Source organism: Limimaricola sp. G21655-S1, from assembly GCF_027213785.1.
Lineage (GTDB): Bacteria > Pseudomonadota > Alphaproteobacteria > Rhodobacterales > Rhodobacteraceae > Limimaricola.
The window spans coordinates 252,007-309,677 of record NZ_JAPWGO010000001.1 but is presented as its reverse complement, the minus strand read 5'-3'; the positions used below and the strand labels follow the sequence as shown (position 1 = coordinate 309,677).

General features: G+C 68.0%; 47 protein-coding genes, 1 tRNA gene and 2 rRNA genes (1 of these 50 running past the window's edge). 17 read left to right on the top strand and 33 right to left on the bottom strand.

Annotated elements, in window-relative coordinates:
* A protein-coding gene (locus tag O4G76_RS01585) for a pyridoxamine 5'-phosphate oxidase family protein (protein ID WP_269395668.1) crosses the window boundary here: on the top strand, positions 1-339 show its 3' portion. The gene continues 267 nt to the left of window position 1, outside the view; the window shows 339 of its 606 coding nt (coding positions 268-606); its start codon lies beyond the left edge, outside the window; it ends in the stop codon at positions 337-339.
* Between the two features lie 61 nt (positions 340-400).
* Here the strand turns inward: O4G76_RS01585 and O4G76_RS01580 are convergent, their stop codons facing one another.
* Complete coding sequence (locus O4G76_RS01580) at positions 401-1,363, bottom strand: acetyl-CoA carboxylase carboxyltransferase subunit alpha (RefSeq protein WP_269395667.1); 963 nt, start codon at positions 1,361-1,363, stop codon at positions 401-403.
* Between the two features lie 127 nt (positions 1,364-1,490).
* Between O4G76_RS01580 and O4G76_RS01575 the strand changes: the two genes are divergently transcribed.
* The 5 genes from O4G76_RS01575 (at position 1,491) to O4G76_RS01555 (ending at position 4,118) form a co-directional block, all read left to right on the top strand.
* A complete protein-coding gene (locus tag O4G76_RS01575; RefSeq protein ID WP_269395666.1) occupies positions 1,491-2,021 on the top strand; it encodes a hypothetical protein in 531 nt (176 codons plus the stop codon).
* Positions 2,022-2,079: 58 nt separating this feature from the next.
* Complete coding sequence (locus tag O4G76_RS01570; RefSeq protein WP_085896222.1) at positions 2,080-2,229, top strand: aa3-type cytochrome c oxidase subunit IV; 150 nt, start codon at positions 2,080-2,082, stop codon at positions 2,227-2,229.
* Between the two features lie 3 nt (positions 2,230-2,232).
* Positions 2,233-2,844, top strand: a complete 612-nt coding sequence (locus tag O4G76_RS01565) for a hypothetical protein (protein ID WP_269395665.1) — start codon at positions 2,233-2,235, stop codon at positions 2,842-2,844.
* Positions 2,845-2,925: 81 nt separating this feature from the next.
* Complete coding sequence (gene mobA / locus O4G76_RS01560) at positions 2,926-3,540, top strand: molybdenum cofactor guanylyltransferase MobA (protein ID WP_269395664.1); 615 nt, start codon at positions 2,926-2,928, stop codon at positions 3,538-3,540.
* A complete protein-coding gene (locus O4G76_RS01555) occupies positions 3,537-4,118 on the top strand; it encodes a GNAT family N-acetyltransferase (RefSeq protein WP_269395663.1) in 582 nt (193 codons plus the stop codon). Before mobA ends, O4G76_RS01555 begins: the two co-directional genes overlap by 4 nt.
* A 3-nt stretch (positions 4,119-4,121) precedes the next feature.
* Here the strand turns inward: O4G76_RS01555 and O4G76_RS01550 are convergent, their stop codons facing one another.
* Both O4G76_RS01550 and greA read right to left on the bottom strand, forming a co-directional pair.
* Entirely contained in the window at positions 4,122-5,096 is a 975-nt protein-coding gene (locus O4G76_RS01550) for a hypothetical protein (RefSeq protein WP_269395662.1), read from the bottom strand.
* Between the two features lie 28 nt (positions 5,097-5,124).
* The gene (greA, locus tag O4G76_RS01545) at positions 5,125-5,595 is read right to left on the bottom strand and encodes a transcription elongation factor GreA (protein ID WP_085896227.1); all 471 of its coding nucleotides are present in this window, start codon (positions 5,593-5,595) and stop codon (positions 5,125-5,127) included.
* 246 nt (positions 5,596-5,841) lie between these two features.
* On the opposite strand from greA, the gene O4G76_RS01540 reads away from it, so the two are divergent.
* From O4G76_RS01540 to O4G76_RS01530, 3 genes are all read left to right on the top strand, one after another.
* Complete coding sequence (locus tag O4G76_RS01540) at positions 5,842-7,512, top strand: electron transfer flavoprotein-ubiquinone oxidoreductase (RefSeq protein WP_269395661.1); 1,671 nt, start codon at positions 5,842-5,844, stop codon at positions 7,510-7,512.
* Positions 7,513-7,614: 102 nt separating this feature from the next.
* Positions 7,615-9,309 carry a tetratricopeptide repeat protein gene (locus O4G76_RS01535; RefSeq protein WP_269395660.1) on the top strand — a complete coding sequence of 565 codons (1,695 nt, stop codon included), beginning with the start codon at positions 7,615-7,617 and terminating at the stop codon, positions 9,307-9,309.
* Positions 9,309-10,169, top strand: a complete 861-nt coding sequence (locus O4G76_RS01530) for a 4-(cytidine 5'-diphospho)-2-C-methyl-D-erythritol kinase (protein WP_269395659.1) — start codon at positions 9,309-9,311, stop codon at positions 10,167-10,169. The genes O4G76_RS01535 and O4G76_RS01530 overlap by 1 nt, the downstream gene beginning before the upstream one ends.
* Here O4G76_RS01530 and O4G76_RS01525 read toward each other — a convergent pair.
* Positions 10,162-11,160, bottom strand: coding sequence for a polyprenyl synthetase family protein (locus O4G76_RS01525; protein ID WP_269395658.1), 999 nt, complete (start codon positions 11,158-11,160; stop codon positions 10,162-10,164). The genes O4G76_RS01530 and O4G76_RS01525 overlap by 8 nt on opposite strands.
* A 50-nt stretch (positions 11,161-11,210) precedes the next feature.
* Between O4G76_RS01525 and O4G76_RS01520 the strand changes: the two genes are divergently transcribed.
* The 3 genes from O4G76_RS01520 to O4G76_RS01510 all read left to right on the top strand — a co-directional run bounded on the left by O4G76_RS01520 (position 11,211) and on the right by O4G76_RS01510 (position 12,463).
* Positions 11,211-11,423 carry a DUF2007 domain-containing protein gene (locus O4G76_RS01520; RefSeq protein WP_269395657.1) on the top strand — a complete coding sequence of 71 codons (213 nt, stop codon included), beginning with the start codon at positions 11,211-11,213 and terminating at the stop codon, positions 11,421-11,423.
* Positions 11,404-12,168 carry a tRNA1(Val) (adenine(37)-N6)-methyltransferase gene (locus O4G76_RS01515; RefSeq protein ID WP_269395656.1) on the top strand — a complete coding sequence of 255 codons (765 nt, stop codon included), beginning with the start codon at positions 11,404-11,406 and terminating at the stop codon, positions 12,166-12,168. The genes O4G76_RS01520 and O4G76_RS01515 overlap by 20 nt, the downstream gene beginning before the upstream one ends.
* Positions 12,169-12,295: 127 nt before the next feature.
* On the top strand, positions 12,296-12,463 hold the full coding sequence (locus tag O4G76_RS01510) for a YdcH family protein (RefSeq protein ID WP_085896234.1): 168 nt from the start codon (positions 12,296-12,298) through the stop codon (positions 12,461-12,463).
* A 278-nt stretch (positions 12,464-12,741) separates the two neighbouring features.
* Here the strand turns inward: O4G76_RS01510 and phbB are convergent, their stop codons facing one another.
* The 15 genes from phbB to O4G76_RS01435 all read right to left on the bottom strand — a co-directional run bounded on the left by phbB (position 12,742) and on the right by O4G76_RS01435 (position 25,519).
* Positions 12,742-13,467 (bottom strand): acetoacetyl-CoA reductase, encoded by a 726-nt coding sequence (gene phbB / locus O4G76_RS01505; RefSeq protein ID WP_269395655.1) that lies wholly within the window; start codon positions 13,465-13,467, stop codon positions 12,742-12,744.
* A 58-nt stretch (positions 13,468-13,525) separates the two neighbouring features.
* Positions 13,526-14,353, bottom strand: a complete 828-nt coding sequence (locus O4G76_RS01500; protein ID WP_269395654.1) for a patatin-like phospholipase family protein — start codon at positions 14,351-14,353, stop codon at positions 13,526-13,528.
* Positions 14,353-15,528, bottom strand: coding sequence for an acetyl-CoA C-acetyltransferase (locus tag O4G76_RS01495; protein ID WP_269395653.1), 1,176 nt, complete (start codon positions 15,526-15,528; stop codon positions 14,353-14,355). Before O4G76_RS01495 ends, O4G76_RS01500 begins: the two co-directional genes overlap by 1 nt.
* Before the next feature lie 75 nt (positions 15,529-15,603).
* Positions 15,604-16,410, bottom strand: coding sequence for an EAL domain-containing protein (locus tag O4G76_RS01490; RefSeq protein WP_269395652.1), 807 nt, complete (start codon positions 16,408-16,410; stop codon positions 15,604-15,606).
* Between the two features lie 67 nt (positions 16,411-16,477).
* A complete protein-coding gene (locus O4G76_RS01485; protein ID WP_269395651.1) occupies positions 16,478-16,918 on the bottom strand; it encodes a molybdenum cofactor biosynthesis protein MoaE in 441 nt (146 codons plus the stop codon).
* 1 nt (position 16,919) lies between these two features.
* Entirely contained in the window at positions 16,920-17,168 is a 249-nt protein-coding gene (moaD, locus tag O4G76_RS01480; protein WP_269395650.1) for a molybdopterin converting factor subunit 1, read from the bottom strand.
* A complete protein-coding gene (gene pgsA, locus O4G76_RS01475; protein ID WP_269395649.1) occupies positions 17,165-17,860 on the bottom strand; it encodes a CDP-diacylglycerol--glycerol-3-phosphate 3-phosphatidyltransferase in 696 nt (231 codons plus the stop codon). The genes moaD and pgsA overlap by 4 nt, the downstream gene beginning before the upstream one ends.
* A 186-nt stretch (positions 17,861-18,046) precedes the next feature.
* Positions 18,047-19,930: an excinuclease ABC subunit UvrC gene (gene uvrC, locus O4G76_RS01470; protein ID WP_269395648.1), complete on the bottom strand. Its 1,884-nt coding sequence runs from the start codon at positions 19,928-19,930 to the stop codon at positions 18,047-18,049.
* Positions 19,931-20,210: 280 nt separating this feature from the next.
* Positions 20,211-20,993, bottom strand: coding sequence for an SDR family oxidoreductase (locus tag O4G76_RS01465; protein WP_269395647.1), 783 nt, complete (start codon positions 20,991-20,993; stop codon positions 20,211-20,213).
* Positions 20,990-21,940 carry a calcium/sodium antiporter gene (locus O4G76_RS01460; RefSeq protein WP_269395646.1) on the bottom strand — a complete coding sequence of 317 codons (951 nt, stop codon included), beginning with the start codon at positions 21,938-21,940 and terminating at the stop codon, positions 20,990-20,992. The genes O4G76_RS01465 and O4G76_RS01460 overlap by 4 nt, the downstream gene beginning before the upstream one ends.
* Positions 21,940-22,119 carry a hypothetical protein gene (locus O4G76_RS01455; protein ID WP_085896244.1) on the bottom strand — a complete coding sequence of 60 codons (180 nt, stop codon included), beginning with the start codon at positions 22,117-22,119 and terminating at the stop codon, positions 21,940-21,942. Before O4G76_RS01455 ends, O4G76_RS01460 begins: the two co-directional genes overlap by 1 nt.
* Positions 22,119-22,913 carry a S49 family peptidase gene (locus O4G76_RS01450; protein ID WP_269395645.1) on the bottom strand — a complete coding sequence of 265 codons (795 nt, stop codon included), beginning with the start codon at positions 22,911-22,913 and terminating at the stop codon, positions 22,119-22,121. The genes O4G76_RS01455 and O4G76_RS01450 overlap by 1 nt, the downstream gene beginning before the upstream one ends.
* Positions 22,914-22,951: 38 nt before the next feature.
* Positions 22,952-23,713 (bottom strand): ABC transporter permease, encoded by a 762-nt coding sequence (locus O4G76_RS01445; RefSeq protein WP_269395644.1) that lies wholly within the window; start codon positions 23,711-23,713, stop codon positions 22,952-22,954.
* Positions 23,710-24,639: an ABC transporter ATP-binding protein gene (locus O4G76_RS01440; RefSeq protein WP_269395643.1), complete on the bottom strand. Its 930-nt coding sequence runs from the start codon at positions 24,637-24,639 to the stop codon at positions 23,710-23,712. The genes O4G76_RS01445 and O4G76_RS01440 overlap by 4 nt, the downstream gene beginning before the upstream one ends.
* Before the next feature lie 127 nt (positions 24,640-24,766).
* On the bottom strand, positions 24,767-25,519 hold the full coding sequence (locus O4G76_RS01435; RefSeq protein ID WP_269395642.1) for a WecB/TagA/CpsF family glycosyltransferase: 753 nt from the start codon (positions 25,517-25,519) through the stop codon (positions 24,767-24,769).
* A 181-nt stretch (positions 25,520-25,700) separates the two neighbouring features.
* Here O4G76_RS01435 and O4G76_RS01430 point away from each other — a divergent pair, with 181 nt between their 5' ends.
* The 5 genes from O4G76_RS01430 (at position 25,701) to O4G76_RS01410 (ending at position 30,966) form a co-directional block, all read left to right on the top strand.
* Entirely contained in the window at positions 25,701-26,813 is a 1,113-nt protein-coding gene (locus O4G76_RS01430; protein WP_269395641.1) for a Gfo/Idh/MocA family protein, read from the top strand.
* A complete protein-coding gene (locus O4G76_RS01425) occupies positions 26,801-27,742 on the top strand; it encodes an NAD(P)-dependent oxidoreductase (protein ID WP_269395640.1) in 942 nt (313 codons plus the stop codon). Before O4G76_RS01430 ends, O4G76_RS01425 begins: the two co-directional genes overlap by 13 nt.
* A complete protein-coding gene (locus O4G76_RS01420; RefSeq protein WP_269395639.1) occupies positions 27,739-28,980 on the top strand; it encodes a glycosyltransferase in 1,242 nt (413 codons plus the stop codon). The genes O4G76_RS01425 and O4G76_RS01420 overlap by 4 nt, the downstream gene beginning before the upstream one ends.
* Positions 28,977-29,951 carry a glycosyltransferase family 2 protein gene (locus O4G76_RS01415; protein ID WP_269395638.1) on the top strand — a complete coding sequence of 325 codons (975 nt, stop codon included), beginning with the start codon at positions 28,977-28,979 and terminating at the stop codon, positions 29,949-29,951. Before O4G76_RS01420 ends, O4G76_RS01415 begins: the two co-directional genes overlap by 4 nt.
* Before the next feature lie 94 nt (positions 29,952-30,045).
* Positions 30,046-30,966 (top strand): CpsD/CapB family tyrosine-protein kinase, encoded by a 921-nt coding sequence (locus tag O4G76_RS01410; protein WP_269395637.1) that lies wholly within the window; start codon positions 30,046-30,048, stop codon positions 30,964-30,966.
* Between the two features lie 4 nt (positions 30,967-30,970).
* Here O4G76_RS01410 and O4G76_RS01405 read toward each other — a convergent pair whose 3' ends face one another.
* From O4G76_RS01405 to O4G76_RS01340, 14 genes are all read right to left on the bottom strand, one after another.
* On the bottom strand, positions 30,971-32,239 hold the full coding sequence (locus O4G76_RS01405; RefSeq protein WP_269395636.1) for a Wzz/FepE/Etk N-terminal domain-containing protein: 1,269 nt from the start codon (positions 32,237-32,239) through the stop codon (positions 30,971-30,973).
* 120 nt (positions 32,240-32,359) lie between these two features.
* Positions 32,360-33,016 carry a 4'-phosphopantetheinyl transferase gene (locus tag O4G76_RS01400; protein WP_269395635.1) on the bottom strand — a complete coding sequence of 219 codons (657 nt, stop codon included), beginning with the start codon at positions 33,014-33,016 and terminating at the stop codon, positions 32,360-32,362.
* Positions 33,009-37,580, bottom strand: a complete 4,572-nt coding sequence (locus O4G76_RS01395) for a MupA/Atu3671 family FMN-dependent luciferase-like monooxygenase (protein ID WP_269395634.1) — start codon at positions 37,578-37,580, stop codon at positions 33,009-33,011. Before O4G76_RS01395 ends, O4G76_RS01400 begins: the two co-directional genes overlap by 8 nt.
* The gene (locus tag O4G76_RS01390; RefSeq protein ID WP_269395633.1) at positions 37,577-38,545 is read right to left on the bottom strand and encodes a glycosyltransferase; all 969 of its coding nucleotides are present in this window, start codon (positions 38,543-38,545) and stop codon (positions 37,577-37,579) included. Before O4G76_RS01390 ends, O4G76_RS01395 begins: the two co-directional genes overlap by 4 nt.
* A 6-nt stretch (positions 38,546-38,551) precedes the next feature.
* Complete coding sequence (locus tag O4G76_RS01385; RefSeq protein ID WP_269395632.1) at positions 38,552-44,848, bottom strand: type I polyketide synthase; 6,297 nt, start codon at positions 44,846-44,848, stop codon at positions 38,552-38,554.
* Positions 44,849-44,940: 92 nt separating this feature from the next.
* A complete protein-coding gene (locus O4G76_RS01380; RefSeq protein WP_269395631.1) occupies positions 44,941-46,311 on the bottom strand; it encodes an oligosaccharide flippase family protein in 1,371 nt (456 codons plus the stop codon).
* Positions 46,308-47,147, bottom strand: a complete 840-nt coding sequence (locus O4G76_RS01375) for a glycosyltransferase (protein WP_269395630.1) — start codon at positions 47,145-47,147, stop codon at positions 46,308-46,310. The genes O4G76_RS01380 and O4G76_RS01375 overlap by 4 nt, the downstream gene beginning before the upstream one ends.
* Entirely contained in the window at positions 47,144-49,051 is a 1,908-nt protein-coding gene (locus O4G76_RS01370) for a hypothetical protein (RefSeq protein WP_269395629.1), read from the bottom strand. The genes O4G76_RS01375 and O4G76_RS01370 overlap by 4 nt, the downstream gene beginning before the upstream one ends.
* On the bottom strand, positions 49,048-50,442 hold the full coding sequence (locus tag O4G76_RS01365) for a hypothetical protein (RefSeq protein ID WP_269395628.1): 1,395 nt from the start codon (positions 50,440-50,442) through the stop codon (positions 49,048-49,050). The genes O4G76_RS01370 and O4G76_RS01365 overlap by 4 nt, the downstream gene beginning before the upstream one ends.
* Positions 50,443-50,573: 131 nt before the next feature.
* Positions 50,574-51,302, bottom strand: a complete 729-nt coding sequence (locus tag O4G76_RS01360) for a sugar transferase (protein ID WP_269395627.1) — start codon at positions 51,300-51,302, stop codon at positions 50,574-50,576.
* Between the two features lie 477 nt (positions 51,303-51,779).
* A complete protein-coding gene (locus O4G76_RS01355) occupies positions 51,780-53,561 on the bottom strand; it encodes an SLC13 family permease (protein ID WP_269395626.1) in 1,782 nt (593 codons plus the stop codon).
* 520 nt (positions 53,562-54,081) lie between these two features.
* A tRNA-Met gene (locus tag O4G76_RS01350) sits at positions 54,082-54,158 on the bottom strand.
* 92 nt (positions 54,159-54,250) lie between these two features.
* Positions 54,251-54,365, bottom strand: a 5S ribosomal RNA gene (rrf, locus tag O4G76_RS01345).
* Positions 54,366-54,524: 159 nt separating this feature from the next.
* A 23S ribosomal RNA gene (locus O4G76_RS01340) occupies positions 54,525-57,356 on the bottom strand.
* Positions 57,357-57,671: the final 315 nt, after the last annotated feature.

Sequence of the window (57,671 nt, the reverse complement as noted above, 5' to 3'; positions counted from 1 at the left end):
AACATCGTCCACGACGGGCGGGTGAGCCTGATGTTCCTCGTCCCCGGCGCCACCGGCGTGATGCGCGTCAACGGCCGCGCCGTGGTCAGCGACGACCCCGATATGACCGGGCGCTTCGCCCATGAGGGCAAGCATCCGCGCTCGGTGATCGTGGTGACGGTGGCCGAGATCTATCCGCAATGCGCCCGCGCGGTGATGCGCTCGGGGCTGTGGACACCCGGCGACGAGAGCACGGAGCTGCCCAGCGTCGGCGAGATGGTGGCCGAGGCCATGGCGGGCTTCGACGGCGACGCCTATGACCGGGAATGGCCGGAGCGGGCGAAGACCAGCATGTGGTGACGCCCGGCGATCTCGCCGGGCCTCCCCTATATTCAGGTAAGTTTGGCCGGGGGCGGCGCGCTCAGGCGGCCAGCCCCTTGGAGCCGAGGTCGAGATATTTCTTGCGGCGGTCGGCGCGGATCGCCTTGCCGTCCATGCCCTTGAGTTCGTCGAGCATCTTGCCGATCTCGCGGCCCACCGCGTCGATCGCCGCGCTCGCGTCACGATGCGCGCCGCCCAGCGGCTCGGCGACGATGCGGTCGCAGACGCCCAGCTCCTTGAGCTCCTGCGCGGTGAGGCGCAGCGCCTCGGCGGCCTCGCGCATCTTCTCGGCATCTTTCCACAGGATCGAGGCACAGCCTTCGGGAGAGATCACCGAGTAGATCGAATGCTCCAGCATCGCCACGCGGTTCGCCGTGGCGAACGCCACCGCGCCGCCCGAGCCACCCTCGCCGATGATGACGGAAACCAGCGGCACCTCGATCTGCAGGCATTTCTCGGTCGAGCGCGCGATCGCCTCGGACTGGCCGCGCTCCTCCGCGCCCTTGCCGGGATAGGCGCCGGGCGTGTCGACCAGCGTCACCACCGGCAGGCCGAAGCGATGCGCGAGATCCATCAGCCGGATCGCCTTGCGATAGCCCTCGGGCCGGGCCATGCCGAAATTGCGCTCGATGCGCGACTTGGTATCGTTGCCCTTCTCGTGGCCGATCACCACCACGGCACGGCCGTTGAGCCGCGCCAGCCCGCCCATCACCGAATGGTCGTCGGCGAAGTTGCGGTCGCCGGCGAGCGGCGTGTACTCGGTGAAGAGCCGATCGATGTAGTCCTTGCAATGCGGCCGCTCGGGATGGCGCGCCACCTGGCATTTGCGCCAGGGCGTCAGGTTGCCATAGAGCTGGGCCAACATGTCGTGGCTCTTGCGGTCGAGCGCCGCGGCCTCCTTCTCGACATCCATCTCGGGGCTGCGCCGGGCCAGCGCACGCAGCTCCTCGGCCTGGCCCTCGATCTCGGCAAGCGGCTTCTCGAATTCGAGGTAGATGGTCATGCAAAGGCCCCTGCGGTTGCTCGTGAGGCCGTATATGACGCGTCGGGCGGGGCCATGCAACTCGCCGCCGCTTGACGCCGCGCCCGGCCGTGCCACCCTTCGGGTGCCGCAGGAGGAAACGACCGCCATGAGCGACGACATCATCGCCACCGCAGCCGAGGCGCTCGAGGCCGAGGCGCTGCCCCGGCTGCGCGAGGTCCACACGGACGCGACCGAGGATTGCGGCGCCGCCACCGTGTTGCCGCCGGCGCTGCGCAAGCCGGCGGAGAGCAAGAGCCCGGCGCGCTGGGCCTATGAACGGCTGATCCACTACATCAAGCGCTTCGAGGACGGGCTGGAGCCCGGCGAAGAGGTCGCCATGGCGATGACGGGCGGTCATTCGGGGGTGCTTCGGATCGGTGGGCTGGGCTATTTCGATCCCGACATCGTGACCTTCTACGGCACCGATCCCTCGGGCGCCAAGACGCAGCTGATCCAGCACGTCACCCAATTGTCGGTGATCCTGCGCGCCCTGCCCCGGCCCCGCCCCGAGACGCCGCCCGAACGGATCGGCTTCCGGCTGGCGCGCGAACTCGAGGAGGACGAGGCCGACAAAGCCGACGCGGCCGACGAGGAAGGCGCGCCACAGGGACCCGATGCCGCGGCCGAGACATCGTGACAAGCGACGGGATTCGGGCTAACCCCCGCCCGGATACGCCAGATGCGAGGAGCCCGAGATGGCCGATGACCAGCAGCACCACCACGTCCAGGGCACCATGGACATCACCGATCAGGAACGCACCTTCGCGGGGTTCATGACGCTGGTGACCCGTGGCACCATCGCGATCATCGTCGCCCTGATCCTGCTCGCCCTGGTCAACGCCTGATCCATGCAGCGGCGCGTCTTTCTGATGGCCGCGCCGCTGGCGCTGGCCGGTTGCGGCAATGGTGAAGCGGTCTGGGCCCCCGACGCGGCGGTCGAGCGGGCGCGCTACCGCCATGCCGGGCCGCCGGCCCTGACCCTCTACACCGTCAACAATCTCGGCACCGGAAACGGTGCGCATTCGGCGCTGCTGATCAATGCGTCCGAGCGGGTGCTGTTCGACCCGGCCGGAAGCTTCGGCCATGCGTCGATCCCCGAGCGCAACGACGTGCTGTTCGGGATGACACCTTCGGTCGTGGCCAGCTATGTCTCCTACCACTCGCGCGAATCCTACGTGACGGTGGAGCAGTATATCGAGGTGCCGCCCGAAACCGCCGAGCGCGCCTACCGGCTGGCCCTCGTCGCGGGTCCGGTGCCGCAGGCCTATTGCACCCGCGCCATCTCGAAGATCCTTGGCGAGCTGCCCGGCTTCGAGGGTCTCGGCACCACGTGGTTTCCCGACAAGCTCTCGGCGCGTTTTGGCACCCTGCCCGGCGTGGTCACCACCGAACACAACGAGAATGACAGCGACAGCCTGCGCGACGCGCGGCGCGCCATCGCCAGGCAACTGGAAAGCTGAACGCCCCCACGCGGCGCTGGCTCGAAGGCGCGGCGCCCGTTATCTATCGAGATCACGATGATACAGCGCGGGAGCGGGGCGATGCAGCAGCCGATCGAGGCGCCGCCGGGGGTGATCCTCGCCGGTGGTTTGTCGCGGCGAATGGGCGGCGGCGACAAGGGGCTGGTGCCGTTTGCCGGTCGGCCCCTGCTCGGGCATGTCATCGACCGTCTGGCACCGCAGGTTCCCGCCCTCGCGCTCAACGCCAATGGCGATCCCGCGCGCTTCGCCGAGTTCGGCCTCGACGTGATCCCCGACACCCTGCCCGACCATCCCGGCCCGCTGGCCGGCGTTCTGGCGGCGATCGGCTGGGCCGGGGCGCGCGGCGCGCCTTGGGTGCTGACCGTGCCGGGCGACACGCCATGGCTGCCCGGCGATCTCGTGCCCCGTCTGATCATGGCCGCCGAGGACGCGGATGGCTTGGCGCTGGCCGAATCCGGCGGACGGCTGCACCCGGTCTGCGGCCTCTGGCCGGTGGCGCTGGCGGACCGGCTCGCCGCCGACATCGCGGCGGGGGCGCGGCGCGTCGGCGACTGGGCGCTGTCGCAGGGCGCGGCGCGCGCGCCGTTTCCCAGCGGCGAACCGGACCCTTTCGCCAACCTCAACACGCCGGAGGATTTCGCACGGGCGGAAACCCTTTCAGCGGGGGCTGCGTGAAGATCGCCCCGGGCTTCGACGAAGCCGAGCGCAAGCGCATCGCGGAGCTTTACTGGGACGCCTTCGGCGCCAAGCTCGGCCGGGTGCTCGGCCCGCGGCGGCTGGCGCTGCGCTTCGTCGAGCGCGCGCTTGATCCCGATCACGCGCTCTGCGCCCGGGACGGCGACGGCACGCTTCTGGGGGTGGCCGGCTTCAAGACCGCGCAGGGTGCGCTGGTTTCGGGCGGCCTGCGCGGCATGCGCAGCGCCTATGGCGAGGCCGGCGCGCTCTGGCGGGCCGGGTTGCTGACGCTTCTCGAGACCGACACCGACAATCGCAGGTTCCTGATCGACGGCATCTTCGTCGCCCCCGAGGCGCGTGGTCGCGGTGTCGGCTCGCGCCTGATCGAAGCGCTGGCGCAGGAGGCGCGACAGCGCGGCTATGTCGAGATCCGCCTAGAGGTGATCGACGAGAACCCGCGCGCCCGGGCGCTCTACGAGCGGCGCGGCTTCACCGCCGCCGGGCGGCGCCCGCTGGGAGTGCTGCGGCTGCTGTTCGGGTTCCGCGCCGCCACGACGATGATTCGCAGGCTCGGCTGAGCTTCAGGAGAAGTTGCCGGCGGCCGCCCCGAGCAGGCGGAAGGCGCGACCGGTCCGGGTTTCGGCCAGAAGCGCGATCTCGTCGTCGTCGGCGCCGTCGCAATACTCGTCGAGCATCCGGTCGAACAGCCGCAGGAAATGCTGCACCGTGTCGCGGAAGATCGTGTCCGAGGAGAGCCGCGCTGCGGCGATCCCGGCGAAACCATCCTCGTCGAGCCCGTAGGCCAATCGCTCGAGCGGCGCGCCGCGCTCCCCGCGGGCCAGGGCGCGCCAGGCTTCGGCGGGCGCCTGTGGCGGCGCGAGATCGTCCATGTAGATACCGTCCTGGCTCAGCAGGGTCAGCACGTCCTGGCTCGCCTGGATCAGCTGGCGGGCACGGGTGTCGCGCAGCGCCGCGCGCAGCGCCGCGAAGCCCTCGAGATCCTGGTCGTTGTCGGGAAAGTTCAGCGCCCGCGCCATCTCGATACGGCTCAGCGCCGGGGCGGCAGGCGCGGCGGGTGCCTCCTCGGCCGGTTCCGGCTCGGGCTCCGGCTCGCTCGGGCGGCTCACGCCGAACCCTGCCAGGGCGGTCTCGGTCTGCCGCGCCGCGCGCTCGATCGCCGCGAGCCTGCGGTCCATCTCGGGCGGCAGCCCACCGCGCGACTGGGTGCGCAGGCTGCGCTGCAATGTCTGGATCTCGGCCCGCAACCGATGCGCCTCCTCGCGGGCGCTGCGCGAGGCATGGCTGGCGAACAGCCCCATCCAGAGCAGCGCCACCGGCACCACGATGACCAGCACCGGCCCGACCAGGGGCTGGCCGCCGATCGCCATGGCGGCGCCGGCGATCACGACCCAGCCCAGGCTGACACCGGCGGCGATGCGCTCGGCGCGGCCCATCAGCTCCCACGGCGCGGGAGCATCGGCCTCGCGCCCCGTGGCCGACCCGGTCGCGGGCGCGGCCACGGGCCGGATCTCCGGGCTGTCGGGATCGTCGCTCATACCGCCCCCTGGGGCCGCGTCCGCGGCCTCACGAATAGCTGACGCTCAGGATCTCGTAGGATTTCTCGCCGCCCGGGGTCCGGACCTCGACGCTGTCGCCCTCGTCCTTGCCGATCAGCGCCCGCGCCAGCGGCGACTTGATGTTGAGGCGGCCCGCCTCGATGTCGGCCTCGTATTCGCCGACGATCTGGTAGGTCTTCTCCTCGTCGGTGTCCTCGTCGACCAGCTTCACGGTGGCACCGAACTTGATCGAGCCCGACATCTTCGACGGGTCGATCACGTCGGCCAGACCGATCACGCCTTCGAGTTCCTTGATCCGGCCCTCGATGAAGCTCTGCTTCTCCTTGGCCGAATGGTACTCGGCGTTCTCCGAGAGGTCGCCATGCGCGCGCGCCTCCGAGATCGCCGCGATGATCGCCGGGCGCTCGACCGTCTTCAGGTGCTTCAGTTCCGCGTCGATCTTGGCGAAACCGGCGCGCGTCAGCGGGATCTTTTCCATTTTCTACAGCCTTTCCCCCGGTCCCGGGGCCCGTGCAACACCGGACGTTCTAACCCCGCCCCAAGGGCCGAAGTCAAGCCCGCCCCAGCCTGTCCCCTTGGCCTGTCCCCCAGCCCGCCCGCCCGCGTACAAAGAGCGCGCCGGTCACGCCGGCGCCTGACGCGGTGTCACCCTGTCGCGATTGTGCCGCCGCAGCGCATGCGCTAGCCATTGGCCCGCAGCAGGAGAGCCAGCAGGGACCATAACATGAGCGATACCGCCAGCCAGACCGAGAACCGCCCCGAGCGCGAGGCGATGGAATACGACGTGGTGATCGTCGGCGCGGGCCCCGCAGGGCTGTCGGCGGCGATCCGCCTGAAGCAGCTCGACCCCGAGATCTCGGTGGTGGTGTTGGAGAAGGGCTCCGAGGTGGGCGCGCATATCCTGTCGGGCGCCGTGCTCGACCCCTGCGGTCTCGACCGGCTGCTGCCCGACTGGCGCGAGATGGGCGCGCCGATCACCGTGCCGGTGCGCGACGACCGCTTCTACATGCTGGGCGAAAGCGGCTCGATGCGCCTGCCCAACGCGATCATGCCGCCGCTGATGAACAACCACGGCAACTACATCGTCTCGATGGGCAATGTCTGCCGCTGGATGGCCGAAAAGGCCGAGGAGCTGGGCGTCGAGGTGTTCCCGGGCATGTCCTGCTCCGAGATCGTCTGGGGCGAGGATGGTCGCGTCGCCGGCGTCGTCGCGGGCGAGTTCGGCAAGAACCCCGACGGCACGCCCGGGCCGGGCTACGAGCCGGGCATGGAGCTCTTGGGCAAGTACGTCTTCCTCGGCGAAGGTGTGCGCGGATCGCTGTCGAAGCAGGTTATCGAACGCTTCGCCCTGGCCGAAGGCCGCGAGCCGCAGAAATACGGCCTCGGCATGAAGGAGATCTGGGAGATCGACCCGGCCAAGCACTCGGAGGGCCGCGTCGTCCATACCATGGGCTGGCCGCTCGAGAAGAACGCCGGCGGCGGCTCGTTCATCTACCACCTCGACAACAACCAGGTCTATGTCGGCTTCGTCGTGCATCTGGGCTACAAGAACCCCTATCTGCGCCCCTATCAGGAGTTCCAGCGCTTCAAGCACCACCCGATGGTGGCCGAGCTGCTGAAGGGCGGCAAGCGCGTGGCCTACGGAGCGCGCGCGATCACCGAGGGCGGCTGGCAGTCGCTGCCGAAGACCGCCTTCCCGGGCGGCGCGCTGCTGGGCTGTTCGGCGGGCATGGTCAACGTGCCGCGCATCAAGGGCAATCACAACGCCATGCTCTCGGGCATTCACGCCGCCGAAGCCGCCTTCGAGGCGATTGGCGCGGGCCGTGCCGGCGACGTGCTGGAGAGCTACGACACGGCGGTGCGCGAGGGCGCGATCGGCAAGGACCTCAAGAAGGTGCGCAACGTGAAGCCGATCTGGTCGCGCTGGGGGCTTACCGCCTCCATGGCGCTGGGCGGCTTCGACATGTGGACCAACACGCTGGGCTTTTCGCTTCTGGGCACCCTCGGCCATGGAAAGTCCGATGCCGAGGCGACCGAGCCGGCGAAGGATCACGTGGAGATCGTCTATCCGAAGCCCGATGGCGTGCTGAGCTTCGACCGACTCACCAACGTGAGTTTTTCGGGCACAAATCACGAAGAAAGTCAGCCCTGTCACCTAAAATTGAAGGACCCAAACGTCCCGATCGCTCACAACCTGCCTGTCTATGCCGAACCGGCACAGCGCTACTGCCCGGCCGGTGTGTACGAAGTGGTTGAAAAGGAAGGCGGACCCGAGTTCGTGATCAACTTCCAGAACTGCGTTCACTGCAAGACCTGCGACATCAAGGATCCCACTCAGAACATCGTCTGGACGGTTCCGCAGGGCGGCGACGGACCCAATTACCCGAACATGTGATCGCGGATATCCGCCGGTCATCCGGAACTCACATTGCGCGATCACGTTACGATCACTAGCGTGCCCGCCAATGTGAGCACCGGAAACGGCAGGAGCAAATCTATGGTGATCCAAAGACTGCGAGCCTTGGCCATCGTGACCGGGCTCGTCGCAACCACGCCTGTGGCCGCGCAAACGAGCCACACCGAGGCGGGTCCCTATCTCGCCGCACGCGCCGCCGCAGCCGCACAGGATTACTCCGCAGCCGCAGATTGGTTCCAGACCGCGCTAGGCGCGGATCCCAGAAATCCCATCCTCCTCGAAGGTGCCATCGCCGGACTGCTCGCCGCGGGCGAGGTGTCCGAAGCGTTGCCCCTGGCGCAGCGCATGCGCGAGACCGGGGCGGCGAGCCAGGTCGCCAACATGGTGCTCCAGCTTGATGCCGCCGAGCGCGGTGCCTGGGGCGAGATCTTCGAACTGCTCGAAGCCGATCGTGGCGTCGGCCCCCTCGTGGACGGGCTGACCCGGGTCTGGGCCCGGATCGGCCAGGGCCGCATGGATCAGGCGCTCTCGGCGCTTGAGGAGGTGATCGAGACCCCGGGCCTGCGCGGCTTCGGTCTCTATCACAAGGCGCTAGCGCTGGCTTCGGCCGGTGATTTCGAGGGCGCCGACACGGTCCTCGCCGCCGCCCCTGAAAACGGCCTGCCGGTGAGCGAGCCGGTGCTGCTTGCGCATGCGCAGGTGCTGTCGCAACTCGACCGTCGCGACGATGCGCTGGCGCTTCTCGACGAAGCCGGTCGCGGGTCGCCGGTACTCGATGCGATGCGCGACAAGATCGCATCCGGCGCGCCGGTCGATTGGGACTGCGTGACCGCTCCGGCCGACGGCCTGTCGGAACTCTACATCTCCGTCGCGGGTGCGCTCAGCAACGAGGTGCCCGACTCCTACGTCCTTCTCTACGCCCGTGCGGCGCTGGAGCTCGATCCGGACCGGGTCGACGGGCTGCTGCTCGCGGCCGGTCTGCTGGAGCGGTCGCAGCGCCACGACCTCGCCCAGTCGGTCTATGAGCGCGTGCCCGCCACGCATCCCGCCCATGTCACCGCCGAGCTTGGTCGAGCCGAGGTGCTGCGCCGCGCCGGCCAGCCCGAACGCGCGCTCGCCGTTCTCGAAGAATTGGCCCGCACCGCCCCCGGTCTTGCCGAGGTGCAGGTGGCACTGGGCGATCTGCGTCGGTCCGAGAGCGCGCCTGCCGAGGCCGAGGCCGCCTATGGCCGCGCCATTGACATCGCCGGTGCCGATGCGGCCTGGTGGCTCTACTACATGCGCGGCGTAACCCGCCATGCGCAGGATGACTGGGCCGGTGCCGAAGCCGATTTCCGCGCCGCGCTCGAAGTCGATGCCGATCGCGCCGAAGTGCTGAACTTCCTCGGCTACTCTCTGGTCGAACGCGGCGAGAAGCTGGAGGAGGCGCTCGAGATGATCGAGCGCGCCGTCCGCGCCCAGCCCGACAATGGCGCGATCGTCGACAGCCTCGGCTGGGCCCAGTTCAAGCTTGGCCACTACCGCGAGGCGGTCGGCAATCTCGAGCGCGCCGCCGAACTCGAACCGGTCGATCCGATCGTCAACGACCATCTCGGCGACAGCTACTGGGCCGTGGGCCGGATGACCGAGGCCCGCTTCCAGTGGCAGCGCGCCCTGTCCTTCGGGCCGACGCCGGAAAACGCCGAGCGCCTGCGCCGCAAGCTCGCCGAAGGGCTTGACGCCGTTCTCGCCTCCGAAGGCGGCACCCCCCTCAGGCAGGTCGCGGAGAACCGTTGATGCCGCTCGACAAGGGGCTCGCGCCCGCCAAGATCAACCTCGCGCTTCACGTCACGGGGGTGCGGGCCGGCGGCTATCACCTGCTCGACAGCATCGTGGCCTTCGCCGGCGTCGGCGATCAGCTCACCGCGCTGCCGGCGTCCGAACTATCGCTGGAGGTGACGGGCCCGTTCTCGCGCGGCGTCCCCGCCGACGAGACCAACTCGGTCCTGCGCGCGGCACGGATGCTGCAGGAGGCGCGCGGCGTGGCGCAGGGGGCAAAGCTCAAGCTGACCAAGACGCTACCGCATGCCGCCGGCATTGGCAGCGGCTCGTCTGATGCGGCGGCGACCCTGCGACTGCTGTCGCAGATCTGGGGGGTCGAGAACTTCGCGCCCAATGACCCGGAGGTGCTGGAACTCGGCGCCGACGTTCCGGTCTGCCTGCATGCCCCCCACCCGGCGCGGATGCGCGGCATCGGCGAGGTGCTCGAGCCGTTGCCTGCCCTGCCCGCCTGCGGCCTCGTGTTGGTCAATCCCGGCGTCGAGGTGCCCACCGGCCGGGTCTTCGACAAGCTGGAACGCTCGGACAATGCCGGCATGGACGAGTTGCCCGAGGCTCTCGATTACCCGGGCTTCGTCGAATGGCTGGGCGCGCAGCGCAACGATCTGCAGGCCCCCGCAGAAGCCATCGCGCCGGAGATCGCCCGCGCGCTGAAGCGGCTGCGCGCCATGCCCGGCGTCGACCTGGCGCTGATGTCGGGGTCCGGCGCGACCTGCATCGGCCTGACCCGCGACATGGGCCGCGCGCGGCAGGTGGCCCGCGCGATCCAGCTGTCGGAAATGGGCTGGTGGGTCGCCCCGGCGCCGCTGCTCAGCTGATCCGCTCGACCACGTAATCGGCGAGATCCTCGAGCATCTCGCGCAGCTCATGATCCGGCAGGTCCCGCAGGCTCCGGCGCGCACGGCCGGCCCAGTCGAGCGCGGTCAGCCGGGTGCTCTCGAGCGTGCCGTGCTTGGTCAGCAGCGCCTGCGCCTGCGCGAGATCGCCCTCGTCGATCCGGCCCCGGCCGATGCAGCGGGTCCAGAAGGCGCGCTCCGTCTCGTCGGCCTGCGCCACGGCACGGATCACCGGCAGCGTCAGCTTGCCCTCGCGGAAATCGTCGCCGACCGATTTTCCGATCGCCGCCGTGCCGCCGTAATCGAGCAGGTCGTCGACGATCTGGAACGCGATGCCGAGCGCGTCGCCATAGGCTCTGAGCGCAGCGACGCGTGCCTCCGACGTGCCGGCAATGATACCGCCGACCTCGGTCGCCGCCGAGAACAGCGCCGCGGTCTTGCCACGCACCACCCGCAGATAGGTATCCTCTGTGGTATCGAGATTGCGCGAGGCGGTGAGCTGCAGCACCTCGCCCTCTGCGATGGTGGCCGAGGCATTGGCGAGGATGTCGAGCACCCGCAGCGAGCCGGTTTCGACCATCAGCTGGAACGAGCGCGCGAAGAGGTAGTCTCCGACCAGCACCGAGGAGGTGTTGTCCCACAACAGGTTCGCCGTGGGGCGGCCGCGCCGCTGCTTGCTGTCGTCGACCACGTCGTCATGCAGCAGCGTCGCGGTATGGATGAACTCCACCGTCGCGGCGAGATGCACGTGATGGGGCCCGTCATAGCCACACAGCCGCGCGGCGGCGAGCGTCAGCATCGGCCTGAGCCGCTTGCCCCCGGCCTCGACCAGATGCGCCGTGACCTCGGGAATGCGCGGCGCGTGCTCTGAGGCCATGCGCTCGCGGATCATCGCGTTCACCGCCCTCATGTCATCCGAGAGGGCCTCGGACAGGCGGTCATGCGGCTTGGCGGTATCGGTGGCGAGATCCATGGGCGGCGGTCTTCTCGACAAGGACGCCGGAACGTCCTAGCTGGTTGCGGATGAAAGAGCTTCTGCGCAGCAACGACCCGACGGTCATCGCCTTTGCCACCGCCCTTCTGAACGGCGAGGGTATAGACTGCTTCGAGTTGGACGTAAACACGAGCATCCTCGAAGGCTCGATCGGAATCCTGCCCCGCCGTCTGATGGTGCGCGAGGCCGATCTGGCCGCGGCGCGGCGGGCGATGCGCGACAATGACATCGACCTGGGCTGAGGAGGCGCTGACCCGCGACGCCTTTCTTGGCGGGCGGGTGGTGCTGCTGCAACCGCGGCGCGGCTACCGGGCCGGGACCGATCCGGTGCTGCTTGCCGCTGCCGTGCCTGCCGAGCCGGGTCAAAGCGTGCTCGAACTCGGTTGCGGCGCGGGTGCGGCGCTGATGTGCCTCGCGGCGCGGGTGCCGAGTCTCGACCTCACCGGCGTCGAGATCCAGCCCCCCTATGCGGATCTGGCGCGGCGCAACGCGGTGCTGAACGGCATGGCGGCGGCGATTCACACCGCCGATCTGCGCGGGCTGCCGCCCGAGATCCGCGCCAAGCGATACGACCATGTCATCGCGAACCCGCCCTATTTCGACCGCGCCCATTCCCACCCCGCCCCCGATGCGACGAAGGAGACCGCCTTCGGGGCGCCGCTGCCGCTCGCGGACTGGATCGACGCCATGGCGCGCCGGGTGGCGCCCTTGGGGCGGCTGACGCTGATCCAGCGCGCGGAGCGGTTGCCCGAGATCGTGGCGGCGCTGCATGGCCGCATGGGCGGTCTCGCGGTGCGACCGCTGGTGTCACGGGCGGGGCGCGATACGGAACGGGTACTCGTCACGGCGCGCCAGAGCGGCCGCGCGGCGTTCCGGCTGGCCGCGCCGCTGGTGCTCCATGCCGGAGCGCGGCACCTGTCCGACTCGGCCGATTTCACCCCCGAGGCCGAAGCAATTCTTCGTCATGGGGAAAAATTGCGCCTCTGAACGCTGAAGATACGCAAAATTTCGCCGGTTACCTGAACATTGGTTCAATCCGTCGCATCCCGTAGGTGACAGAATTGTAAAACCGTGCTCGACTGGGAGGGTCGAAACCAGACACGGGAGTACGTCCATGAGCCTGACATCGCATCTGGAAGAACTTCGCCGGAAACATCAAACCCTGTCACAGGAAGTGGAGATGGCGCAGAGGTCGCCTGCGACCAGCGACTTCGAGATCGCTCAGATGAAGAAGCGCAAGCTCATGCTTAAGGAAGAAATCACGCGGCTCAGCCCGCACTAGCGCTACCGCGCGGCGGCGACGCCCCGCCGCGCATCCTCCCCGCGATCGGATGGCCTGTACTGGAAATCCGGCTAATCCACGTATCGACGGGTGCCCGCGGCAGAGCAACGGGCGCCCGTTTTTCTTTGCAGGGGTGAACTCGCTGGTGGGCCCGCTTTGCCTGTCAGCGACGATTTCCGGCCATGCGACGCTGAGCGACCTCTGGCAGGCATCGTTGTGCGCATCCGCGCTCGGGCAGGCGCCGCCGGCGCCCGCCCGATGTTCCGGTCGGCAGGATCTCAGGCCAGGTACTGACCGCCATTCGCCGAGAGCGTCGAGCCGGTGATGAAGCCCGCCTGCTCCGAGGCAAGGAACACCACGCAACGCGCGATTTCCTCGGCTTCGCCGAGACGGCCCACCGGGATCTGCGGCAGGATCACCTCGTTCATCACCTTTTCAGGAATGGTGCTCATCATCTCGGTGTTGATGTAGCCCGGGCAGATCGCGTTCACGGTGATGCCGGCGCGCGCGCCCTCCTGCGCCAACGCCTTGGTGAAGCCGATGTCGCCGGCCTTGGCGGCGGCGTAATTGGCCTGCGCGAACTGACCCTTCTGCCCGTTGATCGAGGAGATGTTGACGATGCGACCGAACTTGCGCTCGCGCAGACCCGGCCAGACGCAATGCGTCATGTTGAACAGACCCGTCAGGTTGGTGTCGATCACCTCGCGCCATTGCTGCGGCGTCATCTTGTGGAATGGCGCGTCGCGGGTGATGCCGGCGTTGTTCACAAGGATGTCGACCGGACCGTGCTCTTCCTCGACATGGGCGATGCCGGCCTTGCAGGCCTCGTAGTCGCCGACATCCCATTTGTAGGTGGCAATCCCGGTCTCGTCAGTGAAGGCACGCGCCTTTTCGTCGTTGCCCGCGTAGGTTGCGACGACATTATATCCTTCCGCCTTGAGCGCCTTCGAAATGGCGGCGCCGATTCCCCGGCTGCCCCCTGTCACCAATGCCGTGCGTGCCATGTCCGCTCTCCCTCGCCTTGCAAAGTGGTCTATATTGACCCTCTCGCATCACGCTGGGTCAAGCAAGCCCAAGCTCGTCGCAAAAGGCCTCGCCGTCGCGCATTCCCTGATCCCAGGTGCGGCGCAGCTTCTCGGGATCGGTGAAATCGATCTTGTCGGCAGGCGTTTCGTCGGTGGGCATCACGTAGCGCCGCCCCGGCACATCCGGCAACCTGCGGTAGTGACGGGTGAGGAGCACGAGAGTCTCGCCTTCATCGGGCTCCGGCATCGGCGCCTGGTCGGCCATGCCACCGTCGACGACCGGGCGGCCATCCCAATCGGGCGGCTCGAAAATCGGCGGAATCACCGCCGCCGCACAAACCAGATCGACCAGCCGTCCGTCGCGCGCGGCCGCCCGCGCATCGACGAGCCCGTGTTCGAGACCGAGCTTCGCGGCCCAGGAAAAATGCGGTGAATTGATCAGGTGAAGTTCCGCCTCATAGGCGACGGTGGCCGCGACGCCGCTGATCTTGGGCAGCCCGCCCGCCGGCGGATGCGCGATCAGAATCTGCAGCTGCGGTCCCTCGGCCACCTTCCGTGCGGCCTCCTCGTCGAGCACCTTGGAGACGACCTTGCAGTATATCCGTTGATGCGGGCTGATGCCGCCCGCCTCGCGATCGAACAGATTGCTGTCCTGCTCCTCGAACGCCTCGCACATCGCGTCGAGCAGAACCCTTTCGCGTCCCGCGACATGGCAGGCCGCCGACAAGGCGCCGCCCGAAACGCCGGCGATACGCTGCGGCGCGATGCTGGCATGGCGGCCGAGGACCTCCATGAAGCCACCCTGCCAGAAGCAGCGCAGACCGCCCCCCGAGAAAACGAGCTGTCGGGGGGCGGTCCAAGGCATCAATCGCGCTCGATGCAAAGAGCGACGCCCATGCCGCCGCCGATGCAGAGCGTGGCGAGGCCTTTCTTGGCATCGCGGCGCGCCATTTCGTGCAGCAAGGTGACCAGCACCCGGCAGCCGCTGGCGCCGATCGGGTGGCCGATGGCGATGGCGCCGCCATTGACGTTCACCTTCTCGGGATCCCAGCCCATCTCCTTGTTCACGGCGAGGGCCTGCGCGGCGAAGGCCTCGTTGGCCTCGATCAGGTCGAGGTCGTCAACCGACCAGCCCGCCTTTTCCAGCGCCTTCTTCGAGGCATAGATCGGACCCTCGCCCATATAGGCCGGGTCGAGACCGGCGGTGGCGTAGGCGGCGATGCGGCCGAGCGGCTTGATCCCGCGCCGGTTCGCCTCGTCGAGCGACATCAGCAGGGTCGCGGCAGCACCGTCATTGAGGCCCGAGGCGTTGCCCGCGGTGACCGAACCGTCCTTGGCAAAGGCCGGGCGCAGCTTGGCCATGGCGTCGATCGTGGCGCCGTGGCGGATGTATTCGTCGGCATCGGTGACGATGTCGCCCTTGCGGGTCTTGACGGTGAATGGGACGATCTCGTCCTTGAACCGGCCGTCCTTCTGCGCCGCCTCGGCCTTGTTCTGGCTTTTCACCGCGAACTCGTCCTGCATGTCGCGGGTGATCTGGTGACGGCTCGCCACGTTCTCGGCAGTGGTGCCCATGTGGTAGTCGTTGAAGGCGTCCCAGAGGCCGTCCTTGATCATCGTGTCGACGAGCTTCATGTCGCCCATCTTCTGGCCTTGGCGCAGGGTCTGGGCATGCGGCGCCATCGACATGCTCTCCTGTCCGCCTGCACAGACGATCCCGGCATCGCCGAGCTGGATGTGCTGGGCGCCGAGCGCCACCGCGCGCAGCCCCGAGCCGCAGACCTGGTTCAGCCCCCAAGCCGCCGATTCCTGCGGCAGGCCGGCGAGGATATGCGCCTGCCGGGCCGGGTTCTGGCCCTGCGCGGCGGTCAGCACCTGCCCCAGGATCGTCTCGCTCACCTCGGACTTGTCGACGCCGGCGCGCGACACGACCTCCTCGAGCACGGCCGCGCCGAGCTGGTGCGCGGGGGTGTTGGCAAAAGCGCCACCGAAGCTGCCCACCGCGGTGCGAGCGGCCGAGGCGATTACGACATTGGTCATGAAACTCTCCCTGACAGGCGGGGCCGGCTCACGCCGGGGAACCCGGATCGGAGCCGAGCCTACCAGCCTCTGCCGTCAGGGCAACGGCATTCGGACCGCCGGGCGGGGCTGCCTGGCCGGACGCCCCCAGAGATAGCCCTGCATGCAGTCCACGCCGATCCGACCCAGCATCCGTGCCTCCGCTTCGGTTTCGACACCGCAGGCGATCGAGGCCATGCCAAGCTGCCGCGCCACGGCGACCAGCGCGCCGCAAAGCACCTGATTGTCGGGGTCGCCGCCGATGCCACGCACGAAATGCGGATCGATCTTGGCGATGTCGAACAGGAAGCCGCGCAGGTGCCGGAATGCCGTACGACCTGCTCCGAATTCGTCGAGGACAAAGCTCACCCCGCGGGGCCGTATCTCGCTCATGAAGCGGCCGACCAGTTCGGGCAGGATCATCGCCGAGCCTTCCGAGATCTCGAGGATCAGCCGCTCCCCGAGATCGGGCCCGCGGTCGAGCCCGTCCTGCAGCGTCCGACGCCAGCGCCCATCGCCGATCGAACGGGCCGACATGTTGATCGAAAGCCTGAGATGCGTGTCGCGTCGCAGCGCCTCAAGTCCCTCTCGCAACGCCGCGCGATCGAGATCGCGGCCCAGATCCGTTTCCTCGACCCCCGGCAGGAAATGCCGTGCCGGCAGCAGCCGCCCGGCTTGGTCGCGCAGCCGGATCAGCCCCTCGTGAAAGACGGTGGCCCCGGTCTTCGCCACGATCACCGGCTGATAGGCAAGCTCGGTGCGCCGGTCGGCCAGCGCGGCGCGCACGAGCTGTGGGATGTCGGCCGCGTCGAGCGCCATGGCATGGGCGAAGGGATCGGCGGGCGGGTCGGCCTCGGACTGCATGGCGAGCCCCTGACTGGGATGGCTCCGCGATCCTGCCGGATTCCGTCCTAATACCGGGTAAACGGTACTACCAGCGCGACAACGCGTCCTCGTCCTCAGGCGTGGCCTCGACCCAATGCTCGCCGGTTCGCGTCACCTCCTTCTTCCAGAAGGGCGCGCGGGATTTGAGATAGTCCATCAGGTATTCTGCGGCGTCGAAAGCGGCGCGGCGATGCGCCGCCGCCGTCGCCACCATCATGATCGGCTGGCCCAGCGGCAGCGCCCCGTGGCGGTGGATCACCAAGAGGTCCGCAAGCTGCCAGCGCGCCTTGGCCTGTTCGGCGATCTCGGCGATCGCCTTCTCGGTCATGCCCGGGTAATGCTCGATCTCCATGCGCACCAGCCCGCCTGCGCGGTCGCGCACGATTCCGGTAAAGCTGACGATGGCCCCGACCTCGTGACGGCCATGGCTGAAGGCATCGAGCTCGGCGCCCGCGTCGAACGGCCCCTCCTGCACCGAGATCTTCATCTCAGCCCCCGGTCATCGGCGGGAAGAAGGCGACCTCGCGCACGCCGGCGAGGTCCGCGTCGAACTCCGACAGCTCCTGGTCGAGCGCCACCCGCAGCGCCGAGGTGTCGGCGAAGGCCGCGGCGTAGCGCTCTTCGCGGCCCCGCAGCTCCTCGACCAGATCGGCGACGGTGGCGGCCTCGGTCTCGATCCGCTCACGCGGCAGGCCGATGCGTTCGCGCACCCAAGCGAAATAGACGACGTCGATCATGGCGCATGCCTCTCGGACGGGTCGGGCTGCGGCGCGTCGCGCAGGAAAGGCAGCGCCTTCGAGAAGTAGTCCCAGCCGGTCATCAGCGTCAGGATCGCCGCCAGCCACAAGAGCACGATGCCGGTCCACCAGCTGATGATCATGCCCCAGTATTTCCAGACCAGCCCGACCTCGTCAGGCGTGCCACCCGACAAGATCGACTCGACCATGGTCTCGTCCATGCCGATGCTCTCCATGACGAAATAATGCTCGAAGGCACCGGTAGAGAACAGAACAGCGATGGCCACCATCTGCGCGGTGGTCTTCCACTTGGCAAGCTTCGTCACCTTCAACAGCCCCGCCTTGGAGCCCAGAAACTCGCGCAGCCCCGAGACGAAGACCTCGCGGAACAGGATCAGCGTCGCGGGCAGCAGGATCCACGGGTTCATTCCCGAAAAGCCGGTGATGACCAGAAGCGCGATGATCACCATCGCCTTGTCGGCGATCGGGTCGAGCATCGCGCCGAACTTCGATTCCTGTTTCCAGGCGCGGGCAAGGTAGCCATCGACGAAATCGGTCACCGCCGCGGTGACGAAAAGCACCAGCGCGAACCAGTCGGCCCATGGCCGGATGAAGAAGAGGAACATCACCGCGACGCCGGGCGCGGCGAACAGGCGAAGCACGGTGAGGATATTGGGCAGGGTCCATGTCATGGGCCAAGAGATAGCGCGCTCCCCCCGGTCTTGCCATAGCCAGCGGCCGATCGATGGCTGGCGCGCCATGCCCCGACTTTGTTCTTCAAATACGCATGGCGCCCGGCCGGTCAGGAGCGTGCCCGTGGTGAGCCGGGTGTCCGCCTCCGGCGGGCGTATTTTCGGAACAAAGTCGCTGCGAAGCGATCAGCCGTTCTCGTGGAAATGGCCGTAGATCTTCTCCGCGAGGCTTTCCGAGATGCCTTGCACCGCCTTGAGATCGGCGAGGTTGGCGCGGCTCACCGCCTTGGCCGAGCCGAAATGCGCCAGCAGCGCGCGCTTGCGCGTGGCGCCCACGCCGGCGATTTCGTCCAGTGGCGTCGCGCCCACGGATTTGGACCGCTTGGCACGGTGCGTGCCGATGGCGAAACGGTGCGCCTCGTCGCGCAGCCGCTGGATGAAGTAGAGCACCGGGTCGTTGCGCGGCAACGCGAAGGGCCGCATGCCGGTGCGGTGGAACTCCTCCTTGCCGTGATCGCGATCCACCCCCTTGGCGACGCCGATCATCGCCACGTCGTCGACACCCAACTCGTCGAGGATCTGCTGCACCGCGCTGACCTGCCCGGCACCGCCATCGATCAGCAGCAGGTCCGGCCAAGACGGGCTCTCGCGGTTCGGATCCTCCTTGAGCAGCCGCGAGAAACGACGCGTCAGCACCTCCTTCATCATGCCGAAATCGTCGCCCGGCGTGATCTCGGTGCCCTTGATGTTGAACTTGCGGTACTGGCTCTTCTCGAAGCCCTCGGGTCCCGCGACGATCATGCCGCCGACCGCGTCGGTGCCCATGATATGAGAGTTGTCGTAGACCTCGATCCGGCGCGGCGCCTCGTCGAGACCGAAAGCCTCGGCGAGGCCGCGCAGCAGCTTTGCCTGCGTCGCCGTCTCGGACATCCGCCGCGCGAGGCTCTCGCGGGCGTTGCGCTGGGCGCCCTCGACAAGCTCGGCCTTCTCGCCCCGCTGCGGCACCAGAACCTCGACCTTGCGGCCAAGCTTCTCGCTCAGCGCCTCGACCACCAGATCGGGATCGTCGAGCCCATGGCTCAGGATCAGCTGGCGCGGCGGTTCGCGGTCCGCGTAGAACTGGCCCACGAAGGCCTGCATCACCTCGGCAGGGTCCTCCTCCCCCGAAACGCGGGGGTAGTAGTCGCGGTTGCCCCAGTTCTGGTTGCCGCGAATGAAGAACACTTGCACGCAGGCCTGTCCGCCCTCGAGATGAAGCGCGATCACGTCGGCCTCGGAAACGCCGCGCGGGTTGATACCCTGCGCGGTTTGCACCTGCGTCAGCGCCCGGATCCGGTCGCGCAGGGCGGCGGCGCGCTCGAACTCCATGTTCTCCGAGGCCTCGGCCATCTGGCGGCCGAGCACCTCCTGCACCTGGGTCGACTTGCCCGACAGGAACCGCACCGCGTCATCGACCGAACGCGCGTAATCCTCGGCGTTGATCTCGCCGGTGCAGGGCGCCGAACAGCGCTTGATCTGGTGCAGCAGGCAGGGTCGGGTGCGGCCCTCGAACACCGAATCCGTGCAGTTGCGCAGGAGGAACGCCTTCTGCAGCTGGTTCAGCGTCCGGTTCACCGCGCCGGCGCTGGCGAAGGGTCCGAAGAACTGCCCCGGCCCCTTGCGGGCGCCGCGATGCTTGCCGATCTGCGGAAACGCGTGATCCGAAATGTGGATGTTGGGGAACGACTTGTCATCGCGCAGGAGCACGTTGTAGCGCGGCTTGAGCTGCTTGATGAGGTTCTGCTCCAGCAGCAGCGCCTCGGTCTCGGTCCGCGTGGTGAGAAACATCATCGAGGCGGTCTCGCGGATCATCCGCGCGATCCGGCCCGAATGCCCGCTGGGGCGGGCATAACTCGACACCCGGGCCCGCAGGTTGCGCGCCTTGCCGACATAGAGCACCCGGCTTTCGGCATCGAGCATCCGGTAGACGCCGGGCGAGCCGTCGATCAGCCGCAGCTGCGAGCGGATCAGCTCATGTCCGGTCAGTGGTGCCTTCGGGGTATCGGTCTGGGTCTCGGTCATGCGGTCCATATCGGCATCATGCGCGGGCCCTGCAATCTAGTTGTCCCAACGCCATGTGCAAAGCTGTCCACCGTTTCTGGGGATAAGCTGGTGGACAGCGCCGGGAGGGTGTGGATTCGGCTTGGAGAGTCAGGGGGTTGATGAATATGCCTGTTTTTTGGGCGCCGCCAATCCGCTGTTTTCGCAGGGGAAACCCGAGGGGATCGCGAAGATTTCATCCCCACGCCGCGATCGGATGGATTGCGCACAGCCCCGGTGGACGAACCGGTGGACGGGGCCGTGCGCAAGATCAGTTGTGACCTTGGATATCGGGCGTCTGCCAGCCCAGATGCTGGCCGCCATCGACGCAGAGAAGCTGCCCGGTGACGCCGGGCGCGTCGAGGAAGTAGCCCAGCGCCGCGCAGATGTCCTCGGGGTTGGAGCCGCGCTGTAGCACGGTGTTGGCGCGCTGCGCGGCATAGTGCTCGTCGCTCTGCTTCGCACCCTGCAGCGTCGGGCCGGGGCCTATGGCGTTGACGCGCAGCCGCGGTGCCAGCGCCTGCGCGGCGGTGCGGGTGAAGGCCCAGAGCCCCATCTTGGCGATGGTGTAGGACATGAAATCCGGCGTCAGCTTGCGCACCCGCTGGTCGATGATGTTGACGACGAGGCCCTGCGCCACCGGCTCGCCCCGCGCATCGCGGCCCGGCGCGGTGATCCCCTCGGCGACCCTCTGGGTCAGCACGAAGGGCGCGCGCAGGTTGCTTTCGATATGGCGGTCCCAGCTTTCGCGGGTCGCGCTCTCGATGCTGTCATATTCGAAGATCGAGGCGGAGTTGACGAGGCAGGTGATCGGCCCGCCCAGCGCCTCCACGGCACGCGGCACCAGCGCCTGGGTCGCCGCCTCGTCGAGCAGGTCGGCCTCCAGCGCATGCGCCTCGCGGCCCATGGCGCGAATCTCGGCCACCACCTCCTCGGCGGGGCCCCTGGAGGTGTTGTAATGCACGATCACGTCGAAGCCGCGGCGCCCCAGATCGAGCGCCATGGCGCGGCCCAACCGCGCGCCCGCGCCGGTGACGAGTGCCCGCGCCTTCATGCCAGCACCGTCACGCCATAGGCGACGTAGAGCGCGGTCAGCGCAACGCCCCAGCCGCGCGTCACGTCGCGCCCCCAGTAGACGAAGGGCACCAGCAGCAGCGAGGCCGCCAGCATCACCCACAGGTCGAAGCCGAGGAACTCGGCGCCCACGGGGATCGGTCCCACGAGGCTCGCCACGCCCAGAATTCCAAGAAGGTTGAACATGTTCGATCCAATCACGTTGCCCATCGCCACATCGGCTTCCCGACGGATAGCGGCCATGACGGTCGTTGCAAGCTCCGGTAGAGATGTGCCGATCGCGACGAGGGTGAGACCGATGGCGGCATCCGAGACGCCGAAGGTCTCGGCGATGGACACCGCGCCCGTCACCAGCAGGTCGGCGCCCACCGGCAGACCGATGACACCCGCCAGCAGATAGGCCGCGACCTTCCAGCCGCGCATCCTCGGGTCGGCGCCCTCGACCTCCTCCTCGGAGAGCTCGCCGCCATTGCCGTTGCGGTGCTTGTGCGCCACGCGGGCGGCATAGATCAGCATCGCCGCCAGCGCCGCCAGCAGCAGCAGGCCCGCGCCCCAGGACAGCACGCCGGTGAAGGCCAGCGCCATGAACAGGAAGGTGGCCCCCATCATCTGCAGGAAGCTTGACCGGGTGTCCGAGCCGCCGCTGGCGTGCAGCGTGGTGATCAGGGCGGGAATGCCGAGGACCAGCAGCACGTTGGCGACGTTCGAGCCGACGACATTGCCCAGCGCGATGCCGGGAGTGCCCTTGAGGATCGCGTCCACGGAAACCAGCAGCTCCGGCGCCGAGGTGCCGAAGGCCACCACGGTCAGCGACACGATCAACGCCGGTATGCCTAGGCGCAGCGCCAAATTCACCGCGCCCTTCACCAAAGCGTCGCCCGCGAAGACGAGGAGCACCAGCCCCGCCGCCACCATCAGCCAATCCATCAGGTCCTGTCCTTTCCGCAGGGGCAGGGCCCCTTGCCTATCCTCGGCCGCCCGCAGGCGGCGCAGTTCCCCCGCCCGAGCAGGCCCTTCGGACCCTTGGGCTTCGGGAGCCGCAGCTTTCCGAACATCGCGAGCACCACCATGCCCACCAGAAACAGCGTGACGATCTTGATCAGCATCAAAGACCGAAGCGGGCGAAACCCGCGCGCTCCTCGATCATGCCCATCGTCTCCCCGGCCAGCGCCGCGCCGAAGCGGCTCAGGAAGGGCCGCCGCTTGGCATAGCGCCGCAGCCGCACCTTGTCGCCGAACCGCGCCTTGAGGGTCGGCACGAGATGGCCGATCCCGTCGGCAAGCCCCTTCTCGACCGCCTTCTGGCCGATCCATATCTCGCCGGTGAACAGGTCCGGGTCATCGGCGATCCGGGCGCCACGACGGCTCTTCACGTGGTCGATGAAGTAGTCGTGCATCTCGGAGAGCCAGCGCTCCAGCCGGGCCACATCCTCGGGCTTTTCGGGGCGGAACGGGTCGAGAAAGCTCTTCGACTTGCCGGCGGTATGCACGCGCCGCTCGATGCCCTTGCGCTCGAGCAGCTCATGCGCGCCGAAGCCCGCAGATATCACCCCGATCGAGCCTATAATCGAGCCGCGATCGGCGAAAATCTCGTCCGCCGCCGCCGCGAGCCAGTAGCCGCCCGAGGCCGCGACGTCCTCGACGAAAGCCAGCACCGGCACGCCCTTTTCCTCCGACAGCCGGCGGATTCGCGCGGCGATCAGCGCCGATTGCACCGGCGAGCCGCCGGGCGAGTTGATCTCGATGGCGACGGCGGCGGGCTTGCCGCGCTTGAACGCCTTCTCGATCATCGCGGCCGTGCCCGCATCGTCGAGGCCACGCCCGGCGATGCCGATGGCGCCCTGCAGGCGAATGACGGAAACGACGGGGCCCTTGGGGCGGAACGGCAGCCAGTGCATCATGCTCCGACATCTAGGCCCCGCCCTGCCCCATCACAAGGTCAGGAGCGGATCCGCCAGCCAGTGCGGAAGATCAGCCAGATGATCCCGAGGCACAGCGCGGTGAAGCCCGAGATCGCCAGAAGGCTCACCCCGATCGGCACGTCGGCCTGCCCGAAGAAGGACCAGCGGAAGCCGGAGATCAGATACACCACGGGGTTGAAGCGGGTGACCACCTGCCAAGCCGGAGGCAGCATCGAGATCGAGTAGAAACTGCCGCCGAGGAAGACGAGCGGCGTGATCACCAGAAGCGGGATCAGCTGAAGCTGCTCGAAATTCTTGGCCCATATGCCGATGATGAAGCCCAATAGCGAGAAGCTGATGCAGGTCAGGATCAGGAAGGCCAGCATCGAGACCGGATGCAGGATCGTGAGATCGACGAAGAGCGTCGCGGTGGCGAGGATCACCAGCCCGATGAACAGCGCCTTGGTCGCCGCCGCGCCCACGAAGCCCAGCGTGATCTCGAAGAAGCTGATCGGGGCCGAGAGATACTCGTACATCGTGCCGATGAACTTCGGGAAATAGATCGCGAAGCTGGCATTCGAGGTGGCCTGCGTCATCACCGAGAGCATGACGAGCCCCGGCACGATGAAGGCGGCATAGGCGATGCCCTCGACCTCCTGGATGCGGCCGCCGATGGCTGAGCCGAACACCACGAAATAGAGCGAAGTCGAAATCACCGGCGAGATGAAGCTCTGCAGCAGCGTACGGAAGAAGCGAGCCATCTCGGCCCTGTAGATCGCGGATACGGCGCCGAAGTTCATGCCGCGTCCTCCTTCACCAGTCCGACGAAAATCTCTTCGAGGCTAGAATTGGATGTGGAGAGATCGGCCAGCTGCAGACCGGCCGCCTGCAGATCGGCGAGAAGCGCGGTGATGCCGGTGCGCTCGGCATGCGTGTCATAGGTATAGACCAGCGCCTGGCCGCCATCGACCCGCTCCAGCCCTTCGCGGCGCAACGTGTCGGGCAGCGCCTCCACCGGCTCGGCCAGCTCGATCCGGAGCTCCTTGCGGCCCAGCCGCCGCATCAGGTCCTCGGTCCGTTCGACCAGCATGATCCGGCCCTTGGAGATGACGCCGATCCGGTCGGCGATGGCCTCGGCCTCCTCGATGTAATGGGTGGTGAGGATGATCGTGACCCCCTCCCCGCGCAGCCGTTCGACCACGCGCCACATGTCGCGCCTGAGTTCCACGTCGACGCCGGCCGTCGGCTCGTCGAGAAACAGTATTCGTGGGCCATGGCTCAGCGCCTTGGCGATCAGCACCCGGCGCTTCATGCCGCCCGACAGTTCCATCACCTTGGCGTCGCGCTTTTCCCAGAGCGACAGGTCGCGCAGCAGCCGCTCCAGATGCGCATCGTCGCGCGGCCGGTCGAACAGGCCGCGGGTGAAGCGCACGTTGTTCCACACGGTCGAAAACGGCTCGAGCGCGATCTCCTGCGGCACCAGCCCGATCAGGTCGCGGGCCTGCCGCCAGTCGCGCACCACGTCGTGGCCGCCGACCTCGACGGTGCCGCCCGTGGGCATGGTGATGCCGCAGATCGTCGAGATCAGCGTCGTCTTGCCAGCACCGTTCGGTCCGAGCAGCGCGATGATTTCGCCCTCCTCGATATCGAGCGACACGCCGTCGAGGGCGGTGAAACCGCCCGCATAGGTCTTGGTCAGGTCACGGACCGACACGATGGGGGCCATGCTACGGAGCCTTCTATGGAATTGCCGGGACGATAACGGCGGGCCGTTGCACACGAAACCCCGGCGATACCGCGATCTCCGCGCATCAGCGCACAGGGCTGTCGGCCGGAACCGATGGGAACGCCTCTCAACGGCTTCGCAGCCGCCACGCCCTGAACGCCTCGCCCGGCAGGATCGCGGCGCAGCGCGCATATCGCCCGGCAAGGCGGGAGGGGTTTGAGGCCGCGCGCCAGAGCCATTCGAGCGCCAGCCGCCGCACCAATGATGGCGCCCGACGCTGGTGGCCCGCGAGGAAATCGAGCCCGGCGCCGATCGAGACGAAGCCCAGCTGCGGATGCCGCGCCCGGCCCCGCGCCGCCAGCCGCTCCTGCTTGGGCGCGCCCAACGCGAGAAACACGAGACCGGCGCCGCTCCGGGCCACCGAATCAAGCGCGGCATCGGCAGCCTCCCCGTCGGGATCGAAGCCCATCGGCGGCGCGATTCGCTCCACCACCTCCAATCCCGGCACCTGCCGCGCCAACGCATCCGCCGCCCGCCGGAGGCTGTCCTCCGTACTACCGATAAAGGCCACCCGAACGCCCCGAGCCGCCGCCAATCGCGCGAGCGGCACGATCAGGTCGGCACCGGGTAGAAGCGCCACTTGGCAACCTGCCAGACGCGACAGCCAGACCACCGGGTTGCCGTCGGCCGTCACGAGGTCCTGAGCCGCATAGGCTGCGCGAAAGCCCGCGTCAGCACGCAGCTTCACCAGATGGTCGAGGTTGAGCGTAGCCAGCGCGAAGCCGCGTCGCGCCGCGAAACGCGCACCGATTTCGGCCAAGAGCGCCGCCTGATCGGTGATGTTCACCCGGACCAGCCCGGCGCCGTGATCGAATTCCATCGCTCTTTCCTCTGGCTCCGCCGGATCGCGATCCGGCCCCTTGGCGCGCCCGCCGCACTCGCTTAGCGATACGGGCGGGGAACCTTGGCCGCCCGATTGTCGCCATCTCCCTTCTGTACCGAGCGGCTCCGGACCGGCAAGCGTGCCAGAGCCCGATGCGACACAACGGAGCCGCGCCGCGATGAAGGACGTTACAGTGATCGGATGCGGCTATGTCGCCGATCTCTACATGCGCAGCCTGACGGCGCATCCCGAAATCCGGGTGCTGGGGGCGCATGACCGCGACGCCGCGCGACAGGCTGCCTTCTGTGCACATTGGGGCCTGACGCCGCTGCCGGACCCGGCCGCGGCCTGCGAGGCACTGCCCGCCGAGGGGCTCGTGTTGAACCTGACCAATCCCAAGAGCCACGAGACGATCATTCGCGGCTGCCTGCGCGCCCGCCGCCACGTCTGGTCCGAAAAGCCGCTGGTCACCGACATGGAGACCGCCCAGTCGCTGCACGATCTCGCCCGCTCCCGCGGTCGGCAGCTGGCCTCGGCACCCTCGTCGGTATTGTCGCAGTCCGCGCAGGGGCTGGGACGGGCGCTGCGCATGGGCGTCGGCGGTACGCCGCGGCTGATCTATGCCGAGCTCGATGACGGCTTCATCCCGCAGGCGCCCTATCGCGACTGGAAGAGCGAGAGCGGGGCGCCCTGGCCCGCCGAGGACGAGTTCGCCACCGGCTGCACGCTGGAACATGCGGGCTACTGGCTGTCCTGGCTGATCGCGCATCTGGGGCCGGTGCGCCGCGTGGTCTCGGCTGCGGCCGAGGTCGTTCCCGACAAGCCCGGGCTGCGGCATGCGGCGCCGGACTTCTCGGTCGCGGCGCTGTTCTTCGAAAGCGGCCCGGTGGCGCGGCTCACCTGCTCGATCGCGGCGCCGCACGACCATCGGCTACGGATCTTCGGCGATGAGGGCGTGATCGAAGTGGGCCGTGCCTGGGACAACCACGCGCCGGTGCGGTTTCGCCGACGGATGCGGCTGCGTCGCCGCCTGCTGGAAAGCCCGCTGGCGCGCGACGTATCGCTCAAGGGCACGCATCAGCCGAAGCCCCGCCGCCGTGGTGCGGCGCGGATGGACTTCGCGCTTGGGCCCGCCGAGATGCTCGACGCCATCGCGGCAGGCCGCGAGAGCCGCCTCGCCGGAGACTACGCGCTGCACCTGACCGAGGTGACGCTGGCGATCCAGGAGGGGGCCGTGCGCGACATGAAAACGCGCTGCGAACCCATGGAGCCGATGCCGTGGGCGACGTGATCGCCGTCACCGGGGCGGGTGGGTTCCTGGGCCGCGCCGTGGTCGCGCGGGCACGGGAAGAGAACTTTCCGGTGCGTGCGATCCTGCGCGGCGATCCACCCGAGGCCTGGGCGACCGATCCCGGCATCGAGGTGATCCGCGCCGATCTGCGCCGCGAGCTGCCACCGCTCGACGGCGCGGCGGCGGTGATCCATGCCGCCGCGCGGATGTCGGGCGATGACGCGGCGCAGGCCCGTGATACGGTAACGCCGAGTGCCGCGCTGTTGCAGCGGGCCGCGCAGGCCGGCGCAAGGCTGGTTCTGGTCAGCTCGATCTCGGTGCTGGGAACCCAAGATCTCGCGCCATTTGCCCTCGTGGACGAGGCGACGCCCGTCGAGCCACACCCCGAGCGGCGCGACGCCTATACCCGCGCCAAGCTCGCGCAGGAGAGAGACGCGTGCGAAATCTCGGCGCGATACGGCGCGCAGCTTCGGATCGTCCGGCCCGGGGCGATTTTCGGGCCGGGTCGGCTGTGGAACGCGCATATGGGGATCGAACTGGGGCGGCTGGTCCTCGGGCCGCGCCACGCGGGCGAGTTGCCGCTGTGCTGGCTGCCGCATGCCGCGCAGATCCTCGTGCTCGCGGCGACCCGGCCACAGGCGCAGACAATCGAACCGATCCATGCGCTCGACGATGATCGCCCCGACAGGGCGCGCTTCCTTGCAGCGCTAGGCCGGCGCGGCCTGCCGCTGGGCTGGCGCGGATTTGACATGGCGGCCCGCGCGTTGACACCGCTGGGCTCGCGCCCGCCGGGGCTGCTGCGACGCGAGGTACTGCGCGCGCGGCTGATGCCGCTGCGATACGCCAATGCCCGCGCCCATGCGCTGGGCTTCCAGGCCGAAGCCGGGTTCGAGGTGGCGGTGGCTGATGCGCGGCGGGCCCGGGCATGACCGGCCTCGGACCGGTGATGTGGCTTACCGGGGAGTACCCCCGCGCCACCGACACCTTCATCCAGCGCGAGGTCGCGGCGCTGCGCCACCTCGGTGTCGCGGTCGAGACCGCCTCGGTGCGGCGCACCGACCCGTCGCACCATGTCGGCCCCGAGCAGCGCGCCGAGGCCGCGGCAACCTTTCACCTGTTGGAGGCCGCGCTGAACCCGTGGCGCATGACCCGGGCCAAGCTGTCGGCATTGCGGAACCCGGGCCGTTTCCTGCGTGCCTTGGCGCTGGCATGGCGCACGGCCCCCAAGGGGCTGCGGGGCCGCATCTACAACCTGATCTATTTCGGTGAGGCGCTGGTCCTGGCACAACGCATGAAGGCGCGCGGCATCACCCATCTGCACAACCACATCGCCAAATCCTCCGGCACCGTCGCGATGCTCGCTTCCGAGATATCGGGCATTCCGCACAGCTTCACCCTGCACGGCCCGGACATCTTCTTCGCCCCGGAACACTGGGCCTTGGGCGAGAAGATCGCGCGTGCGCGCTTCGTTGCCTGCATCTCGGATTTCGCGCGGTCGCAGGCAATGCTGTTCTCGGACCCCGCCCACTGGCACAAGCTGCACGTGGTGCATTGCGGCGTTGACCCGGATCTCTATGCAGATGCTCCGCCCCCGCCCGAGGACCGGATGCTCTTCATCGGTCGGCTGACGGCGGTCAAGGGCGTGCCGGTGCTGTTGGAGGCTCTGGCGCAGTCAAGGGCTAGGCGACCGGAGCTGACGCTCGACCTCGTGGGCGACGGAGAGAACCGCGCGGCGTTCGAGGCCATGGCTCGCCAACTCGGCCTCGAAGCCGCGGTGCGGTTCCACGGCTACAAGGGACAGGCCGAGGTGGCACGGATTCTGAAGGAGACGGGCGTTCTGATCCTTCCCTCTTTCGCCGAAGGGGTACCGGTGGTGCTGATGGAGGCGATGGCCGCTGGCCGGCCGGTGATCGCCACCCAGGTGGGCGGCGTGACCGAACTGGTCGATGACGGCCGTTCCGGCCTTCTGGTGCCGCCGGGAGCCGAGATGCCGCTGGCAGTGGCAATGGTCGCTCTCGCGGGCGACGCGGCGCGCCGTAGCGCGATGGGGGCCGAGGGGCGGGCCCGGGTGCTGGCCGAGTTCGACGCCGCCAGCGAGGTGGCGCGGCTGGCGCGACTGCTGTGCGACGGCCCCGGCGGACCGGTCCGCCCGGAGCCGATCGCATGACCGCGCGGACCGGCGTCGTGGTCATCGGCCGAAACGAAGGCGCGCGGCTCGGCGCCTGCCTCGCCTCGCTCGAAAACAGCGGGTCGCGGGTGGTCTATGTCGATTCCGGATCGACCGATGGCAGCCTCGACATCGCCCGCGCGGCCGGAGCGCGGATCATCGAACTCGACGCCGGAGCCCCCTTCACCGCGGCCCGCGCCCGCAATGCAGGCTTCGAAGCATTGCGGGAGGCAGGTCTGCCCGAGTTCGTGCAGTTCGTCGATGGCGATTGCACGCTCGAACAGGGCTGGCTGGAGGCGGGCGCGTCGGCACTTGTCGCCGATCCGGGCATCGGCATCGTGACCGGCTGGCGCAGCGAGATCGCCCCCGAGGCCACGGTCTACAATGCCATGGCCGAATGGGAGTGGCACCGCCCTGCCGGCGACATCCCGGCCTGCGGCGGCGACATGATGCTGCGCACCGAGCTGTTCGAGCGGATCGGCGGCTTCGACGGCGCGATCATCTGCTCGGAGGACGAGGATCTGTGCCTGCGGGTGCGGGGCCTCGGTCTGCGCGTGCACCGCCTGCCGCGAGTCATGACCCGCCACGACATCGCGATGACCCGTTTGGGCCAGTGGTGGCGTCGCGCGGTACGCGCGGGCCACGGCTTTGCCGAGGTGGGCGACCGCCACCCCGGACATTTCAGGGCCGAGCGACGCCGGGTGCGGCTATGGGGAATGGCGCTCCCTGCGGCGGCTCTGGCCGGAATGATCGCATGGGGCGCGGCGGCGCTTCTGATCGCGACGGCATTGTTGGCGGTGAGCTGGGGGCGCAGCGCGCTGAGGCTGCGGCGGACGGGCCAGCCGCGTCGGCGCGCCCTCGGCCTTGCAGGGCTCTTGGTCCTGTCGAAGTTTCCGAATGCGCAGGGCATGCTGACCTACCGGCTGCGTCGTCTGCGCAAACGCGAAATGCGACTGATCGAGTACCGCTAGCCACCGCGCCGGGCACGGCCCGATCGGGGCTTATTCTCGCCCCCGTTTCCGGTCTATCCTCGCGCCGATTTGGCCGGTGACGGGAATGGCGGAGATGAGCGAACGCAGCAGGCGCGACGGACGGAGGCGGCTTGAGCCCGGGGCGCGCACGGCGATTCTCGACCGGATCGCGGCGCTGCAGCCAAAGCCCGCGTCTCCCTCGCCCGCCGGGCCAGCCCCGGCCGAGACCGACGACACCACCCGGGCGCTGCGCGCCGCCGTGCTGGGCAAGGACGAAGTCCGGCTGCCGCAGCTGCATGACCTGTGGGGCAGCCTGCGCCGGATTCCGGTGAACGAAGCCGTCCTCGAGAGCAACCTCGTCATCACCGCAAGTCGCCGCGACCCCGCCCATACCGCCTTCGACCTGCTGCGGACCCGCCTGCTGCAGGCGCTCGACGAGCATGGTTGGAAGCGTGTGGCGATCACGTCACCGACGCGGGGCTGTGGCAAGACCTTCACCGCCGCCAATCTCGCCATCGCCTTGTCGCGCTATGAAAACCGCCGCACCGTGCTGCTCGATCTCGACCTGAGGGCGCCGGGACTCGCCGAGGTTCTGGGCGCACCGGCGCCGGGACCGATCGCCGACTGGTTGCGCGGTGCCACGTCCAGCAGCACCCAGTTGCAGCGCGTCGGGCAGAACCTGCTTGGCATCGGCGGGCTCGCGGTCGGCCTCAACGACCGTTCCGAGACCTATGCGGCCGAGCTGCTGCAGGACCCCAAGACCGCGGCCGTGCTCGACCAGATGCAAGAGGAGATCGCCCCCGACGCGGTGCTGTTCGACCTGCCCCCCGCGCTGAGCCAGGACGACGTGACCGCGTTCCGAAGCCGCTACGACTGCGTGTTGATGGTAGTGGGCGGCGGCCACAACAGCGCCGAGCAGATCCGCGAAGCCGTGCGCCGCATCGGCGAGGACAAGCCGATCCTCGGCATGATCCTGAACCGTGCCGAGGAGGACCGCGCCTCGGGCAGCGGCTAGGAGATCAGATCGGCAACCGGCGCCACCACCCCCGCATGCCGCTGCGCAGCCGGCCCCAAATCCCCAGAAAACGCCCGGCATCCCGCCGCTGCGCTGCCCGGGCGCGACGCCGCGCCTGACGCCGATCCAATTCGGGAATCACCACGACGGGCCGCACGCCGAGCGCCCGCTCCATCTGCGCGGCGGTGCGGATCTGCGGGTTCACCGCCTCGAGCGAAAGCGCGAGGCCGAGCGCCGCCAGAAGCACGCCGAACCCGCCTGCGACCGCGATCTTTCGGCGCGAGGAGGAGACCGCGTAATCGGGCGGCACCGCCCGTTCGAGGATCTCGAAGCGCGTGGTCTCGTCACGGCTTTCGAGCAGCTGCGCCATCGCGGCCTCTGTGCGCCGGGCGGTGACCGCCGAGAGCGCCTGCTGCAGCTGTTCGCGGCGGCGCACGAAATCGTTGTAGCGGCGCTCGGTCTCAGGCGCGGCCGCGAGTGCCGCCTCGATCCGGGCGATATTGTCGGCGATCAGCTGCCGTTGCTGTTCGAGCAGGCTGCGGCGACGCGTCAGCTCGTCCTCCCGCAGCCGGTCCGAACTGGTCTCGAAGGCGATGATCTGCTGTTCGAGGTCGATCCGCTGCGCCACGAGCCCCGAGAGCTGTTCGCGCTGGGCCGGAAGGCTGCCGGGCAGCGAGTCGAAGCGGGCCTCTTGGAACCGCGCGAACTCCTCCTCGAGCGCGGCCAGTTCCGCGCCGAGCCGCGCCTCCTCGCTTTCGAAGAAATCGAGCGTGCGCGCCGTGCGGCCCTCGCGCCGGCTCTGCGCGGCGGTAACGATCTCTTGCAACAGGGCATTGGCGAGATCGGCAGCCAGCTGTGGCTCGTCGAGTTCGACCGTGATCGACAAGCCGGAGGGCACGGTTTCGGGGCGCCAGGCCAAGGCCGGGTTCACCAGCTTGGTGATCTCGATCGAGGCGCGGGTCTGCACCAGCCGCTCATGCGGCGGCAAGAGGGCGAACAGATCGAACCGCTCGGCCAGTTCGAGGATCTTCTCGCGCGCCATCACCTGCTGCTCGATCAGGTCGAGCTGCGTGTCGGCGATGACGGCGGCGTCGCCCCCGGCATCGACCAGCGGCGTCTCGATCTGGATCACCGCCGTTGCCTGAAAGACCGGCGGACGCGTCATCGCGAACCAGAGAACGAATGGAATTCCCAGAACGCAGACAAGGGCGATGGCCCAAGCCCGGCGGCGCAGCGCGCCGCGCAGGTCGCGCAGTGAGGCAAGATGTTCCATGACCAGCTCCCGTTCGTCGCGAGGGCCGAAGGCCACCCGCGCCGGTCCAATTTCCGCCACACCCAAGCCACAATCTAGGGCCTCGGGCATCATCTGACCATGGCGAACCGCCCGGTCAACTCACTGTTGCAGGCCGCGAAACCCGGGCGGCGCCCGCATGACCACGATCAGGCGATCGGAACATATCCCCCACCCCCCGCGAAATACGGTCCCGGCCCCATAAGGTCCGGCCGTTCGCAACAGCCGTGCCGCAAGGCCCTCGCCCGTGACCTGAACGCGCATGGCATCGAAGCCGAGCAGGGCACGGCTCCGAGGATATTGCGCCTTGTAGGCAGCCTCCTTGGCCCCGAAGACGAGCCGGGCCGCAAGGCCCGGCTCCAGCCCGGTGACCTCGATTTCGCCCGGAAGGACGATCTCGGGCCAGAGCGCGGGCTCCAGCGGCAAGGCGGCGGACAGATCCAGACCGAGATCGCCCCCCCGGCATAGAGCGGCCACCGCGAGGCCGTCATCATGGCTGATCGAGCCGTGCATCCCCTGGGGCCAGACAGGCGCGCGATCCGGTCCCATCGGGACCGCCCGCGGCGGCAGGTCGAGCCGTTCCATCGCCAGCCGCGCCGCCGCCCGCCCGGCGGCGAACTCCGCTTGCCGGGCGGGACGGGCCCGCGCCATGGCTGGCGCCTCTTCGGGCCAGAGCACATGTCCGGCACCGATGCGCACCACCGCGGCGGCGGTGCCAGTACCGCCAAGCCTCTCGATCAGGGCGGCAAGCTCAACCAAGACCTTGGCGCCGGGCCCGCAGCTGCCTGCGGCGCGCCATGATCTCGTCCCGTGCATTCGCCGAAGCGAGCGGTGCGACCGGTTCGGCGGCCTCGGGCGCGGTCAGCTCCGCCTCGATCCGGGCCGCGAGATCGGCCAGGCGCGGCAGGCCGAAGATATCGGTGATCCTCAGATCCGGCAGGCCGAGCCGATCGCGAATTTCGCGATGCGCCCGCACCGCCAGCAGGGAATGGCCGCCGAGATCGAAGAAACTATCGTTCGGCGAAACGGCCTCGATCCCCAGAAGCTCCCGCCAGATCTCCGCGATCTCGGTTGCGGCGGCACCGCGACGCAAGCCCGCGACCTTGATGGTTGCCGGGCTCGGCGCAGGGTCTGCGGGCATGGGCGTGGACGAGACTGCGGCACGGTGTGCCGGCGGCGGCGGCAAGGCGGCGCGGTCGGTCTTGCGATTGGGCGTCAGCGGAAACCGCTCGAGAGCAACGATCCGCGTCGGCACCATGATCGCCGGCAGACGCGTCGCCAGTTCGCGTCGCAACTCCGCCTCGTCGATTGTCTCCGTGGTCTCCAGATATGCCACGAGCCGCGTATCGCCGGGAGTGTCCTCGCGCATCACGGCGACGCAGGGGCCAAAACCCGAGATCGCGTCGAGGGCCGCTTCGACCTCGCCCAACTCGATCCGGTGGCCGCGAAGCTTCACCTGCCCATCGGCGCGGCCGATGAAATCGAGCACCCCATCGGAGCGCCAGCGTGCGAGATCCCCGGTTCGGTAGATCCGCTCGCCCGGCCGGAAGGGGTCGGGGCGGAACCGCTCGGCGGTCAGTTCGGCCCGCTCCCAATAACCGCGCGCCACGCCCGCGCCGCCGATCCACAGCTCGCCTTCCGCCCCCACCGGGCAGGGCGACATCTGCGCGTCGAGTACATAGGTCCGGGTGTTGCGGATCGGCCGACCGATCACCGAGGCCGGCAGACCCGCCTCTATCGTGGCGCTGGTGGACCAGATCGTGGTCTCGGTCGGACCGTACATGTTTTCCAGATGCATGACCCCGGCTCCGCGCAATTCCTCGACCAGCGCGGCGGGCAGCGCCTCGCCGCCCACGAGCATGTGCCGCAAACCTCCCAGCGCGGCGCGGCTCACCGCGTCGGCGGCAAGCATCCGGGCCATCGAGGGGGTGCATTGCAGATGGGTGATACCATGGCGGCGGATCTGCGCCGCGATCGACCGGTCGCTCGGGGGTGGCCCGGCATCATCGACCGCAGGACGTCCCGGCTGCGCCAGCGCCGCGAGGCGCGGCAGCCCCTCCATCACCTGAGCCGGTGCGATCCCGAAATCGATCAGGCAGGCGATCTCGTCCACCCCGGCAGCCTGCAGCATCTTGATCCGGGCCAAGCCGTCTTCGACTGTGCCGAAAAGCCCCTGCTCTTCGAAATACCGTTCGAAGGCGTGGTCGAGGACCGCCGTTTCCTCTTCGGGAGTCAAGGCGCCGGGGTCGACCGCATCGCCCCTTCCACGACGAAACGCCGGGAATTCCGCGGCATGTCGCGCAATGAGCCCGTTGGCCGAGCGCAGGTAATCGATCATCGGGCCGCGCGCCACCTCGAGGGCGGCGGCGCGGCTCTCGGCGAGATAGGTGTGCAGCATCACCGTCACCCGCCGCGACGCCGGATCGTGCCCAGCCTCGACCAGCGCAGCGCGCCATTCGGCGATCCGCGAGGACAGATCCGCGACGCTCTGGCCCAGAAGATGCGTCAGCACGTTGGCGCCCGCCAGCCCCGCCTCGCGCCAGCTCGCGGGGTTGCCCGCAACGGTGATCCACAAGGGCAGCTCTGACGAGACCGGGCGCGGTCGGGTCAGAACCTCCTGCATATCGCCTGCCGCGTCGGGAAAGGCCACCGCTTCGCCCCGCCACAGACGGCGCACGGCATCGGCCGCGTCGCGCAGCGCCTTGCGGTTGGCGGGCGGCGCCGCCTCGGGGCGCAGCACGAAGTCCTGAGGCTGCCAGCCCGCCGCCAGCGCCACCCCTGCACGCCCGCCCGACAGCCGGTCGATCACCGCCCAGTCCTCGGCGATCCGCGCCGGGTGGTGCAGCGGCGCGACGCAGCTGCCCGCGCGGATCGCCACATACGAGGTGACGGCCGCCACCGCCGCACCGGTCACCGCCGGGTTGGGATAGGCCGCGCCGAAGCCGTGGAAATGCCGCTCGGGCGTCCAGACCGCCTCGAACCCATGCGCGTCGGCAAAGCGGGCCCCGTCGAGCAACAGGGAATAGTCGTCCGTGTCCCCCGCCTCGTGGCCCCAGTAGAACAGGCTCAGCGACGGCCCGGCCACAGCGGTCACCGGCGTCGTCTCCGAGGAGGTCAAGAGCCGCTCTTCGTCGCCCTGGACCACGACCTTGAGGCCGCGCGACAAGGACCAGAACAGTTCGAGCACCGAGATATCGAAAGAGATCGAGGTGACGGCGAGCAGCGCGTCGCCGGGACGGTGCGGCACCCGCTCGTCCATCCCTTCGAAGAAATTCAGCACGTGGCGGTGCTCGATCATCACCCCCTTGGGGCGGCCCGTGGAGCCCGAGGTATAGATCAGATAGGCAAGATCCGAACCCGTGGCGGCCTCATCGAGCGGCGCGGCCTCGGCCGTGTCCAGTCGCGGGTCGTCGAGCCGCAGCAATGCCGCCTCGCCGGCCGGCAGATCCGACGCGATCTCGGGGGCGCTGACCACGATCGCGGCAGAGCTGTCTTCGAGATAGAGCGCGAGCCGTTCGCGCGGATAGGCCGGGTCGAGCGGCAGATAGGCGGCGCCGGACTTCATGACCGCCAGCGCCGCCACCACCATCTCGGTCGAGCGGCCCATATGCAGCCCGACGCGCATGCCCGGGCCCGCCCCCATTTCGCGCAGCACCCGCGCCATGCGGTTGGAGCGCGCCTCCAGTTCCGCATGGGTGAGGCGCTCCTCACCGAAGACCAGCGCGACGGCCTCCGGCGCGGTGGCGGCGCGACGGGCGATGGCGGCGTGAATCGTCCCCTCGGGCACCGGACCCGCAGTGTCGTTCCAGTCCTCGAGAAGCAAAGCGCGTTCGCCCGGCGACATCGCGGGCAGCGCCGTGCAGGCCGTATCGGGATCGGCATCGATCATGGCCATGAGCCGCGCCGCGAGCAGATCCAGCGCACCGGGTAGCAGCGTGCCGCCCGCCGCTCGCAGGATGCCAGACTCGGGATCGAAGCCGAGACGCGCCCCGGGCGGCCGCGTCGGCCCCAGTGCCAAGGCGGGCGGGACGAGGCCCAGCCGCATCGGCAGATCCGCCGCGAAACCGTCTTCGGCGCATGCGGCGCGCATTTCCGCGTCGAACCGGTCGGCGAAGCGCGACAGGCTTTCTCCCGGTTCCGGAATGACACGCAGGGGAACCCAGCCCGCCACATGAGGGTCTTCTGCGGCGGGCCGAACCAGCGCCAGATCGGCCGCACCGTCGCAGAGCCGCGCCGCCAGCAGCGCCCAGGCCGCGGCGCGAAGGCGCGCCGACCCACGCGGTTCGAGCGCCCGGCGCTCCTCAGCCATGTCGGGACGCATCGGAAGAGCCGTCGCGAGGCCGGGCAGCGGCACCGGACGCAGCGCCTCCAATCGCCTTCGCCAGCCCTGCTCGGCCCGTGCGACATGCTGCATACGCATGGTGAGCGCCGCAGCGTCGCGGATCGGCGCCAACCGGGTACCGGCCTTGGGCAGCGCGACTGGCGCCCCATCTGGCCGAGATAGTCCCGAAAGCCGCAGCACACCGTCTTCGAAGACCAGCTCCAACGCGTCGCCCATGGCCGCGCGGATCGTGCCGGGCGGTTCGGGCTGCGCCCTTGACTCCAGCAGCTGCGCCGTGCCGATCAGCAGCAACCGACCTTCATGCGAGAGCTTGGGGCAGCAGAGCGGGTTCGGATGCGCACCGTGATCGAGCGCCCGGACTAATCGCAGTGCCGCATCGACCGGGCCACGCCCGTCGATCAGCGCATCTGCATCCGGCCGGTCGGCGGCGCGGTGCATCCGGCCTTCCATCGCAGGCTGCGGTCGGCGCCGGAGCCCGTGGCGCATCTGATCGATCAACTCCGGCAGGGTTTCGAGCGCCAGCGCAAAGCAACGGGCATTGAGGCTCTGCGCGGTCTCGTCCGGGTCGATGTCGAAATCCCGACGGATCAGGATGTCCCCCGCATCCACGCCCGGCGTCATCATGTGCCACGTCACCGCATGGCGACGTGCGCCTTCGAGCAGCGCCCAGACCGGCGCATTGCGCCCGACCCTCTCGGGCAGCGGTCCATCATGAAAATTGATGGCGCCTGCGGCGAAGCGCGCCAGCGCGGGGGCCGGCACCAAGTCGAGATTCCCGGCGCTGAGAAGCCAGTCGATGCCCTCGGGCAGGTCGTCGAGCCGGTCGGGATCGTGCCGGGGAATGCCGTGCTCCTCGGCGAAGGCATCCAGTTCCGGGTAGCGGCTCGCCACCAGCGCCAGCCGAAAACCCGCTTCGCGCAGCGACCGCGCGGCCTCGAGGCTCAACGCGGTGGCGCCGATCAGTGCAACGCTGCCGCTCATGCCGCCTCCTCCCTTGCCCGGGTCGCCCGCAAATGACGCAATTCGTGACGCAGCAAGTCGCGCAGATATCGCGGCGGATCGCCCGGATCGCGCCGCATCGCAACGCAGCGAAGCCGGTGAAGCCCCCCTGCCGCGAGATGCAGCAGCGTCGCTACGGCCGCACCCGCATCGCCGTGATGCTTGCGGAAATAGTGCCGGCGCGACTCGAACCAGTAGTCGGGAACGCGGCGCCACTCGTTCATCCTGGTCGAGACCGATCCGATATGGGTGACGCGGCTTTCGCGCACGAAATGGGTCTCGAAGCCCGCGTCGCGCGCGCGGCGACAAAGGTCGGTTTCCTCGAAGTAGAGAAAGAAGGTTTCGTCGAAACCGCCGATCCGCTCGAACAGTTCGTGCCGGATCATCAGGCTGGCCCCCGAGACCCAGTCCACCCGACAGGTCTGCTCCGGCACCTCCATCCATACCCTTCGTCGCGACAAAAGCCGCGAGACAGGGCCGAAACGCAACGGTCCCTCGATCTCGGACAAGAGCGAGGGAAAGCGGAAGGCCGCGAGATGCGGCGTGCCGTCCGGATCGCTTATCAGGCTCCCGGCAAGACCAGCCGCGGGATGGTCCGCCAAGTGCTTGACGAGAGCGGCGATCGCCCCGGGCTCGGGAAAGGCGTCGGAGTTGAGGATGTAGACAAGGTCCGGACGCTCGCCCTTGGCGAGGGCGTCGCGGATGCCCGCGTTGTTGCCCGCGCCGAAGCCACCATTGCGGCCGGATTGCACCACGCGCACCCGGTCCCCCCAGCCGCGCGCGGCCACGCCGGCGCGCAGCCGCTCTTCCGAGCCATCGCCGGAATCGTTGTCGACGATCACGATCCCGCCCTCGATCCCGGCCATCGCGGCCACCGCGCTTTCGGCGGCGCGCAGTGTCATCTCCGGCGTGCGCCAGTTCAGGATCACCGTCAGAACAGATGTCATCGCGCGCTACTCCGCCGCATGTAGTTTCGGCACGTCCCCAGCGACGGCGCTTTCGAGCGCCGCCTTCATCCGGGCCGCGAGAGCGCGCGCATTGGGTTCGAGCACCATGGTGTCGTGATCGCCCGGCACTTCGACCACTTCGAGCGCGGACGCCCATTCGCCCCAGTAATTGTCATGCACCACGTATTGCCGTTCCTTGTTCACTAGTCGCCCGCCCGGCAATCGCCATTGCCCCTTCAGCGGCGGTCGGAACAGCGTCATGGGCCCGTCCCAAGGCTCCAATCTATAGGCGGCGGAGGCGACGTAGAAGGCGGTTTCCAGAGCGGCGTCCGCTTGATTTTCGACCGGGCGCGCGGCGTCTCGCCCAAAGCGGCGGCGGTCGATCTCCCAGCGCAGGCGCCGCGATGCCCACTGCGCTGGATAGCGCAGCCCTCCCCTGCGCAGCTCGATCGCCTGGATCGCGATCCGGTCACGCAGACTTAGCGACGGCCGGACCGGCAGCGGCGTATCGAGCAACAGCAACGCCTCCGCCTTGTCGCCTTCTGCGCGCAGCTGCCGGGCGATTTCGAGTGCCGTGATGCCACCGCCCGAATAGCCGCCTAGCAACCAAGGCCCGTCGGGATGAACGCGACGCATTTCGGCAAGGCAATCGCGTGCCGCCGCGACGAAATCCTGATGCGGCGGGACATCGCCGGCGACGCCGCGTGCCTGCAGACCCCAGACCGGCCGGTCTTCGCCCAGATGCTGCGCGAGATGACGCAGGTTCATCACGTTGCCGAACATGCCCGCCGCGAGGAAAAGCGGCGCCCCCGGGCCGCCTTGGCTCAGCGGCACGAGATGCACCGCGTCGCCTAGGCCGGAGATCATCGCCGGGGCCGCGCCCGGCCTTCCGGTCGCCTCCACTGCTGCCGGAGCGGAGGCGTCTCCTGCAAGCCGCGCCGCGAGGCCGCGGATCGTCGGCGTTTCGAACAGCGCCGAGATCGGCAGCGCGGTACCGGTTTCCCGCCTTATCGCCGCGAAGAGCCGAACCGCGATCAGTGAATGTCCACCAAGGTCGAAGAAGCTGTCATCTGGACCGATATCGGCCACGCCGAGCAGCGCGCTCCATTGCGCGGCGAGCCGCGCTTCCATCTCGGTCTCGAACCCGGCGGCGACAGGATCGGCGGGCGCGACCGGTTCCGAAGCCGGAGGCGACACCGCCGCCTCCCCGATCAGCGCGGGCAACGGCTGCGCCGTCATGGCGACCTGCGACAGCCCCGCCCCCATCGCCGCGATGAAGGCGCGCCCGCCCTCCTCGCGCCGGATGCCATGGCGGCGGGCATCGCTCAGCCGGTCCTGCGGCACTGGCTGTTCCAAGGTCATGGCCGTCGCGCCGGCGGCAAAACCGGCCTCCGCCGGCAGCAGGTGCAGCTCGAAGCCGGACATATCGGCACAAATCTCGCCCTCGAGGGTGGCCAGCACGATGTCGAACCGGGCCCTGCCGGTCGCCTGTTCGACCAGCCGGACATGGCTCAGGATCTCCGAAGGCAACGGCGCATGGACGCTCAGCCGCGCATAGCCCGCCGGCACCCAGAGCCGCGCCGGATCATAGCCCGCGATCATTCCGATCGCCCAGCCGGTTGCGATGTCCAAGAGCCCCGGATGCAGCGCGAGGCCGGTGCTGGCATCCGGCGGCAGCCGAAGCCGAGCCAGCCCTTCATCCTCGCTCAGCGCCGCCTCGCCCGTGACCTGCCACTGCGCCCCGAAATCGAGATGCACCGCCTGCGGCAGGCTCAGCGGTCCGGGCGCCGGCAGCCGCGCTGCGATGGCCGCCGGATCGATGCGGCCCGGTGTGCCACCTGTCGCCAGCAGCCGGGCCATGGCGACAGGTCCCCATGGCTCGCCCGGTGGCGCGGCCTCGACCTCGACCCTGCCTGCGTCGTCGCCCGGCGACAGCCGCAGCCGCAGCCGGGTCGCGCCGCCATCGGGCGTGCGCAGCGGGGCCAAGAACCGCAGATCGCGCAGTTCGAACGGCGTGAAGCCCTCGGGGCCGACCGCCTCGGCCAGAAGCTCGGCATAGCCCGCGCCGGGCAGCAAGGCGTCACCCGCCCTTGTCCGATGCTGGTCGAGAAACCAACGCTCGGAAGGCGTCCACCGAGCCGTGAAGACAGTTTCCTCGCCGATCGCGGTCTCGATGATCTCGCGACGCTCCAGCATCGGCAGGGCAGTGGGCGCGCCCGCCGCCTCTCCCGCATCCGGCACGGCCGCCCCGGCTGCCATGCCGGTATCGGCCCAGATGCCCCAGTCGATCGCCACCACACGAGTCGCGCCGCCCGAGCGGGCCAGCGCAAAGGCGTCGAGTGCGGCGTTTGCGGCAACGTAATCCGCCTGCCCCGCCGGAGTGGTCCAGGCCGAACTGGAGGCGCAGAGGGCCATCCAGTCGAGCCGACCATCGGGGAACAGCGTGTCGAGCACCATCAGCCCTTGCAGCTTGGGCGCGATCACCGCCTCGCTCGCCTCGGCCGCGCGGCCCAGCACCGGCGCGTCGTCAAGACGTCCGGCAGCATGGATCACGCCGCTGATCGGACCGAGCCTTGCCTCGGCCTCGGCAAGGGCGGTGCGCATCGCATCGGGATCGGTGATATCGGCGCAATAGCTTTCGATCCGCCCGCCCAAGGCCTCGAGCCGCAGCAGCGCACGCAGCGACTCGGACATCGGACCGCCCGTGGCGACATGGCTGGACCAATCTTCGCGCGCAGGCAGGGGTCTGCGCGAGATGATCGCAACTGGCGCGTCCCAATCGCGGATCAGGGTTTCGGCCAAGGTCAGGCCGATACCGCCAAGGCCGCCGGTGATCAGTACCGCACCGCCGCGACGCAATGGTAGCCTGGGCGTCGCGGGGAGTGCGGCGCGCTGCGGCGTCCGGACCCGGCGAATGCCGTCGCGCCAAGCCACCGGCGCGGATTCGGGCGGCGATAGCGCCTCTTCCAGCACCGCCTCGACCTGAGATCGAAGCGTGGCGCGGCGCGGCGGCGCGAGATCGAGCCGCGAACAGGCAAGTCCCGGCAGTTCCCTCGGGATCACCAGCGCGGGCCCGTCGAGCATCGCCTTGGCCGGATCGGGCCGCTCGCCCGGGCGCACGGCATGCGCACCGCTGCTTACCGCCAAAAGACGCAATGGCCTGTCGCCCTGCGTGGCGTGCCAAGCCTGCGCGAGATGCATGAGGCTCAGGAAGCCGCGCTCCTGCAGCAACTGGACGTGCAGCGGCGACAGGTCCGGACCGGTGGCCTCGGTGACGCTCCACAGGTGCAGCACCCGGTCCGGCAGCAGATCTTCGCGCTCAAGCGCCGTCAAGAGGCGCTCGACGGGCGCTTGGCCCGCCTCCGGCGGCAGCTGCCAGCTATCGCTGCCGGCGCGCGCCTCGAACCCGGCCGCCGTCACGGTCGCGACACGGTGCCCCGTAGCCCGCAGCCGCGTCGCAAGGGCGGCCCCCAGCCCGGTGCGATCGAGAAAGATGAGCCAGGTCTCGGGCGGCAGTTCCGCGAGGTCGTCCCCTGCCTCGAATGTGCCCTCGGGATAGCGGCGCACCCAAGCAGGCTGCCAGGCCCAGCGCGCGACATCCTCCTCTCGCGGCACCGGCGGCGCCACGGCCGGGGCAGCCACGGAGCGGACCGGTTCGACATGATGACGCGTCCGCTCGAAGGCATAGCCCGGCAACGGCAGGCGGCGGCGACCGGCGCCCGCGAGCTGCGCCTCGTCGAAGCGGCCGCCCATCGCCCATAGGCGACCCAGCGCCAAGACCATCCAGCGGTCATCGCCGCCCGGCTCCTGCGGCGGCCGCAGTCCCGGCAGCACCCGCTCATGACCGATCCCGGGTTGTTGCCCGGCCAGCATGCCAAGCACGCCGCCGGGGCCCATCTCGATGCAGATCCGCGCGGCCTCGCCCATGTTGTGGAGTGCCCCGTCGAAATCGACGGCATGGCGGAGATGGCCGACCCAGTACGCGGGATCGGTCGCCTCCGCATCGGTCAGGAGGTGGCCGCTGCGGTTAGAGATGATCGGGATGCGCGGGGGCGACAACGTCATGCTTCGCAGATGCGCCTCGAAGCGCGGCAGGATCGGATCGAGCAGGCGGCTATGGGCGGCGACTTCGATCGGCACACGACGGCTCTCGATTCCCCGAAGCTCGAGCCGCGCCGCAAGGTCCTCGATCGCGGCCACCGGCCCCGAGGCGACGCAGAGACCGGGCGCGTTGATCGCCGCGAGATCGAGATCGGGGCCCAACTCCTCGCGCAGCGCATCTGCGCCGAGCGCCACCGAAAGCATCGCGCCGGGCTCGGTCCGCTCGAACAGCGTGCCGCGCATCCGCACCAGTTCCAGACCCTCTTCGAAGGACATGACACCGGCGAGCACCGCCGCTGTGTTCTCGCCCATCGAATGACCGACCAGCCGGTCCGGCATCACGCCCCAGCCGATCCAGAGCTGCGCCAGCGCGTGCTCGACGATCAGAAGCAGCGGCAGTTGCAGCGAAGGGCGGCGCAGCATGGCCTCGGCCTGCGCCTCGTCGCCGGGTGCCGGGTCCCACAGCGCACGCAACGTCTTGCCCTCGGCGCCCATGGCGGCGAAGCCGCGATCGATCCAGTCTCGAAACACCGGCTCGGTTTCGTAGAGATCGCGGCCCATGCCCGGTTGCTGCGCGCCGCCGCCGGGGAACATGAACACCACTTCCGGCATATCCTGTGCCAGATGCGTGGGCGCGGCGCGCGGATCGGACCGTTCGAGCAATGCGGCGGCCTCGGCATGGCTTTCGGCGACGAGCACGCGACGATGCGGCAGCGCCCGGCGCCCGACCGCCAGCGTATGCGCCACATCGGCCAGCGGCTGCTCGGGATGCGCGCGCAGATGCGCCGCCAGTCGCGCTGCCGTGGCATCGAGCGCGGCGCGGGAGCGGCCGGAGACCCGGAGCAGCTGGAACGGCCACTCGCTTTCGGCCGGGGATACGGGCTCCGGCGCCTCCTCCAGCACCGCGTGGGCATTGGTGCCACCCACCCCGAGCGAATTGACCCCGGCGCGGCGGGGCGTGGCGCCCCGAGGCCAGGGCGTCGTTTCCGCCGCGACCTCGAAGGGTGATCCGTCGAGCGCCAGTGCCGGGTTCGGCGCTTCGAAGCCCGGCGTGCCGGGAATCGTCCGATGGTGCAGAGCCAGCGCCGCCTTGATCAGTCCCGTAGCGCCGGCAGCGGTGTCGGTGTGACCGATCCCGGTCTTGACCGAGCCGATCCGGCAGAAGCCGGCGGCCTCGGTCGTTTCGCGAAAGGCACGGGTCAGCGCCGCCACCTCGATCGGATCGCCCAGAGGCGTGCCGGTACCATGGCATTCGACGAAACCGATGGAACCGGCCTCGATGCCCGCCATGCGCTGGGCCATCGCCACCGCCCGCGCCTGCCCCTCGACCGAGGGGGCGAGGTAGTTGGCCTTACGGGCACCGTCGTTATTGATGGCGCTGCCCTTCAACACGGCCCAGACGTGGTCGCCATCGGCCAGCGCGTCTTCGAGCCTGCGGAGGACCACCGCCGCCGCGCCCGAACCGAACACGGTGCCGGCGGCACGGTGATCGAAGGCGCGGCACGCCCCATCCGGCGACAGGATCTCTCCCTCGCGCCACAGATAGCCCCTGCCATGCGGCTGTTCGATCGTGACACCGCCCGCCAGAGCCATGTCGCATTCGCCGGTCAGCAGCGCCTGCGCCGCCATGTGGATGGCCACGAGCGAAGTCGAACATGCGGTCTGCACCGAGACCGCCGGGCCGGTCAGATCGAGCATGTGCGCCAGACGGGTGGCGAGGAAATCCTTGTCATTGCCGGTATGGCGCAACAGGAAGGCGCCGGTGTTCTCCACCAGCTCCGCATTGCCCATGATGTTGCGCATGTAATAGTCGTTGGCACCGCAGCCCGCATAGACTCCGATCGCGCCCGCGAAAGCTTCGGGCACATGGCCCGCGTTCTCCAGCGCCGACCAGGCCGTCTCGATGAAGCGCCGGTGCTGCGGATCCATGATCTCGGCCTCGCGCGGTGTCAGGCCGAAGAATCCCGCATCGAACAGGTCATGCCCCGCGAGCGGCGCGCCGAAAGGGACGTAATTGGGGCGGCGGCTCTCGGACTCGCTCACCCCCGCACGGGCCAGTTCTTCGGGGGTAAGGCGACGGATCGCGCTGCGTCCTCCCGCCAGCATCCCCCAGAACGCCTCGAGCGTGTCAGCGCCGGGCAGGTCCACGGCCATGCCGGTGATGGCGATATCGCCCGTATCCCGTTCCTTCGCCTCCTGCATGATCTCTTCCCCTGCCCCGTGTGGTTGCGCAAACTGGCTAGACTGCGAATGCGGCACTTTTCCGACGGGATACCGGCTTGCGGACATGCTGGCTATCCCGGCGCGACCGCAGCCAGCGCTGCCACGGCAGGCCAGTTCAATGTCAGGGCCAGAGCGGCGATCGCAATTCCGGCCAGAGCAGCCAAGGCGTCGTGGCGCGGATCCCATGCCTTCTCTCGTCGTGCGACCCAGACCAGCACCGGGTAGGCCAGCAGCGCGGCCACGCCCTGCCCGATCAGCCCGCCAAGAAAGCCGCCCAAGGCAAGGCCCAGCGCCAGGCCGGCGATGGTCAGCCCCGCGCGCGAGGCTTGCAGCACGAAGAAACGGCGCGAGCGCCCCGAGGCCAGTGCCGCCTGCTCGTAGGTCAGCCCGACCAGCACCGGGATCTGCAGCACCGCCATCAGCACCACCACGCCCCCCGCCATCGCGTAGCGCCCGTCATACATCACCCCGATCAGCTGGTTGCCCGACAGCGCCAGCACCGCCGTCGCCGCGAGGAGGCCCGATGTCGCCAGCGTCCTGAGCCTTTGAAGCCGCAGGAAATTGGCCCGGCTCTCGGCCGGCGGGCTTTCGCGGTAGACCGGGATCAGCACACGTCGGGTTACCAAGTGGCCGAGCAGCAGGGGGAAGGTCGCGAGGAACAGGCCGATATTGTAGACCCCGAAATCCGCCAGTGAGAGATAGCCCCCAAGCAGCACCCGGTCGCTCTGGCCCAGCAGGAATCCTGCCACGGTCGAGAGGAAGATCCACTTGCCGAAATGCACCAGCTCTCGCGCGGCGGCAGGTTCGAGGCGCAGCCGGTTGCGCGGCCCCGGCAGGAACAGGTTGAGATATACGAGCTGCGCCATCGCGCCGACCAGCCCCGCCACCACCAGCGCCCAGATCGAGCCCCAGCTCCACGCCAGAACGACGCCGGTGACCAGCTGGGTGCTTTGGGTTGCCAGCTCGATCAGTGTCACGCGACCGGCGCGCAAATGCCGGTGCGCGGTTTCGAGCTTGGTCGGGTTGAAGCCGTTGAGGATCAGCGCGAGCGCCGCCACCGGCAGATACCGCGCGAGGTCGGGCTCGCCATACCACTGCGCCACGGGCCAGGCGAGGCCCAACGCCGCAAACCACAATCCCAACCCCCGGCCGATCTGGATCGTCCAGGCGGTGTCGAGGAAATCGGGATCGTCGCCACGCCGACTTTGCATGATCGCGGGAGAGATGCCGACATCCGAGAACATGCCCAGCGCCATCATGAAGACCATGACGATCGCCATGGTGCCAAAGGCCTCGGGAAAGAGCAGCCGGGTGAGCGCGAGATTGGAGATGAGGCGCAGACCCTGCCCCGCCCCGAAACCCGCGATGATGATCGCGGCCGAGCGCAGCGCCCGACCACCGATACCGCGCGAGCGCAGGTGACCGATCAATGCCGCGCTCACCGGCCGCGGCTCCAGTCCGACGGGGCGGGCCGAAGCCGGACGCCCAGCGCCACCGCGCCATAGACCGCGAACCCTGCCGGATCGCGCAGGGCGAGGCGCGCGACGCCCCAAGGACCGAGCGCAGGCTTGTCTTCGCGTGCCAGCATATCGGGGTGACATCGCGCGATCTGCGCCATGCCCGCATCCTGCCGTCGGCGCACCCGCAGCAGCGCCGCGAACCCCTCGGCGACGGGCCAGTCGTAGCGCGCCGGCACGGCAATCCGCTCATCCGGCGAGAAGCACAGCCGCACGAAACCGTCATCGGAAATGAGGTCCGGGAACATGTCCCAGCGGGCCCGCCCGGCGGGATTGACCGCGAAGAGGCCACAACCCGGCGCCCCATGCGTCATGAAGGGCAGCCGCGCCCAGAGCCGCGCATAGGCGCGCGCGATACGGCCCTGACCGGTGATCCGGGGCAAACCGCTGGCATAAAGCGGCTCCGGGCGGTCCAGCGCCCGGTGCAATTGCAACAGCAATGGCGGCGATACCGTCACATCCGCATCGAGGTAGACCCGGATCGCCGGGTGGGTCAGCGCCGCCTCGCCCGCGTTCAGCGCAGCGATCTTCGACCCCTGCGCCAGCTCGATCACCCGCAGCGCCCAGTCGCGTGCGCCAAGAGCCGCGCCGGCGGCGCGCGCGACGTCGGCGGTGGCGTCGCGACAGCCATTGGCTATGACGGTGACGCGTACGGGAGCGGGCAGCGGCTCGCTGGCGGCCAGCGCCGAGAGACAGCCTTCGATCAGACCGGCCTCGTTGCTGGCCGGAATCAGGATATCCATCGGCATCGGCGCGGTCATCGCGGCGTCTCCGTCAGGGTCGCGGATTGCTCCACATAGGCGATCTCCTCGATCCCCGCCAGAAGCAGCCGCGAAGGCCCGGCACCGATCGCCAGCCGTTCGCCCTCGCGCGTCACGGGCAGGTCGCGCAGTGCCGCAGGCAGCACCGCCCGATCATGTCCCGCCCCGCCATCGACACGATCGCCGGGCCCGGCATGGATCACATCATCGCCGCCACCGCCCAGCAGGAGGTCTTCCTCGAGCGTACCGACCAGCCGCTCCGCCCTGTCGCCTCCCTGCAGCGTCACCCCGTCGTCGAAGCTTCCCGGCGCCCGGCTTTCCCAATCCGCACCCTCGCGATTGTGGCGCATCCAAGCGTCCCAGCGGGGGGAGGCATCGTCGAGATGGCGCAGCGCGCCCCAGCTGCCCCAGCGCGACGGGGCGGCGATGTCAAGATAGGCTGTGGCTTGGGTACCACCCACCGCTCGCCAGCCCGCCATGAGATCGTCGATCAGTGCCGCCATTTCCGGAGCGTAGGACAGCTCTGTCAGAAAGTCGGTCACGGCCGCGTCGTCGCGCCCCGCCGGGCCCGCCAGCAGATGCGGCCCGGCCTCATACATCACCAATCGCAGCCCATGCCGGGCCGCGACGCCGGCATGATGCGGCCAGAACCTCTGCGTCAACTCGGCAAGGTCGTCTTCGAGGAGAGCCAGCGCATGGGCCTGCGCGGTGCCGTCGACAAGTCGCGCGCGCAGTTCATCGAGGTGATCGTCAGCGCCGATATCATGGCCGAGATATCCCGTGACGGCATAGGCGTCGAAGCTCGTGGCGGGCGGGCTCGCCCCCTCGTCCACGGCCAGCGGCGCTTCGAGGGCCGCGGTCTCCAGCCCCGGCCAACCAGTCTGGGTGGCGAAGACCCGCACCAGCCGCCCCTCGGCGCCCGCGCCAAAGGTTTCCGCCCAGATGTCCGCCACCTGCGCCGCACGCCATCCCGCAAACTGCATCCAGGCATCTCCGGGCGCATCCTCGCCCCAGAGATCACGCGCGCGGGCCTGTGCCCAATGCGCCTGTTCGAACCCGAAATTCCAGACCTCGTTCGACCACTCCGCGTGGATCATGAGCCGGGGATCGAGATGGTCCCGCATATAGGCTGCGAAGCTGCGCACGTAGTCGTCATCGGCCATGTGCGGCAGCGTCACCCATGGATCGACGCCGATCTCGTTGGCGAGCCGGGTGATCACCTCTACCGGCACAGCATCGACCCAGCGCTGATCCCCGGGGCGTGGCCGGTCGTCCCAGCGACGTTGCGGGGAGCCGTTGGTCTCCATCCAGTCCATGAAGCGCAACAGCCGCAGATCCGAGACCCGCTCCAGCCAATCGGGATTGAACAGCGCGCCCGCCGCCGCATGGCCGAGCCGGTCCTCGCGCACCACCGTGATCTCGCGCAGCGGGTCCGCCGCGTCGATCGCGGCCACCTCGATCTCGACCGCGCCCGGTCCCGGATCGTAGTCGAAGCGAATCTCCCCGGGGATCTGCGAGACCACGCGGCCGCGCCCCCTCACCGTGATGTCGCCCTGTCCGTCGTAGCGCAGCACGTAGCGCCCCGCGAGCGAGACCGCCGTTTCGGGCTGGTCGGTAAGGATCAGCGTGCCGACCCGGGCGATACCCTCGGGGATCGAGAGCAGGCGTCCGTTACGATCGACATGCCCCTCGGCAACCAGTTGCTCGGCGCTCATCGCGCCCCATTGGTCATCGCCATGACCGATCCAGGGCCGCGAGGTTTTCATTAGGTCGAGAAACGGATGCTCGGTGGACCAGTCCGAGATGCCCGCGAGGTTCATGCCCAGAAGCGGCGCGGCCCGCGCAGGCAGGCCGGCAAGCGCTACGCAAAGGAGCAGCGCGGCGAGGCCCGCCAGCCCCTTCACAGGACGGTCCGGATCGGCGCAGGCCGGCGGGGCGCAGCCTCGGGCCGCGGCCTATGACGCGGTGCGGTCTCGATCAGCCCCAACACCGCCCCCGCCGCCAGAAAGGTCAGCGGCGTCAACGTGGCGTTGGGCAACAGGTCGACGAGGTTCATGCCGAGGATCACGGCGAGCGTCACCGTGGCGGGACCGGGCGGCGATCGTCCGGAGCCCCCCCAGAGTCGCAGCACCGGAAAGGCCAGAAGGCCGAACTCGGCAAGGAAACCGACCCAGCCAAACACGCCGATCACCACCAGCCAACGCCCGTCAGTCACGGTGATCTCGCGTCCGCTCTGGCGGTCGTAAAGCATGTTGCGACCCCAGATTCCCCAGCCGAAAACCGGCCGCTCCATGGCGCGCTCCAAGAGCACGTCTTCGTTGTCGAAGCGAAAGCCGAGCGACTGGGCCCGGTCCGCGCTTACCGATCCGGCCCATTCGAGAAGCCGCTCCTGCGGCACCAGATCGGCGCCCTTGAGCAGCGGGTAGGCCAGGGACAGCGCCGCCATCGCCGCGGCGCCGAAGAGCTGCAGCCGGCGCGGCGCGAAGGCCAAAGCCGGAACGAGCACCATCGTATAGACCAGCGCCGCCATGGATTTGCACAGCACGAGCACGACGCCGAGGAGCCCTGCCAAGGCCCAGAGAAGGGGAGCGCGCCCCCTATTTGCGCTGCGCGCCAGCCCCGTCGCGGCGAGCACCGCCATCGCGATGAAGAACGCCACCCAGAGTCCGTGATAGAGGAACACGATCGGGCGGAACCCATCGCCGCGCATCATCTGCTCGAAGCTGTGCTGGAAATAACCGTAGATCCAGGTGTTGAGCTGCGGGCTGAGCCGCACCTCGGCCAGGATCGGCAAGGTGTAGGCGAGACCTCCCACCACCAGCGCCCAAAGCATCATGCGGTGCTCGCGCTCCTCGCGCAGGAAGACCCGCGCGAGGAGCAGCGGCACCACGAGAAACCCCTGCTGGATCAGCAGCCCCGGCACTTCGGCGAGCCGCAGCCCGGGCAGCACCAGCGGCCCGAAGACCAGAGGATCGCCATTGCTCAGCACGGTCATCAACGGCGACAGGAGAAACACGGCCAGTGCCAGCCGCATCAATCGCTGGCGCGGCAGAAGCCCGCGCAGCTGCACCCGCCGCAACATGAGGGCGGCCAGCAGAACCGAGAGGCTGGGAATCGTGTCCTTGTTGAGCGATGGCAGCAGCGGCGGGTCGAATTCCGCTGGCAGCGGTGGCAGCAGCAGGTAGCCCCCCAGCAGGCTCGCCACCAGTGCCACGCCCGGCCGCAGGCGCCCGAACAGCACCAGCGTGACCAGTGGCCAAGCCAGCAGGGCGATCGAAGCGACGGCGTTCGGCATGCGGCCCCTGTTCAGCGTGTCATCCCGACCTTGGCACGATGTCCGGACGAAGTCGTGACGCCGCGATGGCGATCAGCGGGCGTCACGGTTCAGGCAACACCCGTTGCCGACGCGGCGCAAGGGGTACCGCCTCACATGCCGGTGCCGCGCAGCACCACCTTTAGGGTCCGGCCGATCACTCGAATATCGGTGAGCGGCGACAGCGCGTGGTAGTAGCACCGGTCATAGGCGACACGCTGGACGAAGCTCGCCTCGTTGCGCTCGGAGGTCTGCCAGAAGCCGGTGATGCCGGGTCGCATCAGATAGTATTCCTCGCCGTCGTAATAGGCCTTCTGCTCTGGCAGGAACGGACGCGGGCCCACGAGGGTCATGTCGCCGCGCAGCACGTTGTAGAACTGCGGCAGCTCATCGAGCGATGTGCGACGCAGGAAGCGGCCGAGCGGCGTGATGCGCGGATCGTGACGCAGCTTCTGGCGATGGAGCCACTCGGCGCGGGCCGACGGGTCGTCCTCGAGATGACGCTTCAACACCGCCTCGGCATCGCGCACCATGGTGCGGATCTTGAACATCGGGAAAGTCCGGCCGCCGCGCCCGACCCGGGACTGCACGTAAAAGGGCCGTCCCCCATCGATCGCGACCAGCAGGGCGATGATCGCCACGATCAGGGTGACCGGCAGGACGAGCAATACCGTCAGCCCAATGTCGAGCCAGCGCTTGGCGCGGCGCCGATAGAGTCCGTACCTGACGGGGCCGACCCGGTCCAGACGCCCCGATGGGTCCATATCCCGCACGAACCTCTCGGAGGACGGCATGACCTGCCGCAGATTCGTCAGTCCGGTATTCACTGCCATGGTCTTCATCTCAGGCCCTTCGCCCTCGCCGTTTGCGGCAACATCGTGACCGGTGCGCCGGATCAGTCCCGGTTTCACCGTCCCGGTCGAAGTTAGGGCCAGCCCCGCCAACGGCCAAGAATTCCGGTACGTCGCGGGCTTCTAAATCTCGGTAATTGCGAGAAATTCCCGGGCCGATACGACGCGTTGCCCCGACTTCGGCCTGCGCAAGTCCGGCCGGATTGTCATAGCCCCCGCACCATACCGGGCCACCATGGCGAACTGGCGCCGGAGAGGAAACGGGACCTCTCCCAATGCGCCATTTCCTCTCCCATCGCGCGCGGCCCGCGCCGGCCGTTGCCCGAGATCGTTCGGCTCGCCGGCGGAAGCGAGGCATTCTCATGGCGCGCGCTCGAACGAGGGGGCCATAGCGAAACAATGCCACTCTCCGGGTCGCATTGTCGTTAATGACGGACGGATAGGCGATCGAAATGATTCGCCCCGGGCTCAGCCCCGCAATGGCCAGATCAGCGGCACCACCAGCACGGTGACGATGCCGACAACGATGTTCATCGGCAGGCCGATGCGCAGGAAGTCGGAGAAGCGATAGCCGCCAGCGGCATGGACGAGCGTGTTGGTCTGATAGCCGATCGGTGTGGCGAAGCTGGCCGAGGCCCCGAACATCACCGCGACCAAGAATGGCCGCGGGTCGAGCCCGAGTCCCGCGGCAAGCCCCGCCGCGATCGGCGCCATCAGCACCGCCACCGCGTTGTTGGTCACGATTTCGGTAAGGACCGATGTGGCCACATAGACCGCCGCCAGCGCGAGCAATGGCGGCGCCATGGCCAGCAGCGGGCGCAGCGCCTCGACCGCCATGACCAACGCGCCCGAGCGATCCATCGCCTGCCCCATCACCAGCATCGCCACGATCAGCAGGAGCAGTCGACCATCGATCGCCCCCACCCCCTCATCGGCGTCGATGCAATCGGTGAGCAGCACCACCGCGGCACCGACCAGTCCAAGTGCGAGGATCGGCGCCGCCCCGGAGGCGGCGAGCACGACCACGGCGGCCATGGTCGCGATGGCGATCGGCGCCTTGCCGCGCCGGAAGGCGCGCGCCTCGAAGCTGCCAAGCGACATCAACCGCTCCTCGTGCGTCATTCGGGCGATGTCCTCGAGGCGTCCCTCAACAAGAAGCCTGTCGCCCACCCTGAGCCGCTCTAGTGCTTCAGGTCGCGCTTCGCCCGAGCGGTCGGTGGCGAGCAGGTAGACGCCGTAGCGGCGGCGCCATTGCAGACGCGACAGCGGCCGGTTCAGGCTGCGCGCGACGGGTCCGACGAGAAGACTGGCGGCATGGCTGCGGCGCGGCCGTTCCCCGCTTTCATCCAGCAGGTGCAGCCCTGGCACGCGGCCGTCGCGCAGCGCCGCCACCTCGCTTTCCGGGCAGCGCAGCACGACCATGTCGCCCGCCGCGATCCGGATCTCTGCCATCCGGTTACGCAGCGACTCCGCGCCACGCAACAGATCGACCAGATGGGTGCCACTGCGGCGGAACGCTTCGACCTCGTCGGGCGCGCGTCCGATCAACACCGAGCCTTCCGGCACTTTCATCCGCACAAGCCAACTCTCGCCCGTTTCGCTCGTGACGGCGGCTCCCCCGTGTCGTGCCGGCAGTAGATGGGGCCCGGCCAGCGCCAGAAATCCACCGCCCACCACGGCCACGACGAAGCCCAGCGGCGCGATCTCGAACAGGCCGAAAGGTGCTAGCCCCATATCCCGTGTCACGCCGTCGATCAGCAGGTTGGTCGAGGTGCCGATCAGCGTGCAGGTCCCCCCAAGGATCACCATGTAGGAAAGCGGGATCAGCAACCGCGTCGGCGCCATCCCCGCTTCGCGCGCGAGCCCGATCACGACCGGGATCAGTACCAGCACCACGGGCGTGTTGTTCATGAAAGCGGAAGCCACGGCGGCCGTCACAAGAAAGATAGCGATGGTACGGCGCGGGTATCTTGCCATGCCGCCGCGCAGCAGCGTGCTCGCGCTGTCCAGCACTCCGGTACGCACCAGCGCCGCTGACAGCACGAACATGGTGGCAATGGTGGCCGGCGCCGGATTGGCGAGCGCCCCGAGAACATCATCCACCTGCACCAACCCGAGCAGCAAGGCGCCCACGGCACCGCAGAAGGCGACCATGTCGGCAGAACGGATTTCGAGCGTGAAGGTGACGAAAACAAGGGCGAGCAGCGCAAGGGCCGCATAGGGCGCGGCGGCTCCAAGATCGATGATCACTTCAGGATCCATCTGAAGAAACGGGCAGACCGGCCCGCGGGTCCGGCACGACGTGCCGAAGCCCAGTGCTACCGAGCCATCGAAGAAAGGCAATCCCCTCAACGCCGCGCGATGAAAGCGTCTGTTTCTTCACCGATGAAAGATCTGGGCCCAAAAGCTCGGATAGAGAGACGCTCATGGTCGACGCTACCGACCCAAGGCACCCTGTAGGGCGACCGGCCTGCGACCATAATGAAGGCACGACCGTCTGATCGGCCCCACTAGTGACGGCACAAATTCTGTGTCGCATGCCGTCACCAATACGCATGAGCGCCCCCGTCCGCTTCTCCCTGACCACGGACCAAGCAAGTGATCACAGAGGGGTAGCCACACTGCTGGGCAGCCTGCCCAACACAGAAGGGCTACTTGCCAATCGAAGGTACTTTGGTCTCAGTTCTGGCCTTCGTTTCGGAGGGCACCGCAACGCGGAACCGCCGCGCCCTTGCGGGACACGGCGGTTCTGCGTTCGGTACGTGTTTGTTGGTTGCGGGAGCAGGATTTGAACCTGCGACCTTCAGGTTATGAGCCTGACGAGCTACCGGGCTGCTCCATCCCGCGCCATTTCGTCTGGCCTGCCGCCTTGGGGGGCTGCTTGCGGCCGAATGGTGCTTTTCGAGATCGTCCAGAGAGAATGTGATGTTCTTTTCTAGGTCTGGCGGTGACTTACTCTCCCACGTCTTGAGACGCAGTACCATCAGCGCGACGGCACTTAACGGCCGAGTTCGGAATGGGATCGGGTGTTTTGCTCGTGCTATGGCCACCAGACCGAGGAAAGAACATCACCTTAGTGGCCTACCGCCCGGAGGGCTGCTTGAGGCCAGTAAGGGGTATCAGCCGCCCTGCCCTTTCGGGGAGCGGTGTTCCAGGTCAGGTTCATTTCCTGTTTCGTGTATGCTTTCGGATCCAGCCTTGCTGTTTCTGGATCGGATCAAGCCTATCGGACCATTAGTATCGGTCAACTGAACGCGTTGCCGCGCTTACATCTCCGACCTATCGACGTGGTGGTCTACCACGGTCCTCGGGGATACCTTGTTTTGAGGGGGGCTTCCCGCTTAGATGCCTTCAGCGGTTATCCTGTCCGATCATAGCTACCCAGCACTGCCGTTGGCACGACAACTGGTCCACCAGTGGATCGTTCACCCCGGTCCTCTCGTACTAGGGGCAACTCCTCTCAAGTATCCTACACCCACGGAAGATAGGGACCGAACTGTCTCACGACGTTCTAAACCCAGCTCACGTACCTCTTTAAATGGCGAACAGCCATACCCTTGGGACCTGCTCCAGCCCCAGGATGAGATGAGCCGACATCGAGGTGCCAAACACTGCCGTCGATATGGACTCTTGGGCAGTATCAGCCTGTTATCCCCAGCGTACCTTTTATCCGTTGAGCGATGGCCCTTCCACTCGGGACCACCGGATCACTATGGCCGTCTTTCGACTCTGCTCGACTTGTCAGTCTTGCAGTCAGGCTGGCTTATGCCATTGCACTCGACGAGCGATTTCCGACCGCTCTGAGCCAACCTTCGCGCGCCTCCGTTACTGTTTGGGAGGCGACCGCCCCAGTCAAACTACCCGCCACACAGGGTCCCGGAACCGGATCACGGTCCGCGGTTAGACATCAAGAGTGCGAAGGGTGGTATCTCAAGGGAGGCTCCACGGGAACTGGCGTTCCCGCTTCGAAGCCTACCACCTATCCTGCACATCGCAATCCTGATGCCAGTGTGAAGCTGTAGTAAAGGTGCATGGGGTCTTTCCGTCTAACCGCGGGAAGCCGGCATCTTGACCGGCAATTCAATTTCGCTGAGTCGATGTTGGAGACAGCGGGGAAGTCGTTACGCCATTCGTGCAGGTCGGAACTTACCCGACAAGGAATTTCGCTACCTTAGGACCGTTATAGTTACGGCCGCCGTTTACCGGGGCTTCAATTCAAGGCTTGCACCTCTCCTTTTAACCTTCCGGCACCGGGCAGGCGTCAGACCCTATACGTCGTCTTGCGACTTCGCAGAGCCCTGTGTTTTTAGTAAACAGTCGCCACCCCCTGGTTTGTGCCCCCGGCCACCACTTGCGTGACAACCGGGCCTCCTTCTCGCGAACTTACGGAGGTATTTTGCCGAGTTCCTTCAACATCGTTCTCTCAAGCGCCTTGGTATTCTCTACCAGTCCACCTGTGTCGGTTTCGGGTACGATCTCATGATGGAGCTATTTCCAGGGACTGCTGAGCGGCCCGATCAATCCGATAAGATCGAACAACCTTCGCAATCCGTCACTTCCATCTGGCCCAGGAATATTAACCTGGTTCCCATCGACTACGCCTTTCGGCCTCGCCTTAGGGGTCGGCTTACCCTGCTCAGATTAACTTTAAGCAGGAACCCTTGGACTTTCGGCGACAGGGTCTCTCACCCTGTTTGTCGCTACTCATGTCATCATTCTCGCTAGTGATCTCTCCACCCGATGGCTCACGCCCGGGCTTCACAGAAAACCCCGCGTCTCCAACAGCCCCGAGGGGCATAAGGAGACATGGGATTATGTCACACTACGCTCTGCTACCATGCGCTATGCGCATCCTAAGCTTCGGCTCATGGCTTGAGCCCCGTTACATCTTCGCCGCAGGACAACTTGTTTAGACCAGTGAGCTGTTACGCTATCTTTAAAGGATGGCTGCTTCTAAGCCAACCTCCTGGTTGTTTTGGTCGTCCCACCTGCTTTCCCACTTAGCCATGAATTGGGGGCCTTAGCTGTAGGTCAGGGTTGTTTCCCTCTCCACGACGGACGTTAGCACCCGCCGTGTGTCTGCCATCTAGTACTCCCGGGTATTCGGAGTTTGGTTAGGATCAGTAAGCCTGTGGGGCCCCATTACCCATCCAGTGCTCTACCCCCCGGGGTATTCGGATGACGCTCTACCTAAATAGATTTCGCAGAGAACCAGCTATCTCCGAGTTTGATTGGCCTTTCACCCCTAGGCACACCTCATCCCGACCTTTTTCAACAGGTGTGGGTTCGGACCTCCAGTGCGTGTTACCGCACCTTCATCCTGGACATGCCTAGATCACTCGGTTTCGGGTCTGATCCCACGAACTCATACGCCCTATTAAGACTCGCTTTCGCTGCGCCTACACCTACCGGCTTAAGCTTGCTCGTGAGACCAAGTCGATGACCCATTATACAAAAGGTACGCCGTCACCTCGCAAGGAGGCTCCGACTGATTGTAGGCGTTCGGTTTCAGGTACTGTTTCACTCCCCTCGTCGGGGTGCTTTTCACCTTTCCCTCACGGTACTGGTTCGCTATCGGTCAGTAAGGAGTACTTAGCCTTCGAGGGTGGTCCCCCGATCTTCAGACAGGATTACACGTGTCCCGCCCTACTTGATACGTCCCGTCATGCTTCCCATACGGGGCTGTCACCCGCTATGGCCGAGTTTTCCAACTCGTTCTGGTCACATTCAAGGCTCGGCTGGTCCGCGTTCGCTCGCCACTACTAGCGGAGTCTCTGTTGATGTCCTTTCCTCCGGGTACTTAGATGTTTCAGTTCCCCGGGTTTGCTCTTTTAACCCTATATATTCAGGTCAAAAGTACCTGGTTAACGACGCTATTGAGTGCTCTTGCGAGCAACAATAACGAAGTTTCAGGTGGGTTGCCCCATTCGGAAATCCATGGATCAAGGCCTATTCTCGGCTCCCCATGGCTTATCGCAGAGTATCACGTCCTTCATCGCCTCTTACTGCCTAGGCATCCACCAAACGCCCTTTTCGCGCTTGATCCGATCCAGAAAAAGCAAGGCTTCTTCGTCGTCCTATCGCCCGGAGGGCTACTTGAGGACGAAGAGCAAAGCTCTGTTCTGAACCGAAAGTCATACGTTTCCCGCCTTCCCCAGCCCATGCGAGGCACGGGGAAGACATAGGTTAGTGTACTTGACTTGGAACAAAACCGCCTGCTCCGCAGCGCCCTGGGGCGCTCCGGGATCCGACCTGACGCGGCCGAACCGGCGGTTCTGATATATTCTCTCTGTACGATGTCAAAATCATGCGTCCGATTGGACGGCAAAACACTGAAGAAGTGCTTTACGGTCAAATCGG

Excerpts from the sequence above, each read along its gene's own strand:
- moaD (WP_269395650.1), bottom strand. The coding sequence starts at position 17,168 with ATGATCGACGTCGTCTATTTCGCTTGGGTGCGCGAACGCATCGGCCTG.
- O4G76_RS01410 (WP_269395637.1), top strand. The coding sequence starts at position 30,046 with ATGAGCGAACGCAGCAGGCGCGACGGACGGAGGCGGCTTGAGCCCGGG.
- O4G76_RS01390 (WP_269395633.1), bottom strand. The coding sequence starts at position 38,545 with ATGACATCTGTTCTGACGGTGATCCTGAACTGGCGCACGCCGGAGATG.
- O4G76_RS01525 (WP_269395658.1), bottom strand. The coding sequence starts at position 11,160 with ATGGATCTCGCCACCGATACCGCCAAGCCGCATGACCGCCTGTCCGAG.
- O4G76_RS01445 (WP_269395644.1), bottom strand. The coding sequence starts at position 23,713 with ATGAACTTCGGCGCCGTATCCGCGATCTACAGGGCCGAGATGGCTCGC.
- O4G76_RS01510 (WP_085896234.1), top strand. The coding sequence starts at position 12,296 with ATGAGCCTGACATCGCATCTGGAAGAACTTCGCCGGAAACATCAAACC.
- O4G76_RS01530 (WP_269395659.1), top strand. The coding sequence starts at position 9,309 with ATGCCGCTCGACAAGGGGCTCGCGCCCGCCAAGATCAACCTCGCGCTT.
- O4G76_RS01500 (WP_269395654.1), bottom strand. The coding sequence starts at position 14,353 with ATGCCTTGGACCGCCCCCCGACAGCTCGTTTTCTCGGGGGGCGGTCTG.
- O4G76_RS01550 (WP_269395662.1), bottom strand. The coding sequence starts at position 5,096 with ATGAGCGACGATCCCGACAGCCCGGAGATCCGGCCCGTGGCCGCGCCC.
- O4G76_RS01515 (WP_269395656.1), top strand. The coding sequence starts at position 11,404 with ATGACATCGACCTGGGCTGAGGAGGCGCTGACCCGCGACGCCTTTCTT.
- O4G76_RS01430 (WP_269395641.1), top strand. The coding sequence starts at position 25,701 with ATGAAGGACGTTACAGTGATCGGATGCGGCTATGTCGCCGATCTCTAC.
- O4G76_RS01465 (WP_269395647.1), bottom strand. The coding sequence starts at position 20,993 with ATGAAGGCGCGGGCACTCGTCACCGGCGCGGGCGCGCGGTTGGGCCGC.
- O4G76_RS01395 (WP_269395634.1), bottom strand. The coding sequence starts at position 37,580 with ATGAGCGGCAGCGTTGCACTGATCGGCGCCACCGCGTTGAGCCTCGAG.
- O4G76_RS01570 (WP_085896222.1), top strand. The coding sequence starts at position 2,080 with ATGGCCGATGACCAGCAGCACCACCACGTCCAGGGCACCATGGACATC.
- O4G76_RS01485 (WP_269395651.1), bottom strand. The coding sequence starts at position 16,918 with ATGAAGATCTCGGTGCAGGAGGGGCCGTTCGACGCGGGCGCCGAGCTC.
- mobA (WP_269395664.1), top strand. The coding sequence starts at position 2,926 with ATGCAGCAGCCGATCGAGGCGCCGCCGGGGGTGATCCTCGCCGGTGGT.
- O4G76_RS01440 (WP_269395643.1), bottom strand. The coding sequence starts at position 24,639 with ATGGCCCCCATCGTGTCGGTCCGTGACCTGACCAAGACCTATGCGGGC.
- O4G76_RS01365 (WP_269395628.1), bottom strand. The coding sequence starts at position 50,442 with ATGCCGAACGCCGTCGCTTCGATCGCCCTGCTGGCTTGGCCACTGGTC.
- O4G76_RS01540 (WP_269395661.1), top strand. The coding sequence starts at position 5,842 with ATGAGCGATACCGCCAGCCAGACCGAGAACCGCCCCGAGCGCGAGGCG.
- uvrC (WP_269395648.1), bottom strand. The coding sequence starts at position 19,930 with ATGGACCGCATGACCGAGACCCAGACCGATACCCCGAAGGCACCACTG.
- O4G76_RS01565 (WP_269395665.1), top strand. The coding sequence starts at position 2,233 with ATGCAGCGGCGCGTCTTTCTGATGGCCGCGCCGCTGGCGCTGGCCGGT.
- O4G76_RS01450 (WP_269395645.1), bottom strand. The coding sequence starts at position 22,913 with ATGATGCACTGGCTGCCGTTCCGCCCCAAGGGCCCCGTCGTTTCCGTC.
- O4G76_RS01495 (WP_269395653.1), bottom strand. The coding sequence starts at position 15,528 with ATGACCAATGTCGTAATCGCCTCGGCCGCTCGCACCGCGGTGGGCAGC.
- O4G76_RS01420 (WP_269395639.1), top strand. The coding sequence starts at position 27,739 with ATGACCGGCCTCGGACCGGTGATGTGGCTTACCGGGGAGTACCCCCGC.
- O4G76_RS01405 (WP_269395636.1), bottom strand. The coding sequence starts at position 32,239 with ATGGAACATCTTGCCTCACTGCGCGACCTGCGCGGCGCGCTGCGCCGC.
- O4G76_RS01520 (WP_269395657.1), top strand. The coding sequence starts at position 11,211 with ATGAAAGAGCTTCTGCGCAGCAACGACCCGACGGTCATCGCCTTTGCC.
- pgsA (WP_269395649.1), bottom strand. The coding sequence starts at position 17,860 with ATGACATGGACCCTGCCCAATATCCTCACCGTGCTTCGCCTGTTCGCC.
- O4G76_RS01415 (WP_269395638.1), top strand. The coding sequence starts at position 28,977 with ATGACCGCGCGGACCGGCGTCGTGGTCATCGGCCGAAACGAAGGCGCG.
- phbB (WP_269395655.1), bottom strand. The coding sequence starts at position 13,467 with ATGGCACGCACGGCATTGGTGACAGGGGGCAGCCGGGGAATCGGCGCC.
- O4G76_RS01375 (WP_269395630.1), bottom strand. The coding sequence starts at position 47,147 with ATGACCGCGCCGATGCCGATGGATATCCTGATTCCGGCCAGCAACGAG.
- O4G76_RS01580 (WP_269395667.1), bottom strand. The coding sequence starts at position 1,363 with ATGACCATCTACCTCGAATTCGAGAAGCCGCTTGCCGAGATCGAGGGC.
- O4G76_RS01490 (WP_269395652.1), bottom strand. The coding sequence starts at position 16,410 with ATGCAGTCCGAGGCCGACCCGCCCGCCGATCCCTTCGCCCATGCCATG.
- O4G76_RS01435 (WP_269395642.1), bottom strand. The coding sequence starts at position 25,519 with ATGGAATTCGATCACGGCGCCGGGCTGGTCCGGGTGAACATCACCGAT.
- O4G76_RS01535 (WP_269395660.1), top strand. The coding sequence starts at position 7,615 with ATGGTGATCCAAAGACTGCGAGCCTTGGCCATCGTGACCGGGCTCGTC.
- O4G76_RS01360 (WP_269395627.1), bottom strand. The coding sequence starts at position 51,302 with ATGAAGACCATGGCAGTGAATACCGGACTGACGAATCTGCGGCAGGTC.
- O4G76_RS01455 (WP_085896244.1), bottom strand. The coding sequence starts at position 22,119 with ATGCTGATCAAGATCGTCACGCTGTTTCTGGTGGGCATGGTGGTGCTC.
- greA (WP_085896227.1), bottom strand. The coding sequence starts at position 5,595 with ATGGAAAAGATCCCGCTGACGCGCGCCGGTTTCGCCAAGATCGACGCG.
- O4G76_RS01575 (WP_269395666.1), top strand. The coding sequence starts at position 1,491 with ATGAGCGACGACATCATCGCCACCGCAGCCGAGGCGCTCGAGGCCGAG.
- O4G76_RS01460 (WP_269395646.1), bottom strand. The coding sequence starts at position 21,940 with ATGGATTGGCTGATGGTGGCGGCGGGGCTGGTGCTCCTCGTCTTCGCG.
- O4G76_RS01385 (WP_269395632.1), bottom strand. The coding sequence starts at position 44,848 with ATGCAGGAGGCGAAGGAACGGGATACGGGCGATATCGCCATCACCGGC.